Origin of the sequence: Mesorhizobium sp. M0522 (assembly GCF_040321085.1) — a bacterium.
Classification (GTDB): Bacteria; Pseudomonadota; Alphaproteobacteria; order Rhizobiales; family Rhizobiaceae; genus Mesorhizobium.
In genome coordinates this window covers 1-56,518 of record NZ_JAMYQW010000020.1, presented here as the reverse complement: position 1 = coordinate 56,518, position 56,518 = coordinate 1, and the positions used below count along the sequence as shown (strand labels likewise).

Here is a 56,518-nt window from a genome sequence, read left to right as displayed (position 1 = left end):
TATGGATAATCCCTGCCTGCCGTCGCTGCCTTTTCCCACAACGTTTTTGTTCTCTTTTCGTTCTATAGTACAGGCCCTGCGCTGTCAATAGATGTCAGTAACAAGTAGTGTCTTGGCGTCGAATTTCCACGAACCCTGAGATCGAGGCGAACTCAATGAAGATGGTCGAGCATGACGATCAGCCGCAAGAAGAATGGCGGACGGGAGTAAAGACCCGCATGCATGTCTCGGCCTGCAACGGCGCAACTCAACTTTGCATATTCGAACAATGGGTCGAACCCGCGGTTGGCGCCCCGACACATTGGCACCCCGTCGAGGAAGTGCTTACCGTCATCGCTGGCAGAGCCGAGATGTGGATCGACGAAGAGCATCTCGTCTTGACTGCCGGACAGTCGCTTGTTGTTGCCGCGCACAGGCAACATGGCTTCCGAAACGTCGGCTCCGAATTGCTTCATATTCATGCTGTGCTCGCGTCACCAGTTTTCGAGGCGACGTTCAACGGATCCCCCGACATGGTGAGACGCTGGCTTCCAGCGAGTTTGTAAAACCTCGCCTGTCTTAAAAAACACCGCCTGTCTTAAAAAACACGGCTTGCCAAACCGATAAGCATTGACTTATGCTTTCGGCATGATCGAAGCAGACATTTTTCGGGCACTAGCGGATCCAACGCGTCGCGCCGTCTATGAGCGGCTCGCCGACGGCGAGATGACGGTGTCGGAACTGCGCACTGGCATACCGGTATCGCAGCCGGCGGTATCGCAACATCTCGCAGTGCTGCGCGGCGCCGGCCTCGTGGTCGAGCGCCGGGCCGGTCGCAACGCCTATTACCGCGTCGATCCGAAGGGGCTCGCGCCACTGCTCGGCTGGATCGAACGCTACCGTGCGTTCTGGCCAGAGCGCATCGAAAGGCTCAAGACGGTTTTGAAGGACATGGACCAATGACCAGCCGAGGCAAAGAACGCGCCGAAATGGCCGCAGACAAGATCGAGTTCGAGTGCGAGCTGCCCGAGCCGCCGGAAAAGGTGTGGCGGGCGCTGACGGTGCCGGACCTGCTCGCGGCCTGGATGATGCCGAACGACATCAAGCCCGAAATCGGCAACCGCTTTGCCTTTAAAGCGCCGAATGCGCCGATCGAGTGCGAAATCCTCGACGCGGATCCCGGACGGCTGCTGCGCTATTCCTGGCGGGAGCGGCCGGCGCCCGATGATACGCAGGCGCCGCCCGGCAGCCCGGTGGACAGCCCAATGAACGACAGCCCTGTGGACAGCATCGTCACCTTTACGCTCGACCGCACCGTTTCCGGCGGCACGCATCTGCGCATCGTCCATGATGGTTTTGCTCGGGCAGCAGTGCCGGAGATCGCGATGGCAGGCGCCGGTTGCCGGCTTTCGTTTGAAGCGCGCACTCCCAGACACAAGCAGATCGCCGCAAACACGCCGCGCCTCTTCCTGCGCGCGGCCTGAACGACAACAGTCAACGGAGAGAACCGATGAGCGGCCTTGCCAATCTGGTGCCAATGGTGATCGAGCAGTCGAGCCGCGGCGAACGCGCCTTCGACATTTTTTCGCGGCTGCTGTGCGAGCGCATCGTCTTTATCAACGGGGCGATCGACGACGGCACCTCGGCGCTGGTCTGCGCCCAGCTTCTGTCGTTGGAATCCGACAATCCCGACAAGGAGGTCTCGCTCTACATCAACTCGCCGGGTGGCGTGGTGACCAGCGGTTTCGCGATCTACGATACGATGCAGTATATCAGCTGCCCGGTCTCCACGGTTTGTATGGGCTTCGCCGCCTCGATGGCCTCGTTCCTTTTGATGGCCGGCACACCGGGGCGGCGGATCGCGCTACCCAACACCAGCATCGTGCTGCATCAGCCTCTCGGCGGTTTCCAGGGCCAAGCCTCCGATATCCAGCGCCATGCCGAGGGCATCCTTCGCACCAAGCGGCGCATGACCGATCTTTACGCCCGCCATTGCGGCCGCACCTACGAAGAAGTGGAACGCACGCTCGACCGCGACTTTTTCATGACCGCGCAGGAGGCCAAGGATTGGGGCCTCGTCGACCATGTTTTCGACACTCGCAAGCAGGCCGCATGAACGAGCCGGGCCGGCGGACGGAACTGACGCGATTGAGCGCCCGCAATTTCAGCGACATCGGTCTGGTCTTGCCGCTATCGCGGCACTATAGTCCGGCGATGACCCCCAGCCGCTCGTCCAGCCTGTTATGCCTTGCTATCGCTACCGTAGCCGGCACGAACATGCTGGTGGGTATGGCACTTGCCCAAGATAATTCGATGTCTTCGCAAAAGGGCGCCCTGCCCGGTGTGACCAGCGATTATCGCATCGCCGAGCCAGCGCCGCGGCCTGAGCCTGACGATATGGCTCCAGGCAGCGGCAACGGCACCTTCAAGATTGGCGATACCGACGTTCGGATTTCCGGTAGCATCACCATCGATGTCGCTACCGGCGGGATCAGGCCCTCCAGCCGCTAAGCTCGCCTGGTGTGAACCACAAATATTGCGCTTCAAACGAACAGCCCCGCCATTGCGTTTGCAACTGACGGGGCTTCTTGGATCTGAAATCCAAATTGCCGGGAGTGTACTGCCGGCATTTTATTTCGGATGCTTCGCGGCATTCAGCCGACGATCCGACTAGCAGTCTCTGATTTTATGGGGATCAGCAGGTCCGTTTGGCGGGCAGCGAAAACGCCTGACCCTGGCCACTTATACCTGCCGCGGCTCCAGCGACACGTGGAGCCTCAACGAACAATCCGGTGGAGTCATGCCTCTGCTCTCCTTCTGTTGGTTGCGACTGTCGTCGTCGAAGCGCTCATCGCATAACCCGCGGCGTCTCGCAGGCTAGCCCCAGGCCGCGAGGCCATCGAAAGACGGCCGGCTTCGTTGACGTCTGGAGTCTGCCCCCACGGTGCAGGGACGTCAACCTTGAATAGCCGATTACCGAAAAATGTGATCGCGAGACGTTTTGGGAAGCCGGCCCCACGGGCAGCTTTTGTCAGGAGCGTGTTCGGCCTTTGTTCTTTCCGCTTGCCCGTTCGCGCGAAAGGCGGTTAAACGCTTTGGTCGAGAGTTGTGGCGTCTCTCGAAAAGGCGGCGAAATTGCCTACATAGGGGGTGGTCGGGAAAACCCGCCCATCCCACGAATTCCAGATTCTGAGGCGGCGACCGGCGATGGCCGACCATAAATATCTCTCCATTCGCGGGGCACGCGAACACAATCTGAAGAATGTCGATCTCGATCTGCCGCGTGACAGCCTGATCGTCATGACCGGCCTGTCGGGGTCCGGCAAGTCATCGCTTGCCTTCGACACCATCTATGCCGAGGGCCAGCGCCGCTATGTCGAGAGCCTTTCGGCCTATGCACGGCAATTCCTCGAAATGATGCAGAAGCCTGACGTCGACCAGATCGACGGCCTGTCGCCGGCCATCTCCATCGAGCAGAAGACCACCTCGAAGAACCCGCGCTCGACGGTCGGCACCGTCACCGAGATCTACGATTATATGCGGCTTTTGTTCGCCCGCGTCGGTGTACCCTATTCACCGGCCACCGGCCTGCCGATCGAGAGCCAGACGGTTTCGCAGATGGTCGACCGGGTGCTTGCTGTCGAGGAAGGCACCCGGCTGTTCATTCTGGCGCCGATGGTGCGCGGCCGCAAAGGCGAGTACCGCAAGGAACTGCTGGAGCTGCAGAAGAAGGGTTTTCAGCGCGTCAAAGTCGATGGCGTCTTCTATGAGATCGCCGACGTGCCGGCGCTGGACAAGAAGTACAAGCACGATATCGACGTCGTCGTCGACCGCATCGTCGTGCGCGGCGATCTGGCGACGCGGCTCGCCGATTCCATCGAGACCGCGCTGAAGCTGGCCGACGGGCTGGCGGTGGCGGAATTTGCCGACAAGCCGCTCGACGCCAGCCAGACCGGCGAGGATTCGGTCAACAAATCGAAGAACGAGACGCATGAACGCATGCTGTTCTCGGAAAAGTTCGCCTGCCCGGTGTCCGGCTTCACCATTCCCGAGATCGAGCCCAGGCTGTTCTCCTTCAACAATCCGTTCGGCGCCTGCCCGACCTGCGACGGGCTCGGCAGCCAACGCGCCATTGATGCCAGCCTGGTCGTGCCCGACGAGAATGTCTCGCTGCGCGCCGGCGCCGTCAGCCCTTGGGCGAAGTCGAGCTCGCCCTACTATGCGCAGACGCTGGAAGCGCTGGGCGTTGCCTATGGCTTCAAGCTCGGCGACAAGTTCAAGGATTTGAGCGAGGAGGCAAAGCAAGCCGTCCTGCACGGCACCGGCGAGCGCGAAATCACCTTCCATTACGATGACGGCCTGCGCTCCTACAAGACGACGAAAACCTTCGAGGGCGTCATCCCCAACCTCGAGCGCCGCTGGAAGGAAACCGAATCCGCCTGGATGCGCGAGGAGATCGAGCGCTTCATGTCGGCCACGCCCTGCCCGGCCTGCCGCGGCTATCGGCTGAAGCCCGAGGCGCTCGCGGTCAAGATCGCCGGCAAGCACATTGGCGAGGTCACCGAGCTGTCGATCCGCAAGGCCGACCAGTGGTTCACCGACCTGCCTGCATCGCTCAACGACAAGCAGAATGAGATCGCGGTGCGCGTGCTCAAGGAAATCCGCGAGCGGCTGCGCTTCCTCAACGATGTCGGTCTCGACTATCTGACGCTGTCGCGCAACTCCGGCACGTTGTCGGGCGGCGAGAGCCAGCGCATCCGGCTGGCTTCGCAGATCGGCTCCGGCCTGACCGGCGTGCTCTATGTGCTCGACGAGCCGTCGATCGGCCTGCACCAGCGCGACAATGCCCGCCTGCTCGACACGCTGAAGCATCTGCGCGACATCGGCAACACGGTCATCGTCGTCGAGCATGACGAGGACGCCATCCTGCATGCCGACTACGTCGTCGATATCGGCCCGGCGGCCGGCATCCATGGCGGCCACATCATCGCCCAGGGCACGCCGCAGCAGATCATGGCGACGCCCGCTTCGATCACCGGTAAATATCTGTCGGGCGAGCTGGAAGTGGCGACGCCGGCAGTGCGGCGTGAGGCCAAGAAGAACCGCCGGCTGAAGGTCGTCGGCGCGCGCGGCAACAATCTGAAGAACGTCACCGCCGAAATCCCGCTCGGCACGTTTACCGCCGTCACCGGCGTATCCGGCGGCGGCAAGTCGACCTTCCTGATCGAGACCCTGTTCAAGGCGGCGTCGCGCCGCATCATGGGCTCGCGCGAGCATCCGGCCGAGCATGACCGAATCGAGGGGCTGGAATTCCTCGACAAGGTCATCGATATCGACCAGTCGCCGATCGGGCGCACCCCGCGCTCCAACCCTGCCACCTATACCGGCGCCTTCACGCCGATCCGCGACTGGTTCGCCGGCCTGCCGGAGGCCAAGGCGCGCGGCTACCAGCCGGGCCGCTTCTCGTTCAACGTCAAGGGCGGCCGCTGCGAGGCCTGCCAGGGCGACGGCGTCATCAAAATCGAGATGCACTTCCTGCCCGACGTCTACGTCACCTGCGACGTCTGCCACGGCAAGCGCTACAACCGCGAGACGCTCGACGTCCTGTTCAAGGGCAAATCAATCGCCGACGTTCTCGACATGACGGTCGAGGAAGGCGTCGATTTCTTCGCCGCCGTGCCCGGTGTGCGCGACAAGCTGGAGACGCTGAAACGGGTCGGCCTCGGCTACATCCATGTTGGCCAGCAGGCAACGACTTTGTCGGGCGGCGAGGCGCAGCGCATCAAGCTTGCCAAGGAACTGTCGCGCAAGGCGACCGGCAAGACGCTCTACATTCTCGATGAGCCAACCACCGGCCTGCATTTCCACGACGTCGCCAAGCTGCTTGAAGTGCTGCACGAGCTGGTCGACCAGGGCAACACGGTCGTTGTCATCGAGCACAATCTAGAGGTGATCAAGACCGCTGACTGGGTGCTCGATCTTGGCCCCGAAGGTGGTGACGGCGGCGGCGAGCTGGTAGCGTCCGGCACGCCTGAGGACATCGTTCGCGAAAAACGCAGCTATACCGGGCAGTTCCTGAGGGAATTGCTGGAGCGGCGCCCCGGAGGCAAGCGCGAAGCGGCGGAGTGATGGCAAAGAACGGTCTCATCACGGTCCAAAGCCGCTTCGGCGTGGCCGAAACGATCGATCGCCTGGTCGGGACTGTGGAACGTGCAGGATTGCTGGTCTTCGCCCGCATTGACCACGCCGCCGGTGCGCGCAGTGTCGAAGCTTCTCTGCGTCCGACCCAGCTTCTGATTTTTGGCAACCCGAAAGGCGGCACGCCGCTGATGCAGGACCGGCAGCTTGCCGGCATCGATCTGCCGGTCAAGGCACTGGCCTGGGAGGACGAGCAAGGCAAGGTCTGGCTCTCCTACAATGACGCGCACTGGCTCGCCGAGCGCCACGGCTTGGGCGACGCCAGTCGCAATGCCGTCGCCGCGATAGCGGCCGGCATGGACAAGGTGATTGCGGCCGCTGCCGGCGCGGGCCAGTTTTGATCATGAGAGCCGCTCGGGCCGATGATCTCCCCATGGTGATCTCGCTCACCACCGACGCCTACGCGCCCTACACTGCCCTGCTCGGCGCACCGCCGATCCCCGTCACCGAGGACTATGCGCCGCGCATAGAACGCGGCGAGGTCTGGCTTTCGGAGCAGGACGGACAGCCGGCCGGCTTGATCGTTCTCGAACGACATGCGGACCATACAATGATCTTCAGCGTCGCCGTTGCGCCCGCCTTTCAGGGCAAGGGTTTCGGCATCGGGCTGCTCGACTGGGCCGAGCAACAGACGCGCTTGTGGAGCTTGCCGGAAATCCGACTCTACACCAATGCCAGAATGGAACGGAACGTTTCGTTGTATAAGGCCTACGGCTTTCGCGAAACGGGTCGCCGGCCCAATCCATATCGGCCAGGATGGACGATCGTCGACATGGCGAAAGCCGTCGAGACGACCGCCATCGCGTGATCCTTTTCTGCAAACCGGGAGGACGACCATGACTCAATCAGGAACAATCCGCGCCGGCATGGGCGGCTGGACCTTCGAGCCGTGGGACACGTCCTTCTACCCGGACAAATTGTCGAAGGCCAAGCAACTGCATTATGCCAGCCGGCAGGTGCTCACTATCGAGGTCAACGGCACCTATTATTCGAGCTTCAAGGAGCCGACCTTCGTCAAATGGGCCAACGAGGCGCCGGATGGTTTCGTCTATTCGCTGAAGGGCAACCGCTTCGTCACCAACCGCCGCGTGCTCGGCGAGGCCGGGGAATCGATCATGCGCTTCCTCGGGTCGGGCGTCGCGGCACTTGGCGACAAGCTCGGGCCGATCCTGTGGCAGTTCGCGCCGACCAAGAAATTCGACCCGGACGATTTCGAGGCCTTCCTCAAGCTGTTGCCGGAAAAGCAGGACGGCGTTGCGCTGCGCCATGCGGTCGAGGTGCGCAACGACAGCTTCGTCGTGCCGGAGTTCGCCGCCTTGGCGCGAAAGCACAAGGCCGCCATCGTCTATGCCGACCACGCCAAATATCCGGGGATTGCCGACGTCACCGGCGATTTCATCTATGCGCGGCTGCAGACCGGCAGCGACGACAATCCCGATTGCTACACGCCAAAGGCGCTCGATGAATGGGCGGCGCGCGCAAAAACCTGGGCGGAAGGCAAGGTGCCGGCCGACCTGCCGCGTGTCGCTCCTTCAACCGACGCGCCGGTCAAGCCACGCGACGTGTTCGTCTACTTCATCACCGAGGGCAAGGTCCGCGCTCCATTCGGCGCCATCGCGCTGATGAAGCGGGTCGCAGGCTGACGCCCCCGCTGTCGGTGGTCTGCCTGGCCGGGTCCTCAATTACCGGCTATGCGGCGCGCTCGTCCGGACGCCGATCAACCCTGACAATCTCGTTGAAAGCATCGAGATCGACATAGAAGACCTTGGTGATCTCCGCGATGAGTTCGTCGTGGTCATACCCCTGCGATTTCAGAATGTTGATGGCTGTCAGGATATCGACGCGCTCCGTGAGCCGTCGTTTCTGGTAGTCCTCGACATAGCGCTCCATTGACTGGCCCTGGCTCCCAAGCACCCGAAATGTTGGACGACAACAGATCGCTGGAAGGGCTTGCGCGCAAGCGTGCCGACGCGGGCCGCGCCTTCCCCTGATCTGCCAAGTTGAAACTGGTACGGAAAGCGGCCGACTCACCAAGGCCAAGCAAAATCTAGCACGCAATCTGCAGCGCGCCAGAGTTGCAAAGTAACGGAATCAATAAGAATTCAGACAGTCAGGAATTTGCGGACGTCCGCCCGGTCGAGATCCTCGGCGGGGCCGGTATGGACGATCTGACCGCGGTCCATGATGTTGACCTCGTCGGCCAATTCCCGGCAGAAGTCGAGATATTGTTCGACCAGAAGCACGGCGATACCGGCCTGGTCGCGCAGATAGCGGATGGCGCGGCCGATGTCCTTGATGATCGACGGCTGGATGCCTTCGGTCGGCTCGTCGAGCACCAGCAGCTTCGGCCGCATCACCAGCGCCCTGCCGATGGCAAGCTGCTGCTGCTGGCCGCCGGAAAGATCGCCGCCGCGGCGCGCGAGCATCTGCTTCAGCACCGGAAACAATTCGAAGACGTGACCGGGAATGTTGCGATCGGCGCGCTTCAACGGCGCAAAACCCGATTCGAGGTTTTCCCGCACCGTAAGCAGCGGAAATATCTCCCTGCCCTGCGGCACGAATGCGATGCCCGACCGGGCGCGATCATACGCCGCGCTCCGGTCGAGCGCCTTCCCCTCGAAGGCAACGCTTCCGCTCGTCAGCCGGTGATGGCCGACGATCGATCTCATCAAACTGGTCTTGCCGACGCCGTTGCGGCCGAGCACGCAGGTGATCTTGCCGGCGCCGGCCTTCAGCGAGACGCCGCGCAGCGCCTGGGCAGCCCCGTAGTGCAGCGTGGCATTGGAGACTTCGAGCACGGTCAGCGTTTTCTCCAACGCGTGAAGAACGAAAGGTCGAAATGATGGAACGGAACGCGCCAGACCATGTTCATCTCCCCAGATAGACTTCGACGACGCGCTCGTCGGCCGAAACGAAGTCGAGACTGCCCTCGGAAAGCACCGAGCCTTCGTGCAGGCAGGTGACCTTGACGCCGAGCTCGCGCACGAAATGCATGTCGTGCTCGACGACGATGACAGAATGGTCGCGCGCGATGTCCCTGAGCAGCCGCGCGGTTTCCTCGGTCTCGGCGTCGGTCATGCCGGCAACCGGTTCGTCGACCAGCAGCAGCTTCGGATCCTGCGCCAGAAGCATGCCGATCTCGAGCCATTGCTTTTGGCCGTGGCTCAGATTGGCGGCGAGTTCGTCACGCTTGTCGCCAAGCCGAATGATGCCGAGGATGTCGTCGATCTGCCGCACGTCCGCGGCCGAGCGACGATGGAACAGTGCCGGGAAGATCGAGCGCGGGCCTTTCAGCGCCAGCATCAGATTGTCCTCGATCGTGTGGCTTTCGAAGACGGTCGGCTTCTGGAATTTACGGCCGATGCCCATCATGGCGATTTCGGCCTCGTCGTGTTTGGTCAGGTCGACCTCACCGTTGAAGAAAACTTCACCCGCGTCGGGCCGCGTCTTGCCGGTGACGATGTCCATCATCGTCGTCTTTCCGGCGCCGTTGGGGCCGATGATCGCCCGCATCTCGCCCTTGTCGAGCACCAGCGAAAGGTTGTTGATGGCGCGAAACCCGTCGAAGGAAACCGACACGCCGTCGAGATAGAGGATGGTGTTGCTCTTCGACATCAGGCCATCACTCCGCCGGCTGCGGTTCGGCGCCGGAGGCCGACCAGTCGCCCGGCCTTCTCGCCGCCGAGCGGTCGGTTTTCGGCGGCACCGGCGCATCGGGATCGATGCCGACTTCCTCGGCAACCGAGGCCGCCCGCAGCGCCTTGGCGTTGCCGCGCCAGGAATCCCACATGCCGATGATGCCCTTGGGCAGGAACAGCGTGACGGCGACAAACAGTCCGCCCAGCGCAAACAGCCAGAATTCAGGCAGCACGCCGGTGAACCAGGATTTACCGGCATTGACCAGAAGCGCGCCGATGATCGGCCCGACGATGGTGCCGCGCCCGCCGACGGCCGCCCACACCACCACCTCGATCGAATTGGACGGCTCGAATTCGCCAGGGTTGATGATGCCGACCTGCGGCACGTAAAGCGCACCGGCGATGCCGGCCATCACCGCCGACAGGGTGAATGCGAACAGTTTGACGTTCTCCGCCCGCCAGCCGAGGAAGCGTGTGCGGCTTTCGGCGTCGCGCACCGCCATCAAAAGCTTGCCGTACTTGGAACCGACGATTGCCCAGGTGACGAAGACGGCAAACGCCAGCATGACGGCGCTGGCCGCGAACAGCGCCGACCGCGTCATGTCGGCCTGCACGTTGAACCCTAGAATGTCCTTGAAATCGGTCAGGCCGTTGTTGCCGCCGAAACCCATGTCGTTGCGGAAAAACGCAAGCAGCAGCGCATAGGTCATCGCCTGGGTGATGATCGACAGGTAGACGCCGGTGACGCGGCTGCGGAAGGCAAACCAGCCGAAGACGAAGGCGAGCAGGCCGGGCACCGCAAGCACCATGATCGCGGCAAACCAGAAATGGTCGAAACCATACCAGAACCATGGCAATTCCTTGTAGTTAAGGAACACCATGAAATCCGGCAGCAGCGGATTGCCGTAGACGCCTCGCGAGCCGATCTGGCGCATCAGATACATGCCCATCGCATAACCGCCGAGCGCGAAGAAGGCGCCGTGGCCGAGCGAGAGGATGCCGCAATAGCCCCAGACGAGATCGAGCGCCAAGGCGAGCAGCGCGTAGCAGAGGTATTTGCCGGTGAGCGCAACGATATAGGACGGCACGTAAAACGCACTTGTCGGCGAGACCGCAAGATTGAGCAGCGGCACAATGATGGCGACCGCCAGCAGGATGAAGATGGTGATGGCGACACGGCGGTCGGCGCCGGCGGCAAAGAAGCGTCCCGTGATCATGCTTCCACCGACCTGCCCTTGAGCGCAAACAAGCCGCGCGGGCGTTTCTGGATGAACAGGATGATCAGCACCAGAACGACGATCTTGCCGAGCACTGCTCCGGCATAAGGTTCGAGGAACTTGTTGACGATGCCGAGCGAGAAAGCGCCGACCAGCGTGCCCCAAAGATTGCCGACACCGCCGAAAACGACGACCATGAAGCTGTCGATGATGTAGCCGCGGCCGAGATTGGGCGAGACGTTGTCGATCTGGCTGAGCGCGACACCGGCGATGCCGGCAATGCCGGAGCCGAGTGCAAACGTTAGCGCATCGACCCAAGGCGTCCTGATGCCCATCGAGGCGGCCATGCGGCGATTGGCGGTGACGGCACGCATCTGCAGCCCCCAAGGCGTGCGTTTCATCACGTAGAGCAGCACCGCGAACACGCCGAGCGCGAATACCAGGATCCAGAGCCGGTTCCAGGTCACGGCAAGCTGGCCGATATTGAACGAGCCGGACATCCAGGACGGGTTGCCGACCTCCTGGTTGGTCGGCCCGAAGATGGTGCGTACGGCCTGCTGCAGGATCAGCGACACACCCCATGTCGCCAGCAGCGTCTCCAGCGGCCGTCCATAGAGGAAGCGGATCAGCCCGCGCTCGATGACAAGGCCGACGAGCGCCGCGACCAGGAAGGCCAGCGGCAGGGCGATGACCAGCGACCAGTCGAACAGACCGGGAAAGGAATTACGGATAACCTCCTGCACGACGAAGGTCGTGTAGGCGCCGAGCATGACCATCTCGCCATGCGCCATGTTGATGACGCCCATGACGCCGAAAGTGATGGCAAGGCCAATCGCCGCCAGCAGCAGCACCGATCCAAGCGATATGCCGTACCAGATATTCTGGCCGGCATCCCACAGCGCCAGCGTCGAATTGATGTTGGCGATCGCAGCCGTCGCCGCGTCTTTCACCGCACCTTCGGAACTGGCCTCGACCGACGTGAGCAGCGACACCGCATCGCGGTCGCTGCGCGCACCGATGAGCGCGATTGCCGCCAGTTTGTCGGCCTCCGGCCTGTCGGAAACGAGAACCGACGCGGCGCGGGCCTGTTCTAGCAGCGCCTTGACGCTTGCCACGCTCTCATTAGCGATGGCGGTGTCGAGCGGCTCGATGTTTGCCGCGTCGGGCGTTTTGAACATGGTGTCGGCGGCGGCAATGCGCACGGCCGGATCCTTTGAGCCAAGCGTCAGCGTGCCCAATGCATCGCGAATGACGCGGCGCAGCGTGTTGTTGACCTTGATCTTGGTGATGTCGGCCTTGGCAGCTTCGCCCGATCTTTCGCCGGTAAGCGCATCGAGCAGCTCGATGCCGTCGCCGCTCTCCTTACCGACAAAGACCAGTGAATCGGCCTTGCGCACGTAAAGGCTGCCCTCCGCAAGCGCGGCAAGCGGCCGTTCTACGGCCGGATCGCCGGAAGCCGCAAGCTCCCGCACCACGGCTTCTATCGCCGGAAAATTGGCGGCGGTGGCGAATTTGGCGATGACCACGCGCAGATCTGCTTCGCTGGCGTTCGACGGCAGCAGCGTCCCCTGGAGAAGGAGCAGCATCAGGCCAATCGCGCGGATCAGGATCATTGGTTTCTGGTGGCTCTTGAAGATTGAATGTCGCCTCCGGGCAGGCTGGAGGAGGAGCCTGCCCGGAGGCTTGCGGGTCTGGGAGGACAGACCGGGAGGATCAGTTGGTTCCCTTGCCGCCGCATTTGCCGGTGGCAACGTTGAAGTTGCCGCAGGACAGAGGCGCGCGCCAATCGGAGATCAGGTCCTTGGAGTCAGGCAGATAGTCGGACCACTCGTCGCCCATCACCAGGCCCGGCGTCTGCGAGACGGTTTCGAACTGGCCGTCGGCCTGGATTTCGCCGATCAGCACCGGCTTGGTGATGTGATGGTTCGGCATCATCGTCGAATAACCGCCGGTCAGGTTCGGCACCGAGACGCCGACCATGGCGTCGATGACCTTGTCCGGATCGGTGGTGCCGGCCTTCTCGACCGCCTTCACCCACATGTTGAAGCCGATATAATGGGCTTCCATCGGGTCGTTGGTGGTGCGCTTGTCGTTCTTGATGAATTTGTGCCAGTCGGCGATGAACTTCGCGTTCTCGGGCGTGTCGACGCTCTCAAAATAATTCCAGGCGGCGAGATGGCCGACCAGCGGCGCGGTGTCGAGACCGGCAAGCTCTTCCTCACCAACCGAGAAGGCCATGACCGGAATGTCCTCGGCCTTGATGCCCTGGTTGCCGAGTTCCTTGTAGAACGGCACATTGGCGTCACCGTTGACGGTCGAGACGACAGCGGTCTTCTTGCCGGCCGAACCGAATTTCTTGATCGCCGAGACTTCGGTCTGCCAGTCGGAGAAGCCGAACGGCGTGTAGTTGACCATGATGTCTTCGGCGGCAACGCCTTTCGCCTTCAGGTAGGCTTCGAGGATCTTGTTGGTGGTGCGCGGGTAGACGTAGTCGGTGCCTTCGAGCACCCAGCGCTTCACCGAACCGCCATCCTCGCTCATCAGATAATCGACGGCCGGAATGGCCTGCTGGTTCGGCGCCGCACCGGTGTAGAACACGTTGCGCTCGCTTTCCTCGCCTTCGTACTGGACGGGGTAGAACAGGATGTTGTCGAGCTCGCTGAACACCGGCAGCACCGATTTGCGCGACACCGAGGTCCAGCAGCCGAACACCGCGGCGACCTTGTCCTTCGAGATCAGCTCGCGCGCTTTTTCTGCGAACAGCGGCCAGTTGGAAGCCGGATCGACGACCACCGCCTCGAGCTTCTTGCCGAGCAGGCCGCCCTTGGCATTCTGCTCTTCGATGAGCATCAGCATGGCGTCCTTCAGCGTCGTCTCCGAGATCGCCATGGTTCCCGACAGCGAATGGAGGATGCCGACCTTGATGGTGTCGTCGGCCGCCCTGGCGGGAATGCTCATCAGCAGGCCGGCGGTGACCACGCCGGCCGAAAACATTTTTGTTATTGTCGAGAAACTGCCCCTCATACTTTTAAACTCCCAAGCTGGTTAACTGCATCGGAACAGGACCATGCAACGGCTGTGCCAATCACCGGCGAAAGATCGGAGTGTTTGAGATTTCCCAGCCCTGTCAGTCGGTTAATGTATTAGCCGCAGGAGATGAACCTCCCCTGCCAGGTTTGAAATGAGAAAAGATCACTCGTATCAGCCTAAGTTTTACTCACATATAGGCCAATGCCCGAATTTTGAGCAGCATCATATGAGCGCTGGCGAGGATTGCAGCGCCGCAGCGAAATGAGGCAAGTTCGAACCCTTAACGGGGGACTCCATGGCCTTCAGAGCTTCTTGCATTTTCACCGCCATGCTTCTGCTGGCGGCGACGACCGTAGCGCGCGCCGGCTTCAGCGACGGCAAGCTGCCGGACGGCTCCTATCATTGCGAAGTCTATCTGCTTGGCATGTTCCTCAGCCTCGGCGACATCACCATCAAGGGAAACGTCTATAGCGGTCCGGTGAGCTTCGGCATCGCGCCGCAAAGCTACAATTACCAGATGGATGCAGACGGCGTGATCACCTGGCTGGGTCCGCTGGGCGGCTACACCAGTGGCGGCAATTCGATCTCGCTTACGCAGGCGACGCTGGAAAGCGGAACCACCCCGTCCTTCGATATCATCATGAAGCAGCCAGACGGCGCCTTTACCGCCTCGACCTGCACGAAGCGTTGAAAAGTACGGAACCTGGCGAGGTTCCGTACTCCGAAGTAGAAGCCGCCTAGCTCTCCGCCGCCATGTCGAGCGCCAGCCGGGTCATATCGGTGAAAAGGCCCTGGCGTTCGGAATAGTCGGTCTGCTCGCCGGTTGCCACATTGTCGACGACGGTCAGGATCGACAGCGCCCGGGCGCCGAAATCGGCCGCAATGCGGTAGAGTGCGCTGGTTTCCATATCCACGGCGAGCGCCCCCTGTGCCTGTGCTTCGGCAAAGCGTTCGCGCCCCAGCGGATGATAAAAAATGTCGCTGCAGATCGTCAGCCCGGCCCGATGGTCGATCCCGAGTTCCGAAGCCCGGGCCAACGCCTGGGCCAACAATGCAGGATCGGGGCCGGCATCGGCACGATAGAGACCAAAAACCTGGCCGCTCTCCGCATTTTCGCCGCGCACCGATTGTGCGATCACCAGGCTGCGCAGCGCCATCTCGGCGGTCAGGCCGCCGCAGGTGCCGGTGCGGATCAACGTTTTCGCACCGTAGAAATCCAGCAGCTCGTGCACGTAGACCAGGAATGACGGGACGCCGATGCCGGTGGACTGGACGCTGACAGGCTTGCCGCGAAACAACCCGGTAAAGCCGAGCGCGCCGCGGCGGCGGTTGACGCAGCGCGACGCTTCCAGAAAGGTCTCCGCCATCCATTCAGCGCGCTGCGGGTCGCCCGGCAGCAGCACCGTGCTTGCGTAGTCGCCTTTGCTAGCCTCGTTGTGTGGCGTCACGGCATGCTTCCAAAACCCGTCGCCCGTTTCGCCTGCAATCATGGCAGTCTCACGACATTGCGCAAGCGGAGCGTTGGAAGGGTCAGGATTCCAGCATGTCCTTTACGATCGTGGCCAATTGCTTGAGCGAAAACGGCTTCGGCAAGAAGCCGAAATGCGCGTCGGCCGGCAAGTTCTTGGCGAACGCGTCTTCGGCATAGCCGGACACGAAGATAAACTTGATGTCGGGCTGCCGTTTGCGCAATTCGCCAAGCAGCGTCGGGCCATCCATTTCCGGCATCACCACGTCCGACACCACGACGTCGACCTTGCCGCCGAGCGCTTCGTAGACTTCAAGCGCCTCGACGCCCGACGACGCCTCGTGGACGGTGTAGCCGCGCGATTTCAGCGCCCGCATGCCGCCCATGCGCACGGCGTCCTCGTCCTCGACCAGCAGCACCGTGGCCGAGCCCGACAGATCCTTGGCTGAGTCGGCGATCTTGGCAGGGGCGGCCGGCACTTCTCCAGCCTCGCCCGCCTTCCTTGCCTCCGCAATGTGCCGCGGCAGGAAGATGCGGAACACGGATCCCTTGCCGACTTCGGAATCGCAGAAGATGAAGCCGCCTGTTTGCTTGATGATGCCATAGACCATGGACAGGCCGAGGCCGGTTCCCTTGCCAACCTCCTTTGTCGTGAAGAAGGGCTCGAAGATCTTTTTCAGCACATCAGGCGCGATGCCGCTGCCGCTGTCCTCGACCTCGACCAGCACATAGTCGGCCGGAGTAAGTTCGCGGTAGGAAAAGGTCTTGCACTCTCCGGCGCTGACGTTGCGGGTGCGTACGGTGAGCTCGCCGCCGGCCGGCATCGCATCGCGTGCATTGACCGCCAGATTGACCACCACTTGCTCGAATTGCCCGATATCGACCCTGACCGGCCACAGGTCGCGGCCATGGTCGATTTTGAGCTTGATGTCGTTGCCGACCAGCCGGGCAAGCAGCATCCTTAGATCTGCGAGCACGTCGGTCAGGTTGAGCACCTCCGGCCGCAGCGTCTGCTTGCGCGAGAAGGCCAGCAACTGCCGCACCAGCGAGGCCGCCCGGTTGGCATTCTGCTTGATGTTCATGATGTCCGGGAACGACGGATCGGACGGCCGGTGGTTGGTCAAAAGCAGGTCCGAGGCCATGATGATGGCGGTCAGCACATTGTTGAAATCATGCGCGATGCCGCCGGCGAGTTGGCCGACCGCCTGCATCTTCTGGCTCTGCGCCATCTGGCCCTCGAGGGCCTTTTGCTCAGTGGTCTCCACGGCATAGACGATGGCCGATTCCTCGGCGCCCTCGCCACCGGTACCGTCTGCGACCGCGTTGACGTAGAAGCGTATGTGGCGCTCCTCATTGCCGGGCAGCACCGTATCGATCGGCTCGATGTCAGCCTGTTGCTGGCGTGCCTTTTCAAAGGCCGCGGCGAAAGCCGGCCGGTCGCGCTCGTGGATCACCGTATCCAGCCGCACACGCCGATCGACCGCATCGCGGTCGACGACCGAGGAAAACAGCGACAGGAACGGCGCATTGGTGCGCAGGATGCGGCCGGCATGGTCGACGCCGGCTATCGCCATCGGCGTCGAGTTGAAGAACCGCGTGAAGCGTATTTCCGATGCGCGGAGGTCGGCCGAAGCGTCCTCGCCTTGCGTCCGGTTGAGCACGATGGTGCGAGTCGGGCCGTTGAGCCCCTCTCGGCTGGCCGAGACACGATGCATGAAGCGCACCGGCAGCGCCTCGCCGGTCATCGTCGTCAGATCGAGGTCGATAACGGCATTGCGCGTGGTACCAGCGTCGGCCTTGACCGAACGGACCAGCGCCATGCCGTCGCCGGCGACGATCTCCGGCAGCGTGATGGCGCCGGGAGTGAAGCTGGCCAGGTCGATGCCCAGCCACTCCGCAAGGGTCGCGTTGATATAGGTGACGCGGCCTTCCTGGTCGGCCGAAAAGAAACCGGCCGGCGCATGGTCGAGGTGATCGATCGCCTTTTGCAGGTCGAGAAAGAACCGCTCCTGCTCGGCCCGTTCCTGCGAGATGTCGGCAAGCTGCCAGGCAAGCATGGGCAGCCGCTGGCCGGGAACGCTGAAGGCGCGGGCCCGAACGCGGTACCAGCGAGCGCCCGGTTCGGCGCCTGGCCGAATGGACTGCGCGAGCCGAAACTCGCCGTCGCCAGGCTGGCCATCACGCAGGCCGGACGCCAGCCGGTATATGGTCACCGAGGCCTCGGGAACGTCTGAAAGCAAACCTTCGACGGTCTTGAGGTCGGCGGCCGACTCGGCACCCGTCATATCGGCATAGGTCCGGTTGGCGTAGATGATACGGCCTTTGGTGTCGGTGACCAGGAGACCTTGCGACATCGAATCGACGAAAGCTTTCGACAGTTCGTCGCTTGTCGAGCGCGGCGTGATGTGCACGAAGCCGATCGCAGTGGCGAATAGAAAGCCGACGCCGATCATCGCCAGCACTCCAAGCATGCCGAGCAGGAATGGATCGCCAAGGCGCTCGCGGAAAAGGCCGAAGACGATCGCTGCCCCAGTCAGGACGACGATGAAGACGATGAGCCGGGTGACCGCTCCCGGCCGCGTGTTCTGGTCGACGATAGGTACCGGATAGAAATCGCCGCGCGCTTCCTTGGCCATGTGCCCCCTGCTCGTGAATTCCGGTGTCGGTTGAATCATATTCTCAGGGTTGGGAAAAGGCCCGGCTGCAGATGTCCGTTAAAAATGACGCCGTTCGGCTCCCGGCGTTTCAAGCTGTTCACGAAGCGTGAAAGGCAACTTGCGGTGGCCTGCCGCAACAGTCTAGTGTCGCCTCTCTTCGAAAGCTGATTTTGGGGGAACCAATGCTGCAATGGCTGGATGGCGTGGCGGGTCCTGGTTATGCCGCAGCAATCCTATGGACGTTTGCAGTACTTGTCCTTCTGCTCATCATTCTTCTTATCATCAGGCTGGTCCGCAGCCTGACGTTCGGGACATTCGTCGCCGGCGGCAGGAACCGCAAGACGCGGCTGGCTGTCATGGATGCCACAGCGGTCGACAGTCACCGGCGGCTGGTGCTGGTGCGCCGCGACGATATCGAGCACCTGCTCTTGATCGGTGGTCCGACCGACGTCGTCGTCGAGCGCGACATCAGGCTCTCGGCGCTGCGGCGCCCGGCATTGACCGGAGACAACGGCCACCAGCCGGCAGCAAGGTCGGCTTCGATCACAGCCGCGCCGGCGAGGCAAGCGCCACCGCAGCCGGCAGGCGTAACCGCGACCCCTGTCCGAGCCGGCCAGACGGCGACGATGCCGGCAACAATGCCGGCGCCGGCGCCGAAACCGGCATCGAACGTCACGCCGTTGCCAAGTTATGGATCCGTCAACGCCAATGCCTCGCGGCATGCGCAGCCGCCGGCAAGGCAGGACCCCCCGGCAAGATACGAGCCGCCGGCACAGCACGAGTCGATTGACGATGCGCTGATGAAGGAGCTGGAGGTTTCCCTCGACGAGCCACGCTTCAGCCAAACGCCGAGCAAGCCGGTGGCGAAGGCGTCGCCCTCTCTCGACGACGAGATGACGAAGCTCCTCGGCGAGTTGTCCAATCAGAAAAGATAGGCCGATAGCGAACGGCCAATGAAAATGGCCGGAAAACCGGCCATTTTGAACGCTTTACCGATGCCGCTGTTTTTCCCGGCGACTCAGTCGTCGCGGTAGACCTTCTCGCGCCGCTCATGGCGCTCCTGTGCCTCGATCGACAAGGTGGCGATCGGGCGCGCGTCGAGCCGCTTCAGCGCGATCGGCTCGCCCGTCTCCTCGCAATAACCGTAAGTGCCTTCGTCAAGGCGCTGGAGGGCCGAATCGATCTTGGAGATGAGTTTTCGCTGGCGATCGCGGGCGCGAAGTTCGATGGCGCGGTCGGTTTCCGAGGAGGCGCGATCGGCGAGGTCGGGGTGGTTGGCGTTTTCCTGCTGCAGGATTTCGAGAGTTTCGCGCGCTTCGCGCAAGATGTCGTTCTTCCAGGTGACGAGCTTCATGCGAAAGTAGGATTTCTGCCGCTCGTTCATGAACGGCTCGTCTTCGGAGGGTACGTAATCGGCGGTAACGATGTCGTTCATTCGACTCACCCAACAAACCCCAAATTTGGCGCCTATATATTCGCGGACCGAAAGCTGCACAAGGTCAATCGACGACAGTTTCACGCAATTGTTAGTCTCGGACAAACCACCATCGGCGATGCCCTTTTTGCGAAGAATACGACCGAATTCGTACATGATTCGCTATGCTTGAGGGTCGCTTGCCATTGCGCACGGAGCTCTTCTGATGGCAAATCCTGCGGCGTGCTGACGGGTTCGGTGCCCGGCACAACGGGGATCCGGTGACCAGACTTTACCTGCTGAGGCATGCGAAGGCCGGCTGGGCGCTGCCTGGCGTGGCTGACTTCGACCGCCCGCTCGATCCATCCGGCTTCGCCGATGCCGAAGCGATGGGCGTGCTGATGCGTTCCCGCAAATACGCACCGGCCCGCACCCTTTGCTCAAGCGCCAAGCGCGCCCGCCAGACGCTGGAAAGCTTGGCTGGCCATACGGACACGGGCCGGGTGCTGTTCTGTGACACCCTCTACAGCGACGATGCCGCCGCGTACCTCACTGCCATCCGGCAGAATGGCGGGCTGGAGGCCCTGCTCGTCATCGGCCACAATCCGATGATCGAGGATCTCGCCATGGCGCTCTCAGGCGACGGCGACGAGACCGCGCGGGCCATGCTGAACCACGGCTTCCCGACCTCCGCACTTGCGGTGGTCCGGTTCTACGGCAGTCTTGCCGAGGCTGCGCCGGGCGCCGGCTATCTCGAAGCCTTCCTGACGCCTGCCGATATCTGAGGCCATTTCAAAGCCGCCCATCAAAGCCTATATCGGATCCTGACCGGCCCGCGAGAACAGATTTTGGCATCATCGCTGACGACTTTCACCGACGAGGCGAAGATTGCCTTGGATACGTTGTCAGGCCGCGCTGCCGGGCTTTTCGCTCCGTCGCTGCGTCTTGGCGTGACCGGGCTGTCCCGCGCCGGCAAGACGGTGTTCATCTCGGCCCTTGTGCACAATCTGGTCCATGGCGGACGCTTGCCGCTGTTTGAGGCACAAAAATCTGGGCGCATCGCCCGGGCTTTTCTCGAAGAGCAGCCGGACGACGCGGTACCACGCTTCCTGTACGAGGATCACATCGCAGCTCTTGTCGACGACCGCATCTGGCCGGATTCGACGCGTGCGATTTCCGAACTGAGGCTCACCATCGAATACGAATCGGCCTCTGGCTGGAGCCGCATGTTTTCCGCCGGCAAATTGTCGGTCGACATCGTCGATTATCCCGGCGAATGGCTGCTCGACCTGCCGCTGCTCGGCAAGTCCTACGCCGATTTTTCGCGTGAGGCCTTCGAGATGGCCGTGTTGCCGGTGCGTGTCGACCTTTCGCGGGAATGGCGGGCGCTCTCCAATCCGGTCGACCCCAACGCCGAGGCCGACGAGATGACGGCGCGCCGTCTCGCTGAGAGCTTCGCGGCCTATCTCAAGGCCTGCAAACTCGACGAGCGGGCGCTTTCGACCTTGCCGCCCGGCCGCTTCCTGATGCCCGGCGATCTTGAAGGCTCGCCCGCTCTCACCTTCGCGCCGCTGCCGAATCTGGGCGGCCGGCGCGCCCGCTCGGGATCGCTGCAGGCTATGATGGAGCGGCGCTACGAGGCTTACAAGACGCATGTCGTCAAACCGTTCTTTCGCGAACACATCACGCGTCTCGACCGCCAGATCGTGCTCATCGACGCATTGCAGGCATTGAATGCCGGCCCCGGTGCGATGGCCGATCTGGAGCGCGCGGTCACCGAAATCCTGTCCTGTTTCCGGCCCGGCCGGGGCAACTTCCTGACCGACCTGTTTTCGAGGCGTATCGACCGCATATTGGTGGCCGCGACCAAGGCCGACCATCTGCACCACGAAAGCCACGACCGCCTGCAGGCCATCGTGCGGCGGCTAGCCGACCGAGCCGTGGCGCGGGCGAATTTCACCGGCACCGACGTCGACGTCGTCGCCATGGCGGCCATGCGCGCGACCCGTGAAGGCACGGTCAAGCAGGGCCGCGAGACTTTGCCGGTCATTATCGGCACGCCATTGCGCGGCGAAAAAATCAACGGCGAAACCTTTGACGGAAAGACCGAAACAGCCATATTTCCCGGGGACTTGCCGGAGAAAGTTGATGCGTTATTCGACGTTTCCGAATCGGCCCGCCGGCAGAACAATGACGACCCCGCGATCCGCTTCGTGCGCTTTCGCCCGCCGAAACTCGAGCGCACCGCCGAGGGCGTCACGCTGTCGCTGCCGCATATCAGGCTCGACCGCGCGCTGCAGTTCCTGATCGGAGATCATCTCGCATGAGTGCGCCCCGCAGACCGGCGGCCTTTCGCATAGAGCCGGAGCCCCAGCAGAAGGAAGATTCGACGGCTCACCATGCTGCGTCCGAGGCCGCGCCGGCGCGAAAGCCGCGTACCGTGACGGCGGATCTTGCCGTGGTCACACCGGCGGAGATCGACGTCTTCGACGAGGCTGATATCGTCGCTGCCGAACCGCCGCCGGCGATTGCGCCGCGAAAACGTTCGCCGCTTGGCAGCCTGTTCTTCGGCGCGCTGGGCGTTCTGGTTTCGTTCGCCGTCGGCCTCTGGACCGACCAGCTGATTCGCGACCTGTTCGAGCGCGCCGAGTGGCTGGGCTGGCTGGCTGCCGCTATGGCCGCGATCGCCATCCTGGCGCTTCTGATCATCCTCGTGCGCGAATTCATGGCGATTGCCCGCCTTGCCGAGGTCGAAAAGTTGCAGAAGCGGGCGCTCGATGCGATTGCCCGTGACGATCCGAAGGCCGCCCGCGCCGTGGTCGACGAGTTGTCGGTCTTTGTCTCGGCCAAGCCTGAAACCGCGGCCGGCAGGCGCTCGCTGGCCGAATTGCGCGGCGAGATCATTGACGGCGGCAATCTGGTACGGCTGGCCGAGATCGAGATACTCGGCCCGCTCGATGCCCGCGCCAGGGTGATGATCCTCGAAGCGGCGAAGCGCGTCTCCCTGGTGACCGCGGTCAGCCCCCGCGCGCTGGTCGACGTCGCTTATGTCGTGTTCGAAGCCGGCCGGTTGATTCGCCGGCTGTCGGAGCTTTATGGCGGCCGCCCCGGCACGCTTGGCTTTTTTCGCCTGGCGCGCAGCGTTCTGGCCCATCTCGCGGTCACCGGGTCGATCGCCGTCGGCGACAGTTTCGTCCAGCAGATCGTCGGCCACGGCCTTGCCGCCCGGCTCTCGGCCAAGCTCGGCGAAGGCGTCGTCAACGGCATGATGACTGCGCGCATCGGCATTGCAGCGATGGAAACCGCAAGGCCCCTGCCCTTTTACGCGGTCAGGCGGCCCGGATTGGGCGATTTCCTCTCCGCGCTGACCTCCTTTGCAGCAAAGAAAGAAAAAGAAACATCCGCTTCCGGAACGTGACTATTGCCTTGGGGTGACAAAGCATTAACCAATCTTGTCCATGGTCGGAAGCGTCCAAACCAGTCTCTTTGTTGCCGGGTGTCGTCGATGAAAAGCGTTATTCTGTCCAGCGGGCTGCCCGTGGCGCTCGCGCTTGTCTCAACCGTCGGCATTGCCGGAAAGACCTCGGCGGCGGAACCGGACAAGCAGTTCTTTCGATCGGTCGAAGGCAAATGGGTCGGCCCCGGGGAAATCGTTGCCGGCAAATACAAGGGCACGAAATTCACCTGCAGCTTCATCGGCTCGACGCCTGACGGCAAGGTCGGCATGTCGCTCGACGGCGGCTGCCGGGTAGGCATGTTCACCCAGCAGATGTCGGCAACGATCGAACACAAGGGCCGGCAGGGCTACAAGGGCAGCTTTATGGGCGGGGCCGCCGGCTCCGGCCTCGACATTATCGGCGGCAATGTCGTCGATGTGCACAAGGTGGTTTTCACCATCAATCGCAATCAGTTGCGCGGCGTGATGCAGGCGCTTGTCCCCGACGACAATTCGATGACGGTGACCGTTGCCGTGCGCGTCGACCAGCAGCTGGTCCCGGTCATCGGCATGAAGTTGAAGCGGGTCGATACGGTAGAAGTTGGCTCCATCTCTCCGAACTGAGCCCCGGCATGAAAAAAGGCGGCAGACAAACGGCGCCGCCCTCTTTGACATGCAAATGGGCGCTCAGTCCTTGATCGCGGCAATCACTTCGTCATAGGCCTTGCAGGCCTCAGCCGCTGTCGTGCCGCTCTGATATTTGGTTGTGACCGCCTGGACCTTGGCCCCGAGGTCGGCTGCCTTGGCCGGATTTTTGGTAATCGCAGCCTGAAGTGCCGCAGTCATGTCCTGGGCCTTCTTGGTCAGCATCTCGGTCGTGCACTCCGGCGCCTTCGAACAGGCAGAACCGGCAAGTGCCGCGATGCCAACGGCAAGCAGCAAAAACGTCTTCATGTCAGTCATCTCCTCAAAAAAGGGCCGCGACTTGATCGTCGCTCGCCCTTCACTGGCCGAAGCCGGGCGTCCTTAGCGCCGGATTGCTGGAACAAGCAACGCGCGGGAGCCCATTATCCTGTTCAGTGCGCCTGCAATATCGCCTTCACAACGCGCCGGATTCGCACTGTTCGATCCGCCCCGAAGCCCCTATCTTGGCCGCTTGTTGCAAGAGAGCGGAACGGCAGGCATGGCGGCAGAGGCATCGAACGGCGATCTGATCCAGGTGGTGGCGCTGCTCGCCGCCGGCGTCGTTGCGGTGCCGATCTTCAGGCGTTTGGGACTTGGCTCCATCCTCGGCTATTTGACGGCCGGCGTCGTGATCGGTCCGTTCGGGCTGCGCATCTTTTCCGAATCGGAAGCCATTCTTCATGTCGCCGAACTCGGCGTCGTCCTGTTCCTGTTCATCATCGGGCTGGAGATGCAGCCGTCACGGCTATGGGGCCTGCGCCGCGAGATTTTCGGGCTTGGCGCGCTGCAGGTCGGCGTCTGCGCGGTCCTGCTGACCGGCGTCGGCCTTGCGGGAGGTTTCCCGATCGCGCAATCCTTCGTCGCCGGCGCCGGTTTCGTACTCACCTCGACGGCAATCGTCATGCAATTGCTGGAAGAACGCGGCGAACTGGCCACGCCCAAGGGCCAGCGCATCGTCTCGGTCCTGCTTTTGGAAGACCTGGCCATCGTGCCATTGCTGGCGCTGATCGCCTTCCTCGCGCCGGGCGGCGCCGATATGAGCCTGTCGGATCGGTTGACGGAGGTCGGCATCGGCCTTGCCGCGATCGTCGGGCTGGTGCTTGCAGGACGCTATCTGCTCAATCCGTTCTTCCGTATCCTGGCGGATGCGCGCGCCCGTGAGGTGATGACCGCAGCCGCCCTTCTGGTCGTGCTCGGGTCGGCGCTCGCCATGCAGCTTTCCGGCCTGTCGATGGCCATGGGCGCCTTCCTGGCCGGCGTGCTTTTGTCGGAATCGACCTTCCGCCATCAGCTGGAGGCCGACATCGAACCGTTCCGCGGCATTCTGCTCGGGCTGTTCTTCCTCGCCGTCGGCATGTCGCTCGACCTGCATGTGGTCGTCGTCAACTGGCAGCTCATTGCCATCTATGTCGTCGCCTACATGATGATGAAGGCGATCGGCATCTATATCGTCGCCCGCATTCTCAAAACCGGCCACCGGGAAGCGCTCGAGCGCGCGGTCTTCATGGCGCAAGGCGGCGAATTCGCCTTCGTCCTCTATTCCGCAGCGGCGGCTGTCGGTATCATCGATAGCCAGGCCAATGCGATGCTGACCGCCATCGTCATCATTTCCATGGTGCTGACGCCCTTAGCGATCATAGCATTGCGGTATCTGACGCCACGCGACGAGCAATCGCTTGAAGGCGTCGATGTCGCCGACGGCCTGACCGGCAGCGTGCTGATCATCGGCTTTGGCCGGTTCGGCCAGATCGCCAGCCAGCCGCTTTTGTTGCGCGGCATCGACGTCTCGATCATCGACAATGAGGTCGAGATGATCCAGGCAGCGGCCGATTTCGGCTTCAAGGTCTATTACGGCGACGGCACGCGGCTGGACATCCTGCGTGCCGCGGGAGCCGGGCGCGCACGCGCCGTGCTGATCTGCGTTGACAAGCCCGATGCCGCCGTGCGCATCGCCGAGCTCATCAAGGCGGAGTTTCCGTTGCTGACGGTGCTGGCGCGGGCTTTCGACCGCGGCACGGCGTTGCAGCTCATTCGTGCCGGCGTCGACTATCAGCTCCGCGAGACGTTCGAATCGGCGCTTGTCTTCGGCGGCTCGACACTGGAAGCTCTCGGCGTCGATCCGGAAGAGGTCGCCGAGGTAGTCGAGGACGTCCGCCGCCGCGATGCTGCCCGTTTCGAACTTCAACAGGCAGAAGGCATCCGCGCCGGGCGGCGCTTCCTCAAAGGCAATATCGGCACCCCCATCCCGACGCCGCTCAGCACGCCACGGCGCGTGGGCCAGGCGCTCAACGAGGAGACCGCCGGCGTGCTGCAGAAATCCGAACCGGCCGATTAAACGTTGGAAAGACGCGAATGATGAACGAACTGGACGAGCGCGCTGTCTCCATCACCAGATTCTGGCGCGACGCCGGGGAGGACGCGTGGTTCGAGAAGAACGACGCCTTTGATGCCGACTTCCGCACCCGGTTTCTCGATCTGCACTTTGCCGCCGCCCGCCGCGAATGCGACGGCTGGTCCGAACACGCCGAAGGGTCGCTGGCACTGATGATCCTGCTCGACCAGTTTCCGCGAAACTGCTTTCGCGCCACCGGCCACATGTACGCCACGGACCCGCTGGCGCGGCATTTCGCCGGGAAAGCGATCGCTGCCGGCCATGACCTGGCACTCGACGAAGAGCTCCGCGTTTTTCTCTATCTGCCCTATGAGCATTCGGAGGACCTCGCCGATCAGCTCAAATCGGCAGAGCTTACCGCCGCCAAAGCCCCGATCTATCTGAAATATGCGATCGAGCATCGCGACATCATCCAGCGCTTCGGCCGCTTTCCGCATCGAAACAGGATGCTTGGCCGCGAGACGACACCGGACGAACAAATGTTCCTCGACGGAGGTGGGTTCTCCGGCTGATTTCAGGCACCGATGGCGGCAGCGTCAGGTTTTCCACCAATCCCGGCCTGACGGCAGCCGTTCAATGCCCGATGTGTCGACGGCGGCCAGCCGTTCCGATACGCTTTTGCCGTCGACCACAAGCTCCGGCGCAATTTCTGCCAGCGGCGCCAGCACGAAGGCGCGCTCCAGCATGCGCGGATGCGGCACCTCCAGTCCGGTCTCGTGGATGATGCGGTCGCCGAACACCAGAATGTCGATATCGATCAGGCGTGGACCCCAGCGCTCCTCGCGCACCCGCTTCAGTTTTCGCTCGGCGTCGAGGCAAAGGTCGAGCAAAGCCCGTGGCGCGAGCGCGGTCGAGATTTCGGCCGCCGCGTTGAGGAAATCCGGCTGATCGAGCTTGCCCCAGGGCGGCGTGCGGTAGAGCGACGAAACGGCAACGACGCGCGTTCTCTCGTTGGCATCCAGAATGCCCAGTGCCGCAGCCATCGACTTCGCCGGATCACCGAGATTGCCGCCAAGGCTGAGATAGACGGTGTTGTTGTTATTACTATTCTGGCCAGACAACGGTCACCTCGACATGATCGAGCACACCCGGCACCGGGGCGTTTGGCTTGCGCACGGTGATTTCGGCCTTTTTGATCTGCGGAAACCGCGCCGTCAGCGCCCTCGCCACTTCGAGCGCCAGCGCTTCGATCAGAAAGCGCCGTTCGCCGGTAATGATCTTCTCGATGACCGCAAAGGCGATGCCGTAATTGACGGTGTCCTCGATGGAATCCTCGACCAGCGCCTGCCCGGGATCCACCGTGAGTGCCGCATCGACATAAAAGCGCTGGCCGAGCGTCTCTTCTTCGTCCAGCACACCGTGCCGGGCAAAGAAGGCGCAGTTCTTCATGCGGATGACATACATGGCTCAGCTTTCCCCGATCTCACGTGCCAGCATAGCATCGGCGATGGCCAGCGCATCCACGTTGATTGCGACATCGTGGACGCGAAAGAGATGCGCGCCTTTGAGCCTCAGGATAACGCTGGTGGCCGCGGTCCCGGCGCCTCTTGCGGCTGCGTCGCGGCCGGTGACGGTGCCGATAAAGCGCTTTCGCGATGTGCCGGCCATCAGTGGAAAACCCAGCGCATGAAGCTCGGAAAACCGTGCCATCAGGTCAAGATTTTCCGCTGCCGTCTCCTTGGCAAAGCCGAAGCCCGGATCGAGCACGATATGGTCGTCGGCAACACCGCTCCGCCGCGCGATTTCCAGCGACTTCCTGAGGAAGAAGAGCTGATCGGCAATCACGTCGGGCAGTTTCTGCCGGTCCCGTCCAGTGTGCATGACGACAAGGCCAGCGCCGGTTTCGGCCGCGACCCGGGCAATGCCCGGTTCGCGCTGCAGGCCCCAGACGTCATTGACGATATGCGCGCCGGCTTGGACGGCAAGCCGGGCCGTATCCTCGCGATAGGTATCGACCGAGATCAGCGTTCCGCCAGACGTCGCGAGCGCCTCGATGACCGGCAATATGCGAGCCTGCTCTTCCTTTGCGGAGACCGCAGACGCCCCGGGACGTGTCGATTCTCCGCCGATGTCGATGACGGAGGCCCCCTCCTCGACCATGCGGCGCGCCTGAGCCACTGCTTTTTCCGGCGCATCGAACAGGCCGCCGTCGGAAAAACTGTCCGGCGTGATGTTGAGGATGCCGACGACCACGGCCTTGCCGCCAAGGTCGAGATGGCGTCCGTGCGCCAATTGCCATCGCCCTGTCATCATTGCCCATCAACCATGTTCGATCTCGCGGCGTGGCGGGGGATCAATTCCGTTGCGCCGAGGACGGCGGTAAAGCAAGGTGGGGAAAGAGGCAACACGATGAAACGATCCCTCCTCTGCGCCCTGATGCTCGCTCTGACCGCATTCCCGGCCGGCGCTGCAACTCTCGTCAAGACATATAGTTATTTCCCGATCGGCGGCAGGACGCTCGACGACATCGAGACCCAGCTGTCGAAACTCGGGCCTCAGGTGAAAAGCACCGGGTCGCGGCATCCGGGAGCTACCCAGATGGCGTTCACCACCCGCGTCAGCTATGCGCAAAAGCCGGGCTCGTGCTGGATTGCCGACGCTGTCGTCACCGTCAAGGTCAAGGTCATCCTTCCTGAGTGGCGCCGCCCGCGCAAAGCCGATGCCGGCGTCAGGCTGTTCTGGGATACGTTGTCCGCCGACATCAAGCGCCATGAGGAACGCCACGTCGAGATTGCCAAGAACCACGGCCGCGAACTAGAAGACGCCTTGAAGGCGAGCTACCCGGAAAAGACCTGCGAACTGGCAAAGGCCAAGGCCGCAAAAATCACTGCGGCCATGCTTGCCAAACACGACCAGGACCAGATGCGCTTCGATCGCGTCGAAAGCGCCAATTTCCAAAGCCGCATCCTGCGGCTTTTGCACTATCGCATCGAGCGCATTGAGAACGGCCGGCTCGCTCCCGGCTGAACTCCGCGTCGTCGGACAAAGCCAATTTTGCCGAAACATAGTGCCAGCTTCGGAAAACTTTCGAGCCGCTGTCGAAATCGGCCTATAGCGAACGACATATGCCAGGTTCGCAGGGATCAGCCTCCGGCAAACGCCAATCGGCGTACCTAGATGCTTCCCAGCCCGTCGCGGACGTGCACGCAGGCATAATGGATGAACGGATATGGACCAGGCTGTCGACAAGCAAACGATGGTGGAAACCAGCGCGCCGCTGACCGAAACCGAGAAAAACGCCATCATCGGCGGCGTGCTTTTGTCGATGCTGCTGGCGGCGCTCGACCAGACCATCGTCGCGCCGGCGATGCCGACGATGGCCCGTCTGCTCGGGCATGCCGAATATCTGCCATGGATCGTGACCGGCTATCTTCTGACCGCGACCGCCGTGGCGCCGCTCTACGGCAAGATCTCCGATATTTATGGTCGCCGGCCGACCGTCTATGCTGCAATCCTGATCTTTCTCGCCGGCTCGCTGGTCAGCGCCACGGCCCCTAACATGCTGGTCCTGGTTGTCGGCCGGGCGATCCAGGGCGCCGGTGGCGGCGGCCTGTTCGCCCTGACGCAGACCGTGATCGGCGACCTCGTGCCGCCGCGCGAGCGGGCCCGATACGCCGCCTGGATCTCGGGCACATGGGCCGTCGCCAGCATCGCGGGGCCGCTCCTCGGCGGCACCTTCGCCGAACATCTGCATTGGTCGCTGATCTTCTGGATCAACATTCCGCTCGGCCTGCTGGCCATGGCGATCATCAACAACCCGCTCAAGAAGCTGCCGATCGCCGCAAAACATCACCGCATCGACGGCCTCGGCGCGCTGCTTCTGGTCGCGGCCACCTCGCTGCTGCTGCTTGCCTTGAACTGGGGCGGCAGCGAGTATCCGTGGCTGTCGCCTGAAATCCTTGGACTGCTCGCCTGCTCGGCGGTGTTCTGGAGCGCGTTCGCGCTGCGGCTCATGCGCGCGGCCGAACCGCTGATCTCGCTCGAAGTGCTCGGCAATCCGATCGTTCTCGCCGGCACATTGTCGATGTTCCTACTGCAGGCCGCCAATGTCGGCCTGTCGGTCTATCTGCCGGTCTACCTGCAATCGGTCGTCGGCCTGTCGGTCAGTCAATCGGGCACCGCGTTGCTTGGGCTGATGCTCGGCACGGTGGCCGGTGCGACATTCAGCGCGCGAATGATCCCGCGCTTTTTCCACTATAAGCGCATTGCCATGATCGGAACTGTTTTCTCGATCCTGTGCCTCGGCGTGCTCAGCCTGGTCGCCGGGCATGCCTCACTTTTGCTCGTCGAGGTGTTGACGACCTGCGTAGGCCTGGGTACAGGCACGACCTTTCCGGTTGCCACCGTCTCGGTCCAGAACGCCGTCGATCGCATGCACCTTGGCGTAGCGACCGGCGTTCTCACCTTCCTGCGCTCGCTGGGCAGCGCGCTTGGCGTCGCTATGCTCGGTGCCGTCGCCCTTGGTTACGGGCTGCCGCTGGCCAGCGAAGGCACGCAGCCGGCTGGCCATATCGCCTCGGCCATGCCGTTCGTGATGATCTTTCTTGCCGCGGCCGCGATCTTGCTGTTGTCGCTCATCACGCTCTGGCTGATGCCGGAGAAAACGCTTCGCGGCCATGCCGAGGCTGTGGCTCCAGCCCTGGCGGAGTAGACCGGCTCGGCGAAAATATGGCGAGGTTCAGTCGACCACGCCGAGCTTCTTGTGCAGACTGGTTGACGAGGTCGTATACTGAAAAACGATGCGCTCGCCGGGGCTGACGATGCGCTTGGCCGCTTGCGCCATCAAGGCGACCTCGTGGAAGCCCGACAGGATCAGCTTCAGCTTGCCGGGGTACCAGTTGATGTCGCCGACGGCGAAGATGCCGGGCACCGACGTCTGGAATTTTTCGGTGTCGACCGGGATCAGGTTCTCGTGGAGGTTGAGGCCCCATTCGGCGATTGGGCCGAGCTTCATCGTCAGGCCGAAGAACGGCAGCATCCGCGTGCACGGCACTTCGACATCGCCCTCCGGCCCCTTGATCGTGGCCGAGACTAGCTGGCCGTCGCTGCCGGTCAGGCCAGTCACCTGTCCAACCTGGAATTCCAGCTGCTTCATCTCCTGCATGGCATACATCTTGTTGACACTGTCGGGCGCTGCGCGGAATTCGGGCCGCCGGTGCACCAGCGTCACGCTCTTGGCGACCGGCTGCAGGTTCAGCGTCCAATCGAGCGCCGAATCGCCGCCGCCGACGATGACGAGGTCATGGCAGCGAAAGTCCTCCATCCGGCGCACCGAGTAGAACACGCTCTTGCCTTCATAGGGTTCGATGCCTGGAATCGGCGGCCGCTTCGGCTGGAACGAACCGCCGCCGGCGGCAATCACCACAATTTTGGCTTCGAACACCTCGTTTTCGTCGGTAATGACGCGGAAGCTGCCGTCGTCCAGCCTTTCCAGGCTCGAAACCATGCGGCTATAGGTGAATTCGGGCTTGAACGGCGCGATCTGCTCAAGCAGCTTGTCGACCAGGCCTTGCGCCGAGATCGAGGGCCAGCCCGGAATGTCGTAGATCGGCTTTTCCGGGTAGAGTTCGGCGCATTGCCCGCCGGGCCGGTCGAGTATGTCGATCAGATGGCACTTCATGTCGAAGAGGCCGAGCTCGAATACGGCAAACAGGCCGACAGGCCCTGCCCCGACAATGAGTACGTCCGTCTTGGTGATAGCGGTCATGAAGCATGCGCCTTTATGGGAAAACGGCGCGACACTGCATGACCATTGGTCCGCTGCCAAGCGGCAGCCGCAAAAATCGGCTTCAGCCCTGGCGGGCCGGCACGCGCACGACCAGCCCGTCGAGAGCGTCGCGCACCTTGATCTGGCATGACAGCCGCGAGTTCGGCTGGACCTCGTAGGCGAAATCCAGCATGTCCTCTTCCATGGCTTCCGGCTCGCCGACCTGCGCCGTCCAGGCTTCGTCGACATAAACATGGCAGGTCGCGCAGGCGCAGGCGCCGCCGCATTCCGCTTCTATTCCCGGCACCGCATTGCGGATCGCATTTTCCATGACGGTCGAGCCGTTTTCGGCATCCACGTCAAAATGCGTGCCGTCATGGGCGATGAAGGTCAGCTTGGTCATTTGTCACCTGAAGGGAGTCTGAGCCGACATAATCACTCTGCCGGACAAGTCAACTGCGGCGCGAAAGCGCCCGTGCGTGGCGTCTTTGGGATAAGTCCTATCGGCTGATGGCGGCGACGAAGTCGCGCACTTCTTCGATCAGCGAGCCAAGCCGCTTCAGCGTGCTGGCGTCTTCGGGCCGGCATTCGATCGCGCTGGCGCAATCGGCAATGGCGAAGGCGCCGACCCCACGCGCCGAGCCTTTGAGCCCGTGTGCCAATAGCAGCCGCTGCCTGACATCCGCATCGACGATCTTGTCGCGCACCGACAGCGCCTGCTGCACGAACAGAGCCAGCACCTCCTGCTCGAGGCTCCGATCGCCCATCGTCTGGCGCGCAAGATGCGCCAGGTCGATCGGCCGCGCCCCGGCTGTCCCCGACACGTCGCCGCCGGGCATCGAGAAGGCAATGCCGTTTTCGCCACGTATCACTTTGAGACTCCGTTCTTCGACCGCCGCAAAAACTAGGCGTATCCGGTGGACAACGGGTTAATGATTGGCCCGGAAAAATGTCGCGATAACGGCGCCGGAATCACGGCTGTGTTAACCTTATATTTAAAGTTTTACGTATCGGGCGGAATGCATGTTTTCTTTACCCGGCTGTGTCATTACGATACGACAGGTCCATTTTCAGCCTCCTGCGCGGGACACGCTAGGCAGAATCAATAAGCAGAACCATAAGTCCCGCGGCAGCTTGTACAGGGTAGCGAAGGCATGGCGAAGAAACCAACGACGACAAGAACGCTCGACAGCGACGTAGCCAGGGAACTTGAAAAGGCACTTGATATCGATCTGAGCGGCGATGCCGGCGGCGACTTCGACATGGCTGCATCCATGGAAGATCTCGAAGCGCAAATATCGCAAGCCGCCGACGAGCTGGCGCGCGAAGGTCGCAGCCAGAACGAAGCCCCTGCCCCGGACCAGACCCAGAACGCGGCACCTGCCGCCAATCAAAGCCAGATCGCAAATCCCGCGCCAAAGGCCAAGCCGGCTGAGTTGCGTCCTGTCGCAACGCGCAATGGCTTGCAGCCGGCAGCTTTCTCGCCGGCCAACGACGATCGTCAAAAAGACTATAAGACGCTCCTGCACACCCTCAATCGGCGCGCCTCGAACACGATCTACTGGGTCGTGGCTTTCGTTTCGCTGGCCTGGATCGCCGGCGCTGGCGGCCTTGCGAACCTGTTGTTCGGACCTGGCATCTGGAACATCCGCACCTTCGATCAGTTTTTCGCCCGTCCGCAGCTGATCGGCCTGGCGGTCGCGGCAATCGTGCCCGTCATCCTGTTCTGGGCATTCGCAGTGATGATTCGCCGCGCTCAGGAGATGCGCCTTGCCGCGCAGTCGATGACCGAGGTGGCCTTCCGTCTCGCCGAGCCGGAAAATCTTGCCCAGGATCGCGTCATGATGATCGGCCAAGCGGTTCGCCGCGAGGTGGCAGCCATGGGCGAAGGCATCGAACGCACGCTTGCGCGTGCCGTCGAGCTCGAAACGCTGGTCCACAGCGAGGTGAACCAGATCGAGCGCTCCTATTCAGAGAACGAGTCCCGCATCCGCTCGCTGGTCGACGGGCTGGGCAGCGAGCGCGAAGCGGTCGTCACCCATGCCGAGCGCGTGCGCGCCTCGATCACCGGCGCCCACGAGACACTGAAAGACGAGATCAACGCCGCCAGCGATATCATTCGCGACAGCATTCTCAACGCCTCGACCAAGCTGTCGATGACGATCAACGAATCCGGCGATACGCTGATCGACAGGATCAACGGAAGCTCGTTGTCGATCTTCGATTCGGTGGAAGGCCGGCTCGAATCGATCACCGATCGGCTGTCGACGTCGGGCGAGGCCTTCGCCAGCCTGCTCGACACCCGGATCGCCAAGCTGACGGACACCACCGATGGCCTGACGCGGTCGCTGACCGACCTGCTCGACGACCGCACGAGCGGCATGGTGTCGCTGCTCGGCGGTGCCGCCCGCACACTCAATTCGGAATTCGAAGCCAGCCTCAACGGCATCGAGCGGACGCTTGCTGAACGTGGCCAGGCGCTGATCAGCGAGTTCCAGACCCGCGCCGAGGCGCTCGACACCGGCACGCAGAAGCTCAACGCCGCGCTGGAGGCTCGCGCACGCCAAATCAACGAGACGCTGGTCGAGCGCGCCCGCGAAATCGCCCACACATTCCAGGATAGCAAGGATACGCTGTCGGCGATGATCGATCAGGGCAAGACCCAGATCGGCGCCGACATGGCCGACATCATTTCATCGACCTCGACCATGCTTGAAGCCCGCGCCGGCGATTTCGCCGGGCGCATGGAAGCGGCGCGCCATGTCGTATCGCGTTCGTTCGATACGGACATCGAGCGGCTTGCCGATGCTCGCGCCGGCATCGAGGAAGCCGTCGAGAACCACAGCCGCAAGCTTTCCGAAAGCCGCGACCGGATGGCGGCGGCAATGCAGGCCGATCTGGCGAAGTTCGCCGAAGGTCGCGCCGAAATCGACGCAGCGGTGGCTAACCAGGTGCAGAAGCTAGCCGAAGGCCGCGGCCTGATCTCGCGCGCCCTTGAAGAGGATCTGCGCAAGGTCAACGAATCGCGCGCAGCGATCGACGCTTCGCTGGGCAGCCATCTCGAAAGCCTTGAAGAGGGTCGCAACAGGCTTGCCCAGGCCTTGAACGAAGACTCTGGAAAACTCGTGCAAGCCCGCACGATAATTGATGAAATGGTTGCCGGGCACGTCGGCAAGCTCGCCGAAGGCCGCAGCATCCTTTCGCGCGCGCTCGAGGCCGACCTCGGCAAGCTGGCAGAGAGTCGCGCCAGCATCGACGGGCTCGTCGCCGGTCAGGTCGAAAAGATCGCCGAGGGCCGCGCCATACTCGCCAGTGCGCTGGAAGCCGACATTGCCGGCATCAATGGGCTCATCGAGGCGCATTCGGCGAAATTGGCGCAAGACCGCAGCGGGCTTTCCCAGTCACTCGATAACGACATGTCCGACATCAGGAGCCTGATCGCCGATCATTCGGGCAGGCTCGCCGATGATCGCAGCCTGCTTTCGAAGACGCTTGAAGACGATCTTGCCAAGCTGGCCGAAAGTCGGTCGAGCATCGACGGGCTGGTTGCCGGCCAGGTCGAGAAGCTGGCCGAAGGCCGCGACATCCTCAAGCGCGCGCTGGAATCGGACCTGAACGCGATCAAGGGCGTCATCGCCGGCCAGTCCGAAAAGCTGGCGGAAGACCGTGGCCAGTTGTCGCGGGCACTGGAGAGCGACCTGCAGGCCGTGCGGGGCGTTGTCTCCGATCACATGAACAAACTCACCGAAGACCGTTCGACCCTTTCGAAGGCGCTCGAAGACGATCTCGCCAAGTTGGCCGAAAGCCGCTCGAGCATCGATGTGATGGTTGCCGGCCAGGTCGAAAAGCTTGCAGAGGGCCGCGACATCCTCAAGCGTGCGCTCGAAGCCGATCTGAGCACTGTCAAGGATGTCATCGCCGGCCAATCCGAGAAGCTGGCGGAGGATCGTGGTCAGCTGTCGCGGGCACTGGAGACCGATCTCGAGACCGTGCGGGGCGTCGTCTCCGAACATATGAACAAGCTCGCCGAGGACCGTTCGGCCCTGTCGAAGGCGCTCGAGGACGATCTTGCCAGGCTGGCAGAGAGCCGGTCGAGCATCGACGGGCTGGTCGCAGGCCAGGTCGAGAAGCTGGCCGAGGGTCGCGACATCCTCAAGCGCGCGCTGGAAGACGATCTTACCAAGCTGGCCGAAAGCCGCTCGAGCATCGACGGACTGGTTTCCGGCCAGGTCGAGAAGCTGGCCGAAGGTCGCGACATCCTCAAGCGCGCCTTGGAGGCCGATCTCAGCACGATCAGGGGCGCCATCGCCGATCAGTCGCAGCTATTGACCGATAATCGCGCGCAGTTTTCGCGTGCGCTGGAAGCCGATCTCGGCAACGTGAACAGCCTTGTCGCAACCCACGCAGAGAAGCTCGTCCAGGACCGCTCGACCCTGTCGAAGGCGCTCGAGGACGATCTCGCCAAGCTGGCGGAAAGCCGCTCGAGCATCGATGGGCTGGTTGCCGGCCAGGTTGAGAAACTGGCGGAAGGCCGCGACATCCTCAGGCGCGCGTTGGAAGCCGATCTGGAGAGGCTTGCAATGAGCCGCAGCGAAGTCGACGAGATCGTCGCCGGTCATGTCGGCAAGCTGAGCGAGGGCCGCGACATGCTGACCCGCGCATTGCAGGACGATCTCTCCAGGCTCGCCGAAACGCGCAAGGATGTCGACCGTTCGCTGTCCGGCCATATCGACCAGATCGCCGCCAGGAGCACCGACATCTCCGATGCGATCGCTGCGGACGTAGAAAAGATCGAGCAGGCGTTCAGCCGGCAGACAGGCATCATTGAAGAGCGCGCCAGCACAATGGAGCGGGCGCTGTCGACGGGTGTCGACAACGTGCGCAGTGTGCTCGAAAGAAGCGCGGTCTTCGTCGCCGGCGCGCTGCGCGAGAAGGTCATGGAAGTTACCAGCGCGCTGCATGAGCAGGCGGGCGCGGCATTCAGCGATGCCGACCGCAAGATCGCCGAGCGCGCCGAGCAGACCTCGGCCGCCCTGCTCGCCAGGGCGGAGGACATCGCCCGCACCTTTGAAGAGGCGGATCGTCGCCTCGCCGCCCGCGCCGAGGATACGTCGAGCGCACTGATTGCCCGCGTCGACGACACGTCGAACAGCTTGCTCGCGCGTGCCCAGGAAACGGCCGATCAGCTGGCAGCCAGAGCAAGTGAGATTGCCGGCACCTTCGACGCGGCGGACCACAGGCTGGTCTCTCGCGCCATCGAAACGGCCCAGTCGCTGGCGGCACGTGCCGGCGACATCCTGCGCAATTTCGAAACGGCCGACGAGCGGCTGGGCGTGCGCATCGGCGAATCCGCCGAAGCGCTCGCGGCACGCGCGTCGGATCTCGGTCGCATTTTCGATGCCGCCGACCAGCAACTTATTTCGCGCATTGCCGAAGGCTCCGAAGCACTTTCGGCCCGTGCGTCCGAGATCGGCCGCATCTTCGAGGAGGCGGATCATCGTCTGGTGTCCCGCATTGCCGACAGCAACACCGCCATCGGCGAACATGCCGACACCATTGTCGGTGCCTTCACCAGCACCGAGCAGCGGGTTGCCGAACGCGCCAGGCAGACTGGCCAGGAACTCGCCGTCCATGCCCGTGAAATCGAGCAACTGCTTGCCGGTGCCGACGAACGCCTGGCATCGAGTGCCGCAGCCACAGCGGTCCGCGTCGAGGAGCAGGTCGCCAGCGTCGAGAACCGCCTCGCCTACTCCGCCGAGACAATGGGCCAAAAGCTCAACGAACAGGTCTCGAATGCCGAGGCGCAGTTGGTCTCGCGCGCCAACTCGATCGCCGAAACCTTCACCGCGGTCGGCCAGCATATCGGCCAGAGCACCAATGACGCTGCAAAGACCATCGGTGCCAATACTCGCGAGCTCAATACGATGCTTGCGGCCCGTTCGGCCGAAATATCGAAAATCCTGGACGAGACGGCGCGGCCTCTGGTCGAGCGCTTCGCCCAGGGCGGCTCCGAGCTGCAAAAGAGCATGGAAGAGGTCACCGAACGTGCGACCGAGAAGCTGCGCACTCAAAACGCCGCCCTCGTCGACGCCCTCGCCAGCCGTACGGCCGAAACCCTGTCGGCCGTCGAAGGCGCGCGCTCGACGCTTGCCGACAGCGTTGCCGACCTCATCGGCCGCATGACCACCTCCAGCTCGCAGCTCGGTCAGTTGATCGAGCAGGCGGCGACCAATCTCGGCCAGGTCGACGAACGCCTGACCGGCAGCACGCAAAGCTTCGCAGCGACTACCGAAAAGACCGCGCAGACCTTCGCCAGTTCGGCGCGTCTGGTCGATTCGAACACGACGCGGCTCACCGAGCTGTCGTCCTCGACCTTGCGCGAGGTTGCTTCAATCGCCACCAAGTTCGACGAGCACAGCCGGTTGCTTTCCAGTGCCTCGGACCTGTTGAGCTCGGCCCAGAGCAATCTCGAGCACACGCTCGAAAGGCAATCGTCACTGGAGGACCTCGCGGTCGGCCTTGTCAAGAAATCGGAAGATCTCGAAAGGGTCATGCGCTCGTTCGAGAATCTGGTCGGCCAGACGTTGCAGAACGCCGAAGGCAAGACGCTGGAATCCGCCGACAAGATCCGTACCGCGATTTCCGAAGTGGTCGATTCGGCAACCAAGCGCTTTGCTGATGCGACCGAGGAGATGCGGCGTACCGCCGGCTCGATCAAGAGCGAGCTCGACCTCACCCGCGCCGAGCTCAAGAAAGGCGTCATCGAGATGCCGGAAGAGGCAAAGGAATCAACCACGGCTATCCGCCGTGCCGTTTCAGAGCAGATCAACGCGCTGAAGGAACTTTCTGAAATCGTTGCGAAATCTGGCCGCAGCGCCGACAGTTCGGAACAGCGCAACCTGCGTCCGGCGCCGCAAGCGCCTGCCGCACGCCCCGCCGAACCGCCACGCCGCCCGGCTCCGGCTCCCGAACAGCGCCGTGCACCGCAGGCGCCTTCGGGCGAGACGGCGCTGCGCGGCACGCTCGACCTCGAACGTCCCGCAGACCAAGCGCCGCGCCAGCGCGACCCCAACGGCCGCACGCCGCAGGGCGGTTGGGTGCGTGACCTCCTGACCGGTGCATCACGCGAAGACGACGCCAAGCCGGCAGCGCCTGCCGAAGCGCCGCGCCCGGCTCCCGCTGCGCGTTCGCCGCTTCATGTCGTGGAATCACTGAACTCGCTCTCGGTCGATATCGCACGCGCCATCGATCACGATGCCTCGATCGAGCTGTGGAACCGCTACCGGCGCGGCGAGCGCGACGTCTTCACGCGCCGACTTTACACGCTGAAGGGCCAGCAGACGTTCGACGAGATCCGCCGCAAATATCAGTCAGAGGCGGAGTTCCGCGCTGCTGTCGATCGTTACTGCGACGATTTCGAAAAGCTGCTCAATGACGTGTCGCGCAACGACCGCGACAACATCATGGCGCAGACCTACCTGACGTCGGATACCGGCAAGGTCTACACCATGCTGGCCCACGCCAGCGGCCGCCTGCACTAAGCGGGCGACAGAGAACAAACGAAAAGGCGGGATTTCCCGCCTTTTTCATGCCGTACTGAATTCCATTGGCGCTGTAGAGTGCCGTGCCGGCAGTTCCGGCTGTGTCAGATCACGGTGTCCGTCCAGCGGACGATTTGCCCGGCCGCATCGCCGAACGCGGCATCGAGCGCGCCGACATAGGCCTGGTTGCCATTGCCCGAAACGGGCGCGATGGCGCTAAACGTCTTCGAAGCGCGCACTTCACCGTTGCGGTCATTCAACAGGCGCACGAACAGCTCGACCTCGGCATGTTCGCCGCCATCGACACGCACCTCGAACGAGCGGATCTCGACGATCACCTGATAGTCGATCGCCAGCCCCTCGCCTGGCTTGCCGACGCCGGTGAAGCTGCCCGAGCGCTGGAACGTCTCTGCCAGCCGCGCCTGTACGATCATCGGCAGCCGGTCGGCCCATTGCGCGCCCTTGAGATACTGGATCGATCGCGGCGACGGCTTGATGACGATGTTCTGGCTGTCCAGCGCCTTGAGCGCCGATGGCTGAGCGATGAGTATCTGGCGACGGCTGTGGGCACGCGCTTCCAGCGACGGCGCCGAAAGCTCAAACGTATCCAGCGGCGCCGGCTTGCCGCCCAGCGCCGCGCAGCCGGCGAGCGAAAGCGCCAGCAGTGCCGCTCCGGTCTTGAACCCACTCGATCTGACGCTGCCTGAACTGATCGACTTCAAACGCGATCCCCCCCGGATCGTGGAAACAACGCGCATCCGCAAGCTATGTTCTTGCGGTGGGCGCAGGCCGAAGTCAACGGCGCACCCTGCCGTCGAACTGCCGGACCTCACCCTCGCCGCCGGACAGGATCCGCTGTGGATTGCGGCTGAGGTCGGTCACCGCCTCTTCGATGCGGTTGATCGAACGACGGCTGTCCTGGACCAGCGATTCGACGTTTTGCAGCCCCTGTCCCGAGAACCGCGCCAGATTGTCGGTGATGGTGCCGAGGCGGGCGTTCAGCGTGTCGGCGACCTGCTTGAACGATTTGAGCGTCGCCCTGGCATCGGCCATGACGCCGTCGGCCTGACCGGAGCCGAGCAGTTTGTCGACCTTGGCAAGGATACCGTCGACTCGCACCGAGGCATCGTTGAGGCGTCCTGCGAGCTGGTGCGCGTCTTTGATGGTTTCGTCGATGTCGTCGGCCCGGTTGGCGAACTTGTTGGTCACCTTGGCGATGTCGGCGGCAGCTTCATTGGCGTTTTCGCTGGCCTTCTGGATATTGGCCAGCGCGGTGCGAACCTCAGCCGGATCGATGCCGTCGAGAACGCCGTCGACCTTGGCCAGCGTGCCTTGCGTCTTCTGGGCGAACTCGTTGATCGAGCCTACCGCGGTGTCCACGTTCTTGATGACCGTGTCGAACTGCTTGCTGGTTTCCTTGAGGTTGGAAGTGACCGTGTCGACATTGGCGACGATGCTCTTGATCTGGTCCTTGTCGACGGCGTTGAGTAGCCCTTCCGCCGCCTTCAGGGTGCCGTCGAGCTTGCCCGAAACACCCTTCAGTTCGTCCGCCAGCGAGCTGACGCTGGCCAGGAACTTGTCGACGCCGTCCGCATTCCTGGCCAGTGCATCGGAGAAGGTCTGGACATTGTTGACGGTCTGCGTCAGCGGCCCGCGAACATCCTTGGTGAAGCCTTCGAGCTCCGAAAGGACCTTGTCGGCGCGGGTGAAGATGTTCTGCGCTGTCTGTAGCAGATTGGTGACCGCCGACGGGTTGGCAACGATCTCGGCGACACGGCCTTCCTTTTCCGCCTCGTCGAGAAGTTTTGGCTCTTTGGGGTCGGCGCCCTTGAGTTCGATGTTGGCCTGGCCGGTGAGGCCGGCAAGCCCGATATCGGCCTGCGTCGACTTGGTGATAGGCGTATTCCGGTCTATTTCGGTGTCGGCGATAGCAGCGGTCGGATTGTCGACGTCGATATAGACACGGCGCACGTCGCCGACTTTGACGCCATTGAACAGCACGAAGCTGCCACGGCCGAGCCCCGAAGCGGAGCCTGGAATGCGCACGCGCAGCACCGTCGTCTCACCCTTTTCGCCGATTGCCGCCGTCCAATAGACGAAAGCGAAAGCCGCGAGGATCGCGGCCAGCGTGAAAATGCCGACAATGACGTAGTTGGCCCTGGTTTCCATTGCTCACTTATGGCTATGCGCGCGCCGCAAGATCAAGTTGCCGGGCGCGTTTTCCGCGGAAATAGGATTTTACCCAGGGTTCCTCGCTCCTGAGCATGTCGTCGATCGTGCCCTCGACCAGCACTTTCTTGTTGCCGAGCACCGCCACGCGGTCGCACGCCGTAAACAGCGTGTCGAGATCGTGGGTGACCATATACACGGTCAAATCCATCGTATCGCGCAGCTTGACGACCAATTCGTCGAACTCAGCCGCGCTGATCGGATCGAGCCCGGACGTCGGTTCGTCGAGGAAAAGGATATCCGGGTCGAGTGCCAGGGCGCGCGCCAGCGCAGCACGCTTGATCATGCCGCCGGAGAGCTCGGAGGGGAATTTCTGCGCCGCATCCGGAGGCAGTCCGACCAGCTCGACCTTGAGCATGGCAAGTTCGTCCATCAGCTTCTTCGGCAAATCGAGATATTCACGCATCGGCACCTGGACGTTTTCGAGGACCGTCAGCGCTGAAAAAAGGGCGCCATGCTGGAACAGCACGCCAAGCCGCATGTCGATGCGAAGGCGCTCCCTTTCGGTTGCCTTCTCGACGTCAACGCCGAACAGTTTGATTGTTCCCGATTGCTTGCGCGTCAAGCCAAGGATGGTGCGCAAGAGAACAGATTTGCCGGCACCGGAGGCACCGACGAAGCCGAGAATCTCCCCGCGCCAGATATCGAGCGACAATTTGTCGAGAACGACCTGGTCGGCGAACGACACCGTGATGTCGTGCGCCGACAGCACGATCTCGTCTTCTTTGGCTTTCGCCGCCACCTTGGTCGTGTTTGTGCCCGGCAGCGCCATGTCAGAACTCGATCGCTGCATAGAACATGGCGAAAAGCCCGTCGAGGATAATGACCACGAAGATCGACTTCACCACTGAGGCGGTCACATGCTGGCCAAGCGATTCGGCGCTGCCGCCAACCTTCATGCCCTCGACCGAGGCAATTATGCCGATGATCATGGCCATGAACGGCGCCTTGATCAGGCCGGCAAAGATGGTGCTGAGGTCGATTGCGACACGCAGCCGGTCGATGAACGCTGCCGGTGCAATATCGGAGTAGAGCCATGCAGCCAAAATGCCGCCGCCCAGCGCGGCAAAGTTGGCGATGATCGTCAGGCAAGGCAGCGCGACGACCAGCGCGACCAGCCGCGGAAACACCAGCACGCCGATTGGATTAAGACCGATCACCTTCAGCGCATCGACCTCTTCGCGCATCTTCATCGAGCCGATCTCGGCGGTGATCGCACTGCCGGAGCGGCCGGCGATCATGATCGCCGTCATCAGCACGCCGAGCTCGCGCAGGATCAGCACCCCGACCAGGTCGACGACGAAGATGTCGGCGCCGAAATAGCTGAGCTGATAAGCGCCTTGCTGGGCGACGATCGCACCGACGATGGCCGACATCAGCACGACTACCGGTATGGCGCCGACACCCATGCGATCGATCTGGTTGAAGATCGCCGCCATGTTGACGGCATGGCCACGGCCAAGCTTCATCTGCGAGCCGCGTATCGTGGCGCCGAGGATATTCATTGCGGCCAGGAAATCGTCGCGCATCTCATAAACGCGCCGGCCAACCGCCTCGAGCCCGCGAATGATGAAGTTGGGCGGCTTTGCCGGACCTGATTCGGGCTCGCGTCGGACCGCATCACCGACGGCGCCGAGCAGGATCGAGGCAATCTCGCTTTGCCCCTGCATCGTGATCTCGATGCCCTTCTTTTCGAAGCTGCTGACCAGGCGGTCGATCAGCCACGCCCCGGCAGTGTCCATCTTCTCGATTTGTGAAAGGTCGAGCGCCAGCGTCTTGAAGCCGCCGCGCTTCTCGATCTTACGCATCTCGGCATCGACCAGGGCAACGGTACGTGTCGTCCAGGTTCCCGAGAAAGCGCAGCCGAGAACGTCGCCCTCCTCGCCGATCGCGATGCGCGGCTGGTGGTCGGGCTCCTTGGCAGGGCCGCTTGCGTCGCGTTTGCGGATGGTCAACATGGCATCCTGTTTAGCCTGACGGGGCCGACCTGTCGATTTGCCGATATCCTCCTTGTCGCACAGCTGGAGCAGAAAAATATGGCGCGTGTCATTTCGGTCGAGGCCGAGCGCTTTCCGATAGCCGGGACCTTTACCATTTCGCGCGGCTCGAAGACCGAAGCGGAGGTGATTTCCTGCGCCATTGCCGAAAACGGCCGTACAGGCCGCGGCGAATGCGTTCCTTACAAGCGCTATGGCGAAACCATGGAGGGTGTGCGCGACGCGATCGAGGCGATGCGCAGCGAGATCGCGCGCGGCATCAGCCGCATCGCCCTGCTCGATGCCATGCCTGCCGGCGCGGCACGCAGTGCCATCGACTGCGCGCTCTGGGACCTGGAAGCGAAGATCAGCGGAACACCGGTGGCGCATACGATACGAACCGTTCCGTTACGACCGCTTGAGACGGCGTATACATTGTCGCTCGACGAGCCGGAGGCGATGGCGGCGCAGGCCCGCGCTAACGCCCAGCGCCCGCTACTCAAGGTCAAGATCGGCGGCGACAACGACATCGCGCGCATCCGTGCAGTGACGGCGGCAGCACCCGACAGCCGAATCATTCTCGACGCCAATGAGGGCTGGAATGACGACAATATCGTCGCAAACCTCGCCTTTGCCGCCGAGCACGGTATCGCCTTGATCGAACAGCCGCTGCCGGCGGGACATGACGGTATTCTTCGCCACATTGCGCATCCGGTACCGATCTGTGCCGACGAAAGCGTGCACGAGGCGAAGGACCTTGAAGCGCTTGTCGGCCTTTACGACGCCGTCAACATCAAGCTCGACAAATCGGGTGGCCTGACCGCTGCACTCGTGCTTCGCGACCGCGCCCGCGAACTGGGTCTTGGTGTCATGGTCGGCTGTATGGTCGGCACATCGCTTGCGATGGCGCCGGCCGTGCTGTTGGCGCAGGATGCCGATTTCGTCGATCTCGACGGTCCGCTGCTGCTGGCCCGCGACCGCGTTCCCGGTCTCGTCTACCAAGGTTCGCTGGTGTCACCGCCCGAGCGGGCGCTGTGGGGCTGAACGCGCGGCAAGTCCGATCAGAGCCAGGCCCGTCAGGGCGATCGGGATCATCGCAAAGAAGCCATTCGCGCCGAAGCGGTCGTAAAGAGGACCGGAAATCAGCGTCGCCGCCGCCATGAAGAAGCCATTGGAGAAGTAGGCGATGCCTTGCGCCGCCCCGGTGCGTTCTTCCGCGACCGTCTCACCGATCATCTTTTGCAGGCCGATCAGCACCAGCGCCACCGAAACCGCGTGCAGCGTCTGGATCGCGAAAAACCCGCCAACGCCAAGCCCAAGCGGCCAGATCAGCGGAAAGGCGAACCAGCGCACGATCGCGCCAATCCCGGCAATCAGCATGATCGAGACGACCGAGAAGGAGGCGAAAGCGCGGGTGAAAACGACGAACATGCATATCTCGGCGACGACGCCCCACCCCCACAGAAGCCCGACAACCGAATCGCTGATGCCGATCGACTTCCAGTAGATCGACACGAAACCGTAGAGAAATGCGTGGCTGGCGGTGATGACGCCGACGCCTGTCGAAAAATAGAGGAAGTACCGGTTGAGGAGTTTCGGTGCCGATTGCTGGATATCGGCGGCCGAAAGCGGCGAGGCGCGGCGTGGACGGCCGAGGCGCGGCGCAATCAGTCCGGCGGCTAGCGCGGCACACAGCGCCGCGAAGATGATCACCGGGACAGCCTGGGCACCGCTCGCCGACAGGATGAAACCGCCGGCGAGATTGGCGCAGAGATAGGAGATCGAGCCCCATTTGCGCATGCTTGCGTAATTCGAGCCGAAGCGGCGAACACCTGAAAGGGCGAGCGAATCGGCAATCGGCGAATGCGGCGTCCAGACGACCGTCAGGGCCAGCGACACGGCAAGTACCGTTGCGTAGGTCGGCGGCAGGAGGTAGCCGGCGGACAGGATCAGCGATGCGGCGACCAGCGCAACATAGACATTGGCGCGGTCGCTCGCTTTGTCTGCCAGCGCAGTAAGAAAAGGCGTCGTCGCCACGCGCAGGAACATCGGCGCGGCCAGGATCACGGCTATCTGTTCGGCATGGAACCCCTTCGCCTGCAGCCACAGCGGGAAATACGGCACATGCGTCCCGAGCGGAACGAAGAGCGTAAAGAAGATCAAGCTCATGCGCAGTTCGAAATGGCGTGGCTTGACGAGCTGTTCGGGCGAAAGCGGCGGCAGCGAGGACATTGACAGGCGATCCGTCGGCACGGCACTCAGCCGGGTCGGCCCGCCACACCTGCCGCTGCTTAACACGGCGAAAAAGTCGATGAAACCGCTGGACTAACCGATTGAAGCGAGATGCGGCCGGATTTGGTCAAGCCGCCTGGACTGCCCTGCCCTTGATGTCGATCGGCACGAGCACCTCGCTGCCGACCGGAGTCTCCGGCAGGACATGCGCCCAGTGCAGGATCTCCATCCGGCCGTCAAAATGCTCGACCACCGCCGTGCAGCTCTCCACCCAATCGCCGGTGTTGATGTATTGCACGTCCTCATAGCTTTCGATCGCGGCATGGTGGATGTGCCCGCAGATCACGCCGTCGACATGCGAGCGGCGCGCCTCCTCGGTCAGCACGGTCTGGAACGAGCCGATGAAATTCACCGCCTTCTTGACCTTGACCTTGGCCCAGGACGAGAACGACCAGTAAGGCAGGCCGAGCACCTGGCGCAGGCGCGTGATGACGCGGTTGACCAGCATCGCCGCGTCATAGGCGTAGTCGCCAAGATAGGCCAGCCAGCGCGCATTATGGACGACGGTGTCGAACTGGTCGCCATGGATGACAAGAAGGCGTTTGCCATCGGCGGTCTCATGGATGGCGCGGTCGGCGACGACAATGCCGCCGAAATGAACGCCCTGGAACTGGCGCGCGAACTCGTCATGGTTTCCGGCGATGTAGGTGATACTGGCGCCCTTGCGCGCCTTGCGCAGCAACTTCTGGACGACGTCATTGTGGCTCTGCGGCCAATGCCAGCTCCGTCTCAAGCGCCAGCCGTCGACGACGTCGCCGACGAGATAGATGATATCGGCATCGTGATGGCGCAGGAAATCGATCAGGAACTCGGCCTTCGCCGCCTTCGATCCGAGATGGACGTCGGAGATGAACATGCTGCGGAAAGTGCGGGGCTCTGCGCCGGACATCATTTGTCACCGTTGCTTTCGCCTGAGCCTATGCCCCGATTCATGCAACAACCGTATGACGGTTGCGATTGGTCCAGCCATCCGGATAGGTTGCCGCGGCAATCAGAGGAGAAAATCACCATGGATCTCGGCATTCGCAGCAAGAAGGCCATCGTCTGCGCTTCCAGCAAAGGCTTGGGACGCGGCTGCGCCATGGCACTGGCAGAGGCAGGTTGCGATCTGGTGGTCAATGGCCGCAACGCCGACGTGCTGGCCAAAACTGCCGCTGAACTGCGCGAGAAATTCGGCGTCAAGGTGACCGAAATCGTCGGCGACGTGTCCAAGCCCGATGTCCAGAAGGCGCTGCTTGCCGCCTGCCCCGATCCCGACATCCTCGTCAACAACAATGGCGGTCCGCCGTTTCGCGATTTCCGCGCGCTCGACCGCGAAAAGATCCTCGAGGGCGTCACCCAGAACATGGTGACCCCTGTCGAACTGGTTCAGGCCGTGATCGACGGCATGGCGGCGCGCGGCTTCGGCCGTATCGTCAACATCACCTCGCTGTCGGTCTATGTGCCTATCCCCGGCCTCGACCTGTCGTCTGGCGCCCGCGCCGGCCTCACTTCGTTCCTGGCCGGCGTCGCACGGACAGTGATCGACCGCAACGTGACTATCAATAACATGCTGCCGGGCAAACTCGACACCGATCGGCTACGCGGCCCGCACGAGGCCGGCACGCCCGAATATCCGGCCGCCGCCGCCGCGCGCAAAGCGCAAGCAGCAGCCAACGTTCCGGCCAAACGGCTCGGTACACCGGAGGAATTCGGCCAGATCTGCGCCTTTCTGTGCTCGGTCCATGCCGGCTACCTGACCGGACAGAACATACCGGTGGACGGCGGCCTCTATGTCAGCGCGTTTTAGTGGCAGAATCCAAGGCTTGATACCCGCTGGAAACGGCGGGCAACAGGCGCCCTCAGGCAAGCCGAAACAGGGCAACATTATGCTCAAAACGGCGCCCAGTTCACAAGGACTAGGGTTAGTCCGCATGTTATGTCCTGCCTCGCACATGAAAATGAGACCGGCGAATGGCGTCTATTTATCGCTTTGTTGCGCAAAAACTGCTGTCGCACGGGGTTCGAGACACGGCCGACGGCAACCTTGCAATTACCGACAGGAGATTGTTCCTTGACTTCGTTCGTCTAGAACGAGCGGTTAGGCTAGAGGATTTCGCTACAGTCCAGTCTGCGGTGGTGGCGATAGAAAATCGTTGCTTATCAATGGGTAAACGTCATATCGCGGTGTTTGCATACATGTATCTCAGGTTTTCGGATGCGACCCCAAAGTTTACTCACCTGGACATCGAGCTTGAGGAAGAAGGAGGTATCCGCCGAACAGTCGACTACCGGCGTAGGGTGTCGTCGACAGAGCGACTTGTCGGCGAGTGGGCTGCCGCTTGGTACGATCGCTATTCCAAGAGTTTCTTTCGTGCACTTTATAGGAGCAACAGCCCCACAGCGAACTAGCGAAAGAATACCTAATCGTCCGCAAACCACCTGAAGCAGACATTCGGCTCGCAGCTCGCTCCAGCAACGCGCCTATCGCCCCAACATTTCAATGGCAGACCGTACAGGCCGGCGGGCGATGCGAAGCCATAAGCTCGCGCTTGCGACATATCACCCCTCGAAAAGGCTCGGCTGCATGCTAAGAGACTCAAAACACCAAACGGACTGAACTGAGGAGGCGGCCGTCATGACAGGCGAAAGCAAGAAGGCGGCCCGATCCGACCTCGACGAAGCAGCGCTCTATTTCCATAAGCACCCCCGTCCCGGAAAGCTTGAAATCCAGGCGACGAAGCCGCTCGGCAACCAGCGCGACCTGGCGCTTGCCTATTCGCCGGGTGTCGCCGCCCCCTGCCTTGAAATCCGCGACGATCCGGCAACCGCTGCCGACTATACAGCCCGCGCCAATCTGGTCGGCGTTGTCACTAACGGTTCGGCGGTGCTCGGCCTCGGCAATATCGGTCCGCTCGCCTCCAAGCCGGTGATGGAGGGCAAAGCGGTGCTGTTCAAGAAGTTCGCCGGCATCGATGTCTTCGACATCGAGATCGACGCACCGGGCATCGAGCGCATGGTCGAGACGATCTCGGCGCTGGAACCAACCTTCGGCGGCATCAACCTGGAAGACATCAAGGCGCCCGAATGCTTCGAGGTCGAGGAGCAGTTGAAAGCGCGCATGGGCATACCGGTCTTCCATGACGACCAGCACGGCACCGCCATCATCGTCGCTGCCGCCGTGCTCAACGGGCTGGAATTCGCCGGCAAGTCCATCTCGGACATCAAGATAGTCACGTCAGGCGCCGGCGCTGCGGCGCTTGCGTGCCTCAACCTTCTGGTCTCGCTCGGCGCGCGGGTCGAAAACATCTGGGTCACCGACCGGTTCGGCGTCGCCCATAAAGGCCGTGTCGAGGAGATGGACCGCTGGAAAGACCCCTATGTGAAGGACACCGAGGCGCGCACGCTGGCCGACGTTCTGCCCGGCGCCGACGTGTTTCTCGGCCTGTCTGCCGCCGGCGTGCTGAAGCCGGAATTGCTGCACCATATGGCGCCCAAGCCGCTCATCCTGGCGCTGGCCAATCCCAATCCCGAGATCATGCCGGAAGCGGCGCAGGCAGCGCGGCCCGACGCGATGATCTGCACGGGCCGCTCCGATTTCCCCAACCAAGTCAACAACGTACTCTGTTTTCCTTATATCTTCCGTGGCGCGCTGGATTGCCGCGCAAGCGCCATCAACGAAGAGATGAAAATGGCTGCTGTGCGAGCGATTGCAGCGCTTGCCCGCGAAGAGCCGTCCGACGTTGCCGCGCGTGCCTATTCCGGCGAGACGCCGATCTTTGGTCCGGAGTTCCTGATCCCCTCGCCTTTCGATCCGCGGCTGATCCTGCGCATTGCCCCTGCCGTCGCTAAGGCAGCCTGCGAGACCGGCGTCGCGACCCGGCCGATCACCGATTTCGCCGCCTATATCGACAAGCTGAACCGCTTCGTCTTCCGCTCCGGCCTGGTCATGAAGCCGGTGTTCTCGATGGCCAAGATGTCGAGCGCCAAACGCGTCATTTATGCCGACGGCGAGGACGAGCGCGTGCTTCGCGCCGCCCAGGTCGTGCTCGAGGAAGGCATTGCCGAACCGATCCTGATCGGCCGCCCGCATGTCATCGAGGTGCGGCTGAAGCGCTACGGGCTGCGCATCAAGCCGGGCGTCGATTTCGGCTTGATCAACCCGGAAGACGATCCGCGTTACCGCCACTATGTCGACCTTTTGATCGAGCTTGCCGGCCGGCGTGGGGTGACTACGGAAGCGGCGCGCACCATGGTGCGCACCGACAATACGGTGATCGCCGCCCTTGCCCTGAAGCGCGGCGACGCCGACGCCATGGTCTGCGGCCTCGAAGGCCGTTTCGAGCGCCATTTGCGAAACGTCACGCTGATCATCGGGCCACGCGCCGGCATTAGGGATCGCGACCTGTCGACGCTTTCCATGCTGATCTCGCAGCGCGGCATCATCTTTCTCACCGATACCCATGTCTCGGTCGACCCGACCGCCGAGGAGATTGCGGAAATGACCGTTCTGGCGGCCGAGGAGATTCAGCGTTTCGGCATCGAGCCCAAGGCAGCGCTACTGTCGCATTCTGATTTCGGCTCCCGCGATTCGCCAAGCGCCATGAAGATGCGGCAGGCGGCGGCGATCCTGGCGCGCATCGCGCCAGACCTGCAATGCGACGGCGAGATGCATGCCGACTCGGCATTGTCGGAGCAGCTGCGCCAACGCGTCTATCCGCATTCGCGGCTGAAAGGCGAAGCCAATCTGCTGGTGTTCCCCAATCTCGATTCGGCGAACATCACACTGACGGCGCTGCGCACAATGATGGACGCGCTGCATGTCGGCCCGATCCTGCTCGGCACCGATAGCCCGGCGCACATATTGACTCCGTCGGTCACGTCGCGCGGCGTCGTCAACATGACGGCACTGGCCGTGGTGGAAGCCGCGCACAAGGCGCAAGCCATCGTCGATCTGGGGTAGCCGCGGGCTTTCTCAGATTGGCCTGAACCGGAAATGTCCTGTCTGCCTGAAGGCAAACAAAGTGTCCTCTTCTTTGGCGCCGCCGCCGATATTGTGAATAACCAGCCTTCTTGTCGGCACCACAGTGGAGCGATTGGACGACACGATGGCAATATGCGGCAGATTGCCCGGCAGCATCTGGGCGACAAGATCCCCAGGCCGATAGTCGGCGGGGTCTTGGCTGACGGGCAAGGCGGCACCGCGCCGCTCGAAATAGACCGCAAGATTGGGCACACGGCGGTGGTCGATGTTGCGGTCCGGCGCTTTCAGGCCCCAAGCCTTCGGATAGGCGGCAAAATTGGCCCGCATATCCTCATGCACCAATTCTTGCAGATCGAGATCGAAGGCGCGGCGATAGGCACGGATCACGACATCCGTGCACACACCCCGCTCGGGCCCAACGTCCCCGCCCGGATAGGCCAGGCGTGTATAGGTCGGATCGTAGAGCATGGTGACGCCGATCTGCTCACGGGCAGCTTCGACCAATTTGGTACCCCAATCCGGCGTGATGGGCTTTTCCTGCGCCATGGCAACCGGCATCGCCAGGCACAAAAGACCAAATTGCAGCGCGGCTCGACGGGTAATCGCGGTCATGCCAAGCCTCCGGGCATTGCTGGATGCAGGCATTCTTCTGGGCGAATACGCCTTTTTTCGTGCAACGCCAGGATGTCGCGGTTCTGGCTCTGTCCGAATATGTCGTGTGGCGTGGTCGACATGACAGCACCGGTCGTGATCGAAGCCGCGCACTGGCGCAAGCCATCGCCGATTTGGGCTGAAGCTGGAATCGGCGGTATGCTAAACAAACGGTTAACCGCAAGCGCGGTAGCTTTCTGAACGACAGGCAGGCGGAGTTTCGGAGGGATGACGGGCGCATGTTGGAAGCTGACGCGTGCCGCCGCGCTGCTCGGTGCCCTGCTACTGTGCGACATTGCCGTCACTCAGGCGCAGGCCGCTCCGCGCCTCTGCCGCCAGCTTGAAGCCGATCTTGCCGCCGCTTCTCGTGGTGGCGGCGGCAAACCGGCCTTGCTCAGGAAATATGACGACGCAATCGTCCGGCAGCGCCAGCAGATTTCAAAGGCCGTCAGCCAGGCCAGCAGCGCCGGCTGCGGCTTTTCGCTGTCTCGCCGCAACGCCAACGCATGCGCGGCACTCGACGCCACCATCGATCGCATGGCAGCCAATCTCGACGCCCTGCAGGCCAAGCGCGCCGACCTTGCCGACGGTGGTTCGCGACGCGATCGCGCGCGCATATTGACGTTGCTTGACGCCAATGGCTGCCGCGATGATGCGGCGGCGCGGACGCCCGCGCCGGTCCGCGAAGCCAGCCGTGAAAACGGCAACCGAAACCTGCTCGACCAGCTTTTGGGCAGTCGGCCCGAAGAGCCCGACCAGGCTGAAGAACTAAGTCAGCCGGGCAACATCCGCACCATGCTCAACAACGCCGACATGGGCCAGCCCAAAGGCGAATTCCGCACCATGTGCGTGCGGACCTGCGACGGTTATTTCTTTCCGATGTCGAATGCCGCCTCACTGGGCGATTTCGAGCGCGACCAGAAGAATTGCGAATCGAGCTGCCCCGGCACAGAAATGCAGGTTTTCTACACGCGCGGCATGAATGGCGATTCGGCGTCCATGACGTCTTCGGTGACCGGCAGGCCTTATATCGAACTGCCGACGGCCGACCTCTACAAGCAGTCCGACATGCCGCGGCCGCCGACCTGCGGCTGCAATGCCGCGCAGAATTTCGAGATCATCGCCGGCAACCCGCCAACCCGGGCACAATCTGAGGCGAATGTAGAGAGTACCCCGTTCATTCCGCTGCCGGTTGCTGGGCCTGATCCGGGCGCCGACCCGGAGTCCTTGGCCAATGCGCAAGACGGTCTCGACCGTGAGGCGATCAGACGCCTTGCCGTCAAGCCCGTGCCTTCGCCGACGTCCCTGCCCCCGCCAGAACAGCGCAAGGTCAGGGTCGTCGGGCCAACGTTCCTTCCCGACCCAGCAGCGGCAACAGATCTGCAAGCTCCGGACCCGAAGGCTGTCCCGTAAGCGCCAGCCTGAGCGGCATGAACAGCGCCTTGCCCTTACGGCCGCTCGCCTCTCGGATCTTGCCGGTCCAGTCTTTCCAGACGGTGCCGTTCCAAGGCTCCTCCGGCAGCAGTTCGAACGCCTGGCGAAGAAAGTCGCGGTCATCGTCGGAAAACTCCGCCGGCTCCTCTGGACCGTCTCGAAGCGTACGCCACCAGATCGCCGCATCGGCCAGCCTGTCGAGATTGCCGCGCACGGCCAGCCAGAAAGGCTCGGCCTGTTCGCCGGAGATGCCGAGCACGATCAGCCGGTCGCGCGCCTCGGAAAACGGCATGTGATGCAGCAGCGTGCGGTTGAGCACGAAGAGCTCGTCCGGGTCGAATTTGGCGGCGGATTTCGATGTTGCAGCCGGATCGAAGCGCTCGGCTAGCTCGGCCATCGTTGGCACCGCCACGACGTTTTCCGAGGTGCCGACGAGCACCGCCAGCGAAGCGATCGCCATCGGCTCGATGCCGCTCTCACGCAGGCTCTGGATGGACAGCGCGCCGGTGCGCTTCGAAAGTCCCTCGCCTGATGCCGTTGTCAGGAGATTGTGGTGGCCGAACACCGGCGGCTCCGCGCCAAGTGCTCGGAACAGGGCTATCTGGACGCCGGTATTGGTGACGTGGTCGTCGCCGCGAATGACATGGCTGACGCCCATGTCGATGTCGTCGACAACCGAAGGCAATGTATAGAGGTAGGTGCCGTCCTCACGCCGCAGAACCGGGTCTGAAAGCGAGGCGAGGTCGACGGTCTCTTCGCCGCGCACCAGGTCGTTCCAGTGGATTTCGGTGCGCTCCGGCTGCAGCGGATCGCTGCTGAAGTTGGGCAGCAGAAAGCGCCAGTGCGGCCGCCGGCCGTCGGCCTCATATTCCGCCACCTGCTCGGGTGCCAGCGTCAGCGCCTCGCGGCCATAGACTGGCGGCAGGCCACGCGTGCGGCGCACCTTGCGCCTCAGGTCGAGCTCTTCAGGCGTCTCATAGCACGCATAGACGAGGCGGGCCTCCTTCAGCCTCTCCAGTGCGGCATCGTAGATTTCGACCCGCCGCGACTGATACTCCGTGGCATCGGGGAAGATGCCCAGCCAATGCAGGTCATATAGGATAGCGTCGGAAAATTCCTGCGTCGAACGGGCAACGTCGGTATCGTCGAAGCGCTGGATGAAGCGCCCCTTGTTCTTGATGGCAAACAGCCAATTGGACAAAGCGGTGCGCGCATTACCGATATGGATGCGGCCGGTCGGTGACGGGGCGAAACGGACGGTAACTGTCATGAGCGGGGCGTACCGGATGGTTTTGCTGTTGACAAGACGCGCCCCCACGCTCGGCGGCAGACATAGAACATGACGAAGGCGAAGAAAAGACTGCAGCGACACGCGTCCATCAGGACACGCGGCGCCGCAACCCGTCAGATCACCAAGCCTTTGGTCAGCTCAAGCGCCTGGCGTTCGAACAGCCGACGGTAGATGCCGCCTTGCAGCCGGATCAGCTGGTCATGCGAACCCTCCTCGACGATGCGGCCGCGATCGAACACCAGAAGCCTGTCCAGCGCGCGCACCGTCGACAGCCGGTGGGCGATGACCAGCGTCGTGCGGCCGACCATCAAGCGCTCCATCGCCTGCTGGATCAGCACCTCCGATTCCGAATCGAGGCTCGACGTTGCCTCGTCCAGGATGAGGATGCGCGCATCGGCGAGGAAGGCGCGTGCGATTGCAACACGCTGACGCTCACCACCCGATAGCTTTACGCCACGCTCGCCGACCAGCGTGCCATAGCCTTTCGGCAAATTGGCGATGAAGTCATGCGCGCTGGCCAATCGCGCCGCGTGCTCGATCTCGGCCTGCGTGGCGGCCGGCCGGGCATAGGCGATGTTTTCGGCCAGCGACCGGTGAAACAGGATCGGCTCCTGCTGGACAATCGCGATCTGTGCGCGCAGCGACGCCTGCGCGACACCGGCAATGTCCTGGCCGTCGATCAGGATATTTCCCGCGGTCACGTCATAGAGGCGCTGGATCAGCTTGACGAATGTCGTTTTGCCGGAGCCCGAATGGCCAACCAGCCCAACCCGTTCGCCCGGCGCCATGTCCACCGAAAAGTCGCGATAGAGCGGCAGGCGGTGGCTGCCATAATGGAACGTGACATTGTCGAAGGTGATACGGCCATCGGTGATCCGGATCGGTTTGGCGCCGGGCCGATCCTCAATGCCGAGTGGTTCGGACTGGAAGTCGACCAGTTCCTCCATGTCGTTGATCGAGCGCTGCAGATTGCGGATATGCGTGCCGATGTCGCGCAAATAGCCTTGCAGCACGAAGAATGAGGTCAGCACGAAGGCGACGTCGCCGGCGCTCGCCTGCCCCCACGACCACAACAGCAGGGAGAACCCGATGACCGCTGCCCTCAAAAGCAGCAGCATCGTCCCTTGCGTGGTGCCGTTGACAGTGCCGCGCATCCAGGTGCGGCGCGTGCGGCCGCGCCATTTGGCGACGACCTCGGCAAGCCGCGTCTCCTCGCGTTCCTCGGCGCCAAAACCCTTGACCACGGCGTTGCAGCTCACCGCGTCGGCCAGCGAGCCGCCGAGCCGTGTATCCCACGCATTGGCAAGCCTTGCCGCGGGCGCGACATAGCCAAGCGACAGCATCGTCGTCACCGCGATGAACAGAACCGAACCGGTGGCGACGACAGCACCCATCAGCGGCCAGAACCAGCCAAGCAGCAGCGTCGAGCCGACGAGCATGACGACCGATGGCAGCAGCGCGATCAGGATCGTGTCGTTGAGCAGGTCGAGCGCCCACATGCCGCGCGTTATCTTGCGCACCGTCGATCCGGCGAAGCTGTTGGCGTGCCAGTCGGTGGAGAAGCGCTGGACGCGGTGGAAGGCGTCGGCGGCGATATCCGCCATCATCTTCAACGTCAGCTCGACAATGGCCATGAAGGCGAGATTGCGCAGCACGACACCGGTGAGCGCCAGGGCCACCAGCATCGAAAAGGCCGCTGTCGCCGCGTTCCACGCAACATCGTCGGCCGCAGCACTGCTGGCGACGGCATCCACCAGCCGGCCGGAATAGAGCGGCGTCAGCACGTCGGCCAAGGTCGACAGCAGGAACGTGCCCATAATGCCGGCAAGCCGCCACGGCTGACGCCGCCAATGGCTGAGCGTGAAGCCAAGAACGCTGCGAAAGGCGCCCGCGCGCAAATCTATTCGAAAACGAGTCATGATGTCATTCGGGCGCAAACGAGCCCGATCCCACGAAAGTAGAAATTGAAAAACCGCGTCGGCGCCGTTTGGCGCCCGGAGATGCGGAGGTTTGGCGTATTTGGCGGCCCTGTAGAGGGGCGGCGACCGGCAGCGGCGAAATACCTGCCTCGGTTCAGCCTTGCCGCGAGGCTATCTCGCGGCGCACTGACCAAGACCTAGGCTTCGCGGCCTCGCATAACGATGTCAAATCCTAGCATTCGGTTCCTCCTGAAGGGGAATCGCGGAGAGGTGTTTATAGAGACGCCTCAACGCCGCGCCAAGTCAGTAGATAGCCAATGTCGTAAGCAGATGAGTTGTCCGGGTTAGGTAGCAGACGAGTTGTCCGGTTTGATCTTCAGCGAACGGAGGCTGGGGATGAGA

51 protein-coding genes are annotated in these 56,518 nt (G+C 62.6%); 26 read left to right on the top strand and 25 right to left on the bottom strand.

The genetic code is table 11. The features are described from left to right. The first annotated feature begins 155 nt into the window (after positions 1–155). The 9 genes from NKI58_RS20815 (at position 156) to NKI58_RS20775 (ending at position 7,820) form a co-directional block, all read left to right on the top strand. The gene (locus NKI58_RS20815; RefSeq protein WP_352593507.1) at positions 156–545 is read left to right on the top strand and encodes a cupin domain-containing protein; all 390 of its coding nucleotides are present in this window, start codon (positions 156–158) and stop codon (positions 543–545) included. Between the two features lie 82 nt (positions 546–627). Then, complete coding sequence (locus NKI58_RS20810; RefSeq protein WP_352448759.1) at positions 628–942, top strand: ArsR/SmtB family transcription factor; 315 nt, start codon at positions 628–630, stop codon at positions 940–942. Further along, positions 939–1,463 carry an SRPBCC family protein gene (locus tag NKI58_RS20805; RefSeq protein ID WP_352785273.1) on the top strand — a complete coding sequence of 175 codons (525 nt, stop codon included), beginning with the start codon at positions 939–941 and terminating at the stop codon, positions 1,461–1,463. The genes NKI58_RS20810 and NKI58_RS20805 overlap by 4 nt, the downstream gene beginning before the upstream one ends. A gap of 26 nt (positions 1,464–1,489) precedes the next feature. Beyond that, positions 1,490–2,095, top strand: coding sequence for an ATP-dependent Clp protease proteolytic subunit (locus tag NKI58_RS20800; protein WP_352853724.1), 606 nt, complete (start codon positions 1,490–1,492; stop codon positions 2,093–2,095). Next, positions 2,092–2,490, top strand: a complete 399-nt coding sequence (locus NKI58_RS20795; RefSeq protein ID WP_352853722.1) for a hypothetical protein — start codon at positions 2,092–2,094, stop codon at positions 2,488–2,490. Before NKI58_RS20800 ends, NKI58_RS20795 begins: the two co-directional genes overlap by 4 nt. A 696-nt stretch (positions 2,491–3,186) precedes the next feature. Beyond that, positions 3,187–6,108: an excinuclease ABC subunit UvrA gene (gene uvrA / locus NKI58_RS20790; protein ID WP_352593516.1), complete on the top strand. Its 2,922-nt coding sequence runs from the start codon at positions 3,187–3,189 to the stop codon at positions 6,106–6,108. Beyond that, positions 6,108–6,518 carry a DUF302 domain-containing protein gene (locus tag NKI58_RS20785; RefSeq protein WP_352593519.1) on the top strand — a complete coding sequence of 137 codons (411 nt, stop codon included), beginning with the start codon at positions 6,108–6,110 and terminating at the stop codon, positions 6,516–6,518. Before uvrA ends, NKI58_RS20785 begins: the two co-directional genes overlap by 1 nt. Beyond that, a complete protein-coding gene (locus tag NKI58_RS20780) occupies positions 6,515–6,985 on the top strand; it encodes a GNAT family N-acetyltransferase (protein ID WP_352593522.1) in 471 nt (156 codons plus the stop codon). The genes NKI58_RS20785 and NKI58_RS20780 overlap by 4 nt, the downstream gene beginning before the upstream one ends. Before the next feature lie 28 nt (positions 6,986–7,013). Continuing rightward, the gene (locus tag NKI58_RS20775) at positions 7,014–7,820 is read left to right on the top strand and encodes a DUF72 domain-containing protein (protein ID WP_352593525.1); all 807 of its coding nucleotides are present in this window, start codon (positions 7,014–7,016) and stop codon (positions 7,818–7,820) included. Between the two features lie 46 nt (positions 7,821–7,866). Here NKI58_RS20775 and NKI58_RS20770 read toward each other — a convergent pair whose 3' ends face one another. The 6 genes from NKI58_RS20770 to urtA all read right to left on the bottom strand — a co-directional run bounded on the left by NKI58_RS20770 (position 7,867) and on the right by urtA (position 14,056). Then, complete coding sequence (locus tag NKI58_RS20770) at positions 7,867–8,067, bottom strand: hypothetical protein (RefSeq protein WP_023674857.1); 201 nt, start codon at positions 8,065–8,067, stop codon at positions 7,867–7,869. 212 nt (positions 8,068–8,279) lie between these two features. Beyond that, complete coding sequence (gene urtE, locus NKI58_RS20765) at positions 8,280–8,975, bottom strand: urea ABC transporter ATP-binding subunit UrtE (protein WP_126041867.1); 696 nt, start codon at positions 8,973–8,975, stop codon at positions 8,280–8,282. 70 nt (positions 8,976–9,045) lie between these two features. Further along, the gene (gene urtD, locus NKI58_RS20760) at positions 9,046–9,792 is read right to left on the bottom strand and encodes an urea ABC transporter ATP-binding protein UrtD (protein ID WP_023674855.1); all 747 of its coding nucleotides are present in this window, start codon (positions 9,790–9,792) and stop codon (positions 9,046–9,048) included. A gap of 7 nt (positions 9,793–9,799) precedes the next feature. Beyond that, positions 9,800–11,032, bottom strand: coding sequence for an urea ABC transporter permease subunit UrtC (gene urtC / locus NKI58_RS20755; RefSeq protein WP_352622614.1), 1,233 nt, complete (start codon positions 11,030–11,032; stop codon positions 9,800–9,802). Next, positions 11,029–12,645, bottom strand: a complete 1,617-nt coding sequence (urtB, locus tag NKI58_RS20750; RefSeq protein WP_352622616.1) for an urea ABC transporter permease subunit UrtB — start codon at positions 12,643–12,645, stop codon at positions 11,029–11,031. Before urtB ends, urtC begins: the two co-directional genes overlap by 4 nt. A gap of 100 nt (positions 12,646–12,745) precedes the next feature. After that, positions 12,746–14,056, bottom strand: coding sequence for an urea ABC transporter substrate-binding protein (gene urtA / locus NKI58_RS20745; RefSeq protein ID WP_023674852.1), 1,311 nt, complete (start codon positions 14,054–14,056; stop codon positions 12,746–12,748). A 301-nt stretch (positions 14,057–14,357) separates the two neighbouring features. Here urtA and NKI58_RS20740 point away from each other — a divergent pair, with 301 nt between their 5' ends. After that, the gene (locus NKI58_RS20740) at positions 14,358–14,753 is read left to right on the top strand and encodes a hypothetical protein (RefSeq protein WP_023674851.1); all 396 of its coding nucleotides are present in this window, start codon (positions 14,358–14,360) and stop codon (positions 14,751–14,753) included. A 46-nt stretch (positions 14,754–14,799) separates the two neighbouring features. Here NKI58_RS20740 and NKI58_RS20735 read toward each other — a convergent pair whose 3' ends face one another. Both NKI58_RS20735 and cckA read right to left on the bottom strand, forming a co-directional pair. Continuing rightward, positions 14,800–15,510 (bottom strand): purine-nucleoside phosphorylase, encoded by a 711-nt coding sequence (locus NKI58_RS20735; RefSeq protein WP_023674850.1) that lies wholly within the window; start codon positions 15,508–15,510, stop codon positions 14,800–14,802. Between the two features lie 82 nt (positions 15,511–15,592). Then, on the bottom strand, positions 15,593–18,166 hold the full coding sequence (gene cckA / locus NKI58_RS20730) for a cell cycle histidine kinase CckA (protein WP_023674849.1): 2,574 nt from the start codon (positions 18,164–18,166) through the stop codon (positions 15,593–15,595). Positions 18,167–18,369: 203 nt separating this feature from the next. On the opposite strand from cckA, the gene NKI58_RS20725 reads away from it, so the two are divergent. Then, positions 18,370–19,122, top strand: a complete 753-nt coding sequence (locus NKI58_RS20725) for a hypothetical protein (RefSeq protein WP_352785283.1) — start codon at positions 18,370–18,372, stop codon at positions 19,120–19,122. 83 nt (positions 19,123–19,205) lie between these two features. Here the strand turns inward: NKI58_RS20725 and dksA are convergent, their stop codons facing one another. Then, complete coding sequence (gene dksA / locus NKI58_RS20720) at positions 19,206–19,622, bottom strand: RNA polymerase-binding protein DksA (protein ID WP_023674847.1); 417 nt, start codon at positions 19,620–19,622, stop codon at positions 19,206–19,208. A gap of 260 nt (positions 19,623–19,882) precedes the next feature. Here dksA and NKI58_RS20715 point away from each other — a divergent pair, with 260 nt between their 5' ends. From NKI58_RS20715 to NKI58_RS20700, 4 genes are all read left to right on the top strand, one after another. Next, on the top strand, positions 19,883–20,386 hold the full coding sequence (locus NKI58_RS20715) for a SixA phosphatase family protein (protein ID WP_352568748.1): 504 nt from the start codon (positions 19,883–19,885) through the stop codon (positions 20,384–20,386). A gap of 63 nt (positions 20,387–20,449) precedes the next feature. Beyond that, complete coding sequence (locus NKI58_RS20710; protein WP_352785286.1) at positions 20,450–21,928, top strand: YcjX family GTP-binding protein; 1,479 nt, start codon at positions 20,450–20,452, stop codon at positions 21,926–21,928. Then, the gene (locus NKI58_RS20705) at positions 21,925–23,019 is read left to right on the top strand and encodes a YcjF family protein (RefSeq protein WP_352568750.1); all 1,095 of its coding nucleotides are present in this window, start codon (positions 21,925–21,927) and stop codon (positions 23,017–23,019) included. The genes NKI58_RS20710 and NKI58_RS20705 overlap by 4 nt, the downstream gene beginning before the upstream one ends. 87 nt (positions 23,020–23,106) lie before the next feature. Then, entirely contained in the window at positions 23,107–23,661 is a 555-nt protein-coding gene (locus NKI58_RS20700) for a hypothetical protein (RefSeq protein ID WP_352568751.1), read from the top strand. Between the two features lie 63 nt (positions 23,662–23,724). Here the strand turns inward: NKI58_RS20700 and NKI58_RS20695 are convergent, their stop codons facing one another. Next, complete coding sequence (locus NKI58_RS20695; RefSeq protein ID WP_352568752.1) at positions 23,725–23,991, bottom strand: hypothetical protein; 267 nt, start codon at positions 23,989–23,991, stop codon at positions 23,725–23,727. Between the two features lie 229 nt (positions 23,992–24,220). On the opposite strand from NKI58_RS20695, the gene NKI58_RS20690 reads away from it, so the two are divergent. Next, positions 24,221–26,056: a monovalent cation:proton antiporter-2 (CPA2) family protein gene (locus NKI58_RS20690; RefSeq protein WP_352636778.1), complete on the top strand. Its 1,836-nt coding sequence runs from the start codon at positions 24,221–24,223 to the stop codon at positions 26,054–26,056. A 17-nt stretch (positions 26,057–26,073) separates the two neighbouring features. Then, complete coding sequence (locus NKI58_RS20685; protein WP_502894566.1) at positions 26,074–26,625, top strand: DUF924 family protein; 552 nt, start codon at positions 26,074–26,076, stop codon at positions 26,623–26,625. 24 nt (positions 26,626–26,649) lie between these two features. Here the strand turns inward: NKI58_RS20685 and folK are convergent, their stop codons facing one another. Genes folK through folP form a run of 3 tightly spaced genes read right to left on the bottom strand, consistent with a single transcriptional unit; the run spans position 26,650 to position 28,366 of the window. Further along, positions 26,650–27,174, bottom strand: coding sequence for a 2-amino-4-hydroxy-6-hydroxymethyldihydropteridine diphosphokinase (gene folK, locus NKI58_RS20680; RefSeq protein ID WP_352455684.1), 525 nt, complete (start codon positions 27,172–27,174; stop codon positions 26,650–26,652). Further along, complete coding sequence (gene folB, locus NKI58_RS20675) at positions 27,158–27,517, bottom strand: dihydroneopterin aldolase (protein WP_352568755.1); 360 nt, start codon at positions 27,515–27,517, stop codon at positions 27,158–27,160. The genes folK and folB overlap by 17 nt, the downstream gene beginning before the upstream one ends. A 3-nt stretch (positions 27,518–27,520) precedes the next feature. Continuing rightward, complete coding sequence (gene folP / locus NKI58_RS20670) at positions 27,521–28,366, bottom strand: dihydropteroate synthase (protein ID WP_352568756.1); 846 nt, start codon at positions 28,364–28,366, stop codon at positions 27,521–27,523. Positions 28,367–28,462: 96 nt separating this feature from the next. Here folP and NKI58_RS20665 point away from each other — a divergent pair, with 96 nt between their 5' ends. Together NKI58_RS20665 and NKI58_RS20660 are read left to right on the top strand one after the other, a co-directional pair. Then, positions 28,463–29,080, top strand: a complete 618-nt coding sequence (locus NKI58_RS20665; protein WP_023674836.1) for a DUF922 domain-containing Zn-dependent protease — start codon at positions 28,463–28,465, stop codon at positions 29,078–29,080. A gap of 202 nt (positions 29,081–29,282) precedes the next feature. Next, a complete protein-coding gene (locus NKI58_RS20660) occupies positions 29,283–30,764 on the top strand; it encodes an MDR family MFS transporter (RefSeq protein WP_352568757.1) in 1,482 nt (493 codons plus the stop codon). A gap of 27 nt (positions 30,765–30,791) precedes the next feature. Here the strand turns inward: NKI58_RS20660 and NKI58_RS20655 are convergent, their stop codons facing one another. The 3 genes from NKI58_RS20655 to NKI58_RS20645 form a co-directional block, all read right to left on the bottom strand. Then, complete coding sequence (locus tag NKI58_RS20655) at positions 30,792–31,820, bottom strand: NAD(P)/FAD-dependent oxidoreductase (RefSeq protein WP_352785292.1); 1,029 nt, start codon at positions 31,818–31,820, stop codon at positions 30,792–30,794. Between the two features lie 82 nt (positions 31,821–31,902). Then, positions 31,903–32,223, bottom strand: coding sequence for a 2Fe-2S iron-sulfur cluster-binding protein (locus NKI58_RS20650; protein WP_352785309.1), 321 nt, complete (start codon positions 32,221–32,223; stop codon positions 31,903–31,905). Positions 32,224–32,320: 97 nt separating this feature from the next. Then, a complete protein-coding gene (locus tag NKI58_RS20645) occupies positions 32,321–32,689 on the bottom strand; it encodes an Hpt domain-containing protein (RefSeq protein ID WP_292660938.1) in 369 nt (122 codons plus the stop codon). A 285-nt stretch (positions 32,690–32,974) separates the two neighbouring features. Here NKI58_RS20645 and NKI58_RS20640 point away from each other — a divergent pair, with 285 nt between their 5' ends. Next, positions 32,975–39,361 (top strand): apolipoprotein A-IV repeat region-like domain-containing protein, encoded by a 6,387-nt coding sequence (locus NKI58_RS20640; protein ID WP_352853720.1) that lies wholly within the window; start codon positions 32,975–32,977, stop codon positions 39,359–39,361. Between the two features lie 104 nt (positions 39,362–39,465). Here the strand turns inward: NKI58_RS20640 and NKI58_RS20635 are convergent, their stop codons facing one another. Genes NKI58_RS20635 through NKI58_RS20620 form a run of 4 tightly spaced genes read right to left on the bottom strand, consistent with a single transcriptional unit; the run spans position 39,466 to position 43,548 of the window. After that, complete coding sequence (locus NKI58_RS20635) at positions 39,466–40,119, bottom strand: ABC-type transport auxiliary lipoprotein family protein (RefSeq protein ID WP_352502487.1); 654 nt, start codon at positions 40,117–40,119, stop codon at positions 39,466–39,468. 37 nt (positions 40,120–40,156) lie between these two features. Further along, positions 40,157–41,530 carry an MlaD family protein gene (locus NKI58_RS20630; RefSeq protein WP_023679998.1) on the bottom strand — a complete coding sequence of 458 codons (1,374 nt, stop codon included), beginning with the start codon at positions 41,528–41,530 and terminating at the stop codon, positions 40,157–40,159. Positions 41,531–41,543: 13 nt separating this feature from the next. After that, complete coding sequence (locus NKI58_RS20625; RefSeq protein WP_023679999.1) at positions 41,544–42,362, bottom strand: ABC transporter ATP-binding protein; 819 nt, start codon at positions 42,360–42,362, stop codon at positions 41,544–41,546. Position 42,363: 1 nt separating this feature from the next. Next, positions 42,364–43,548, bottom strand: coding sequence for an ABC transporter permease (locus tag NKI58_RS20620; protein ID WP_352785321.1), 1,185 nt, complete (start codon positions 43,546–43,548; stop codon positions 42,364–42,366). 78 nt (positions 43,549–43,626) lie between these two features. Here NKI58_RS20620 and dgcA point away from each other — a divergent pair, with 78 nt between their 5' ends. Next, on the top strand, positions 43,627–44,610 hold the full coding sequence (gene dgcA, locus NKI58_RS20615; protein ID WP_352785324.1) for an N-acetyl-D-Glu racemase DgcA: 984 nt from the start codon (positions 43,627–43,629) through the stop codon (positions 44,608–44,610). On the opposite strand, the gene NKI58_RS20610 is transcribed toward dgcA, so the two are convergent. Further along, positions 44,581–45,798, bottom strand: coding sequence for an MFS transporter (locus NKI58_RS20610; protein WP_352540619.1), 1,218 nt, complete (start codon positions 45,796–45,798; stop codon positions 44,581–44,583). The genes dgcA and NKI58_RS20610 overlap by 30 nt on opposite strands. Before the next feature lie 127 nt (positions 45,799–45,925). Next, positions 45,926–46,747, bottom strand: coding sequence for a UDP-2,3-diacylglucosamine diphosphatase (locus NKI58_RS20605; RefSeq protein ID WP_352785327.1), 822 nt, complete (start codon positions 46,745–46,747; stop codon positions 45,926–45,928). A gap of 120 nt (positions 46,748–46,867) precedes the next feature. On the opposite strand from NKI58_RS20605, the gene NKI58_RS20600 reads away from it, so the two are divergent. From NKI58_RS20600 to NKI58_RS20590, 3 genes are all read left to right on the top strand, one after another. Further along, a complete protein-coding gene (locus NKI58_RS20600; RefSeq protein ID WP_352785330.1) occupies positions 46,868–47,647 on the top strand; it encodes an SDR family oxidoreductase in 780 nt (259 codons plus the stop codon). A gap of 164 nt (positions 47,648–47,811) precedes the next feature. Next, on the top strand, positions 47,812–48,249 hold the full coding sequence (locus tag NKI58_RS20595; RefSeq protein ID WP_023680006.1) for a hypothetical protein: 438 nt from the start codon (positions 47,812–47,814) through the stop codon (positions 48,247–48,249). Positions 48,250–48,475: 226 nt separating this feature from the next. Then, positions 48,476–50,800 (top strand): NADP-dependent malic enzyme, encoded by a 2,325-nt coding sequence (locus tag NKI58_RS20590; RefSeq protein ID WP_352785333.1) that lies wholly within the window; start codon positions 48,476–48,478, stop codon positions 50,798–50,800. A gap of 12 nt (positions 50,801–50,812) precedes the next feature. Here NKI58_RS20590 and NKI58_RS20585 read toward each other — a convergent pair whose 3' ends face one another. Then, a complete protein-coding gene (locus tag NKI58_RS20585; RefSeq protein WP_352785336.1) occupies positions 50,813–51,433 on the bottom strand; it encodes a DUF1287 domain-containing protein in 621 nt (206 codons plus the stop codon). Between the two features lie 23 nt (positions 51,434–51,456). Here NKI58_RS20585 and NKI58_RS20580 point away from each other — a divergent pair, with 23 nt between their 5' ends. Continuing rightward, positions 51,457–51,615 (top strand): hypothetical protein, encoded by a 159-nt coding sequence (locus tag NKI58_RS20580; RefSeq protein ID WP_352785339.1) that lies wholly within the window; start codon positions 51,457–51,459, stop codon positions 51,613–51,615. A gap of 85 nt (positions 51,616–51,700) precedes the next feature. Then, positions 51,701–52,885 carry a DUF2865 domain-containing protein gene (locus tag NKI58_RS20575; RefSeq protein ID WP_352785342.1) on the top strand — a complete coding sequence of 395 codons (1,185 nt, stop codon included), beginning with the start codon at positions 51,701–51,703 and terminating at the stop codon, positions 52,883–52,885. On the opposite strand, the gene NKI58_RS20570 is transcribed toward NKI58_RS20575, so the two are convergent. Further along, positions 52,803–54,176: a glutamate--tRNA ligase gene (locus NKI58_RS20570; RefSeq protein ID WP_352785345.1), complete on the bottom strand. Its 1,374-nt coding sequence runs from the start codon at positions 54,174–54,176 to the stop codon at positions 52,803–52,805. The two genes, NKI58_RS20575 and NKI58_RS20570, sit on opposite strands and share 83 nt — an antisense overlap. Before the next feature lie 134 nt (positions 54,177–54,310). Continuing rightward, entirely contained in the window at positions 54,311–56,116 is a 1,806-nt protein-coding gene (locus NKI58_RS20565) for an ABC transporter ATP-binding protein (RefSeq protein ID WP_352785349.1), read from the bottom strand. Positions 56,117–56,518 lie beyond the last annotated feature (402 nt).

What these genes read in the sequence shown, in the direction of transcription:
- NKI58_RS20815 (WP_352593507.1), top strand. Translation starts at nt 156, where the DNA reads ATGAAGATGGTCGAGCATGACGATCAGCCGCAAGAAGAATGGCGGACG.
- NKI58_RS20810 (WP_352448759.1), top strand. Translation starts at nt 628, where the DNA reads ATGATCGAAGCAGACATTTTTCGGGCACTAGCGGATCCAACGCGTCGC.
- NKI58_RS20805 (WP_352785273.1), top strand. Translation starts at nt 939, where the DNA reads ATGACCAGCCGAGGCAAAGAACGCGCCGAAATGGCCGCAGACAAGATC.
- NKI58_RS20800 (WP_352853724.1), top strand. Translation starts at nt 1,490, where the DNA reads ATGAGCGGCCTTGCCAATCTGGTGCCAATGGTGATCGAGCAGTCGAGC.
- NKI58_RS20795 (WP_352853722.1), top strand. Translation starts at nt 2,092, where the DNA reads ATGAACGAGCCGGGCCGGCGGACGGAACTGACGCGATTGAGCGCCCGC.
- uvrA (WP_352593516.1), top strand. Translation starts at nt 3,187, where the DNA reads ATGGCCGACCATAAATATCTCTCCATTCGCGGGGCACGCGAACACAAT.
- NKI58_RS20785 (WP_352593519.1), top strand. Translation starts at nt 6,108, where the DNA reads ATGGCAAAGAACGGTCTCATCACGGTCCAAAGCCGCTTCGGCGTGGCC.
- NKI58_RS20775 (WP_352593525.1), top strand. Translation starts at nt 7,014, where the DNA reads ATGACTCAATCAGGAACAATCCGCGCCGGCATGGGCGGCTGGACCTTC.
- NKI58_RS20770 (WP_023674857.1), bottom strand. Translation starts at nt 8,067, where the DNA reads ATGGAGCGCTATGTCGAGGACTACCAGAAACGACGGCTCACGGAGCGC.
- urtD (WP_023674855.1), bottom strand. Translation starts at nt 9,792, where the DNA reads ATGTCGAAGAGCAACACCATCCTCTATCTCGACGGCGTGTCGGTTTCC.
- urtC (WP_352622614.1), bottom strand. Translation starts at nt 11,032, where the DNA reads ATGATCACGGGACGCTTCTTTGCCGCCGGCGCCGACCGCCGTGTCGCC.
- urtB (WP_352622616.1), bottom strand. Translation starts at nt 12,645, where the DNA reads ATGATCCTGATCCGCGCGATTGGCCTGATGCTGCTCCTTCTCCAGGGG.
- urtA (WP_023674852.1), bottom strand. Translation starts at nt 14,056, where the DNA reads ATGAGGGGCAGTTTCTCGACAATAACAAAAATGTTTTCGGCCGGCGTG.
- NKI58_RS20740 (WP_023674851.1), top strand. Translation starts at nt 14,358, where the DNA reads ATGGCCTTCAGAGCTTCTTGCATTTTCACCGCCATGCTTCTGCTGGCG.
- cckA (WP_023674849.1), bottom strand. Translation starts at nt 18,166, where the DNA reads ATGGCCAAGGAAGCGCGCGGCGATTTCTATCCGGTACCTATCGTCGAC.
- NKI58_RS20725 (WP_352785283.1), top strand. Translation starts at nt 18,370, where the DNA reads ATGCTGCAATGGCTGGATGGCGTGGCGGGTCCTGGTTATGCCGCAGCA.
- dksA (WP_023674847.1), bottom strand. Translation starts at nt 19,622, where the DNA reads ATGAACGACATCGTTACCGCCGATTACGTACCCTCCGAAGACGAGCCG.
- NKI58_RS20705 (WP_352568750.1), top strand. Translation starts at nt 21,925, where the DNA reads ATGAGTGCGCCCCGCAGACCGGCGGCCTTTCGCATAGAGCCGGAGCCC.
- NKI58_RS20700 (WP_352568751.1), top strand. Translation starts at nt 23,107, where the DNA reads ATGAAAAGCGTTATTCTGTCCAGCGGGCTGCCCGTGGCGCTCGCGCTT.
- NKI58_RS20695 (WP_352568752.1), bottom strand. Translation starts at nt 23,991, where the DNA reads ATGAAGACGTTTTTGCTGCTTGCCGTTGGCATCGCGGCACTTGCCGGT.
- NKI58_RS20690 (WP_352636778.1), top strand. Translation starts at nt 24,221, where the DNA reads ATGGCGGCAGAGGCATCGAACGGCGATCTGATCCAGGTGGTGGCGCTG.
- NKI58_RS20685 (WP_502894566.1), top strand. Translation starts at nt 26,074, where the DNA reads ATGATGAACGAACTGGACGAGCGCGCTGTCTCCATCACCAGATTCTGG.
- folB (WP_352568755.1), bottom strand. Translation starts at nt 27,517, where the DNA reads ATGTATGTCATCCGCATGAAGAACTGCGCCTTCTTTGCCCGGCACGGT.
- folP (WP_352568756.1), bottom strand. Translation starts at nt 28,366, where the DNA reads ATGATGACAGGGCGATGGCAATTGGCGCACGGACGCCATCTCGACCTT.
- NKI58_RS20665 (WP_023674836.1), top strand. Translation starts at nt 28,463, where the DNA reads ATGAAACGATCCCTCCTCTGCGCCCTGATGCTCGCTCTGACCGCATTC.
- NKI58_RS20660 (WP_352568757.1), top strand. Translation starts at nt 29,283, where the DNA reads ATGGACCAGGCTGTCGACAAGCAAACGATGGTGGAAACCAGCGCGCCG.
- NKI58_RS20655 (WP_352785292.1), bottom strand. Translation starts at nt 31,820, where the DNA reads ATGACCGCTATCACCAAGACGGACGTACTCATTGTCGGGGCAGGGCCT.
- NKI58_RS20650 (WP_352785309.1), bottom strand. Translation starts at nt 32,223, where the DNA reads ATGACCAAGCTGACCTTCATCGCCCATGACGGCACGCATTTTGACGTG.
- NKI58_RS20640 (WP_352853720.1), top strand. Translation starts at nt 32,975, where the DNA reads ATGGCGAAGAAACCAACGACGACAAGAACGCTCGACAGCGACGTAGCC.
- NKI58_RS20635 (WP_352502487.1), bottom strand. Translation starts at nt 40,119, where the DNA reads ATGCGCGTTGTTTCCACGATCCGGGGGGGATCGCGTTTGAAGTCGATC.
- NKI58_RS20630 (WP_023679998.1), bottom strand. Translation starts at nt 41,530, where the DNA reads ATGGAAACCAGGGCCAACTACGTCATTGTCGGCATTTTCACGCTGGCC.
- NKI58_RS20625 (WP_023679999.1), bottom strand. Translation starts at nt 42,362, where the DNA reads ATGGCGCTGCCGGGCACAAACACGACCAAGGTGGCGGCGAAAGCCAAA.
- NKI58_RS20620 (WP_352785321.1), bottom strand. Translation starts at nt 43,548, where the DNA reads ATGTTGACCATCCGCAAACGCGACGCAAGCGGCCCTGCCAAGGAGCCC.
- dgcA (WP_352785324.1), top strand. Translation starts at nt 43,627, where the DNA reads ATGGCGCGTGTCATTTCGGTCGAGGCCGAGCGCTTTCCGATAGCCGGG.
- NKI58_RS20610 (WP_352540619.1), bottom strand. Translation starts at nt 45,798, where the DNA reads ATGTCCTCGCTGCCGCCGCTTTCGCCCGAACAGCTCGTCAAGCCACGC.
- NKI58_RS20605 (WP_352785327.1), bottom strand. Translation starts at nt 46,747, where the DNA reads ATGTCCGGCGCAGAGCCCCGCACTTTCCGCAGCATGTTCATCTCCGAC.
- NKI58_RS20600 (WP_352785330.1), top strand. Translation starts at nt 46,868, where the DNA reads ATGGATCTCGGCATTCGCAGCAAGAAGGCCATCGTCTGCGCTTCCAGC.
- NKI58_RS20595 (WP_023680006.1), top strand. Translation starts at nt 47,812, where the DNA reads ATGGCGTCTATTTATCGCTTTGTTGCGCAAAAACTGCTGTCGCACGGG.
- NKI58_RS20590 (WP_352785333.1), top strand. Translation starts at nt 48,476, where the DNA reads ATGACAGGCGAAAGCAAGAAGGCGGCCCGATCCGACCTCGACGAAGCA.
- NKI58_RS20585 (WP_352785336.1), bottom strand. Translation starts at nt 51,433, where the DNA reads ATGACCGCGATTACCCGTCGAGCCGCGCTGCAATTTGGTCTTTTGTGC.
- NKI58_RS20580 (WP_352785339.1), top strand. Translation starts at nt 51,457, where the DNA reads ATGCAGGCATTCTTCTGGGCGAATACGCCTTTTTTCGTGCAACGCCAG.
- NKI58_RS20575 (WP_352785342.1), top strand. Translation starts at nt 51,701, where the DNA reads ATGACGGGCGCATGTTGGAAGCTGACGCGTGCCGCCGCGCTGCTCGGT.
- NKI58_RS20570 (WP_352785345.1), bottom strand. Translation starts at nt 54,176, where the DNA reads ATGACAGTTACCGTCCGTTTCGCCCCGTCACCGACCGGCCGCATCCAT.
- NKI58_RS20565 (WP_352785349.1), bottom strand. Translation starts at nt 56,116, where the DNA reads ATGACTCGTTTTCGAATAGATTTGCGCGCGGGCGCCTTTCGCAGCGTT.